A 57,671-nucleotide genomic window follows, 5' to 3' on the forward strand; every position below is an offset into this window, starting at 1 on the left:
AAGAGCGCGTCGGGCCCGCACTCTACGACACCGGACTCGACGCCGGCGAGGGCCTCTGGCTCAGAACCGGGTGGGCAGGACGATCATGACACGCCCGACCCGTCCACACTTTCTTGCCGATAACCCTAACCCCGGGGTGCGCGATCGCCTCCCAAGACAGAACCCCCGCGATCCCAGTGTTTCCAGGGGATCGCGGGGGTTTCACTCTGGCGGTGACGGTGGGATTTGAACCCACGGTAGGGGGTTACCCTACACAACTTTTCGAGAGTTGCACCTTCGGCCGCTCGGACACGTCACCGCGGACAAGTTTACGGCACGCGGCCCGTGGGCGCGAATCGGCGCCGATCGGCCGATTCGCCGCGCGCCGCACGCGCGCACCGGCGAGGCCTCACCAGGCGCGAGCGACCTCCGCGTGCGTCCGCAGGATGCCCTCGGTCGTCCCCGCAGGCGCCCGACCGATGCCGCACTCCGTCGCCACCCCGAACTCGTCCACAACCCGGGATGCCGCGGCGATCCGCCGCTCCGCGCCCTCCGGCCCGTCCTCGCGATGCACCAGCCCCAGGTACAGCTCGCGCACCGGGGTCAGGTCGGCCAGCGGCGCGAAGTACGCCTGGTCGTCGCGGTCGATCGGCACCGGCAGGTGCAACCAGCTCAGCTCGCGCTCCGCCGCCGCGATCACCGCATTCGCGTAGCGCACCAGGTTTCCGGCATCCGCGGGTTCGGCGAAGTGCCGCTCCCCCGCATCGCCGTAGCAGAGGTGCACACCCACCTCGACGTCGGCCGGCACGGCATCCACCAGCTCGGCGAGGCGCGCGACGAGACCGTCGAAGGGGTCGCCGGGCCACCACGCGTCCATCACCCGTCCGTATCCGCTGGCGCGCTCGATGATGCCCATCTCGCTGGCGACGTCCCACTGCACGGCCAGATCGTGGTGCGGGATGCCGGTCAGGATCTCTTCCAACTCGCGCCGCATCGCCGCCGCGTACACCGGCTCGATCGCGGCGCGGTCGTCGCCGCTGAAGAACGACGAGACCACGGCGACGGGCGTCGGCAGCGACACCTGGAACCGCACGCCCTCACCGATCACGCCCTCGTCGCGGAGGCGACGGAAGATCGCGTACGACTCGAGCGCCGCGGCGGCGTAGCCCAGCGGCGGGAGCTGGATGCCGGCGGCATCCGTCCCCTCGGCGATGCGCAGCGGCCGCGCGTCCAGCCCGGCGCCGAACGGGATCGGTTGGTCGCCGACGCGCTCCAAGCCCTCGGCCTCGCCGAGCACGTCGGGCTGGAACATGATCCAATGGAACCGCGTGCCCACCTCGCCGTCGGGGATGCGCCGCAGCAACCCGCCGAGCATCTCGGCGGCGACGCGCATCGTCTTCTCGACGTCGTCGTAGTTCACACTTCCCACCAGCAGGGCACCGCGCGGTTCACTCACCCGATAAGCCTAGCCGCGGCGCCGGCTGGCTGCCGGCCCGTAGGATCGCTGGAGAAACGGATGCCGGAACGGAGACCGCGATGGGCTTCCTCACCTGTGCCGCCCTGGCCGAGACGGGCTACGTCGTGCTCGACCGCCACGATCAGCAGGCCGACCCGGTCGAGTGGACCGACCTGGAGTACGTCGGCTGGCGCTCCTCCGGCATCACGCGCTTCGCACCGCTGGCGAGCTACGCCGGCGAGATCGAGTGCAACGGGTTCTGGAACCACACTCCCCCGCGCGCCGACCGCGACGGCGTGTGGATCCCGTCCCAGGTCGAGAAGGCCCCGACCCTGGTGCGGCGGGCCCTCGAACCGGGTGCGAACGTGGGCCGCTGCCGCGTGATCGAGCTTCAGCCGAACACCTACGCCGACGCGATCTACAACCTGCATCAGGACGACAACAACCGGCTCAACGAAGACGGCTCCGGATGGGTGGTGCGCGCCTGGTTCAACCTCACCGACGACCCCGACTCGCTTCTCCTGCTGCGCTCCGACCGGTTCGATCCGGCCACCGAGGTGCGGCTGCCGCTGCACGCGGGTTCGCGGATCATCGTCGACACCCAGCGCTTCTGGCATGCCGTCTGGCATCAGGGCCCCGCGCCGCGCTACTCGCTCATCACCTCGTGGACATCCGGCCCTGAGCTCGACGCGTACATCGCGGTGAACCACGGCGACCCGCATCCGGCATCCGTGTCGCTGCCCGCCGCGCTGGTCGAGCAGGCGCAGGCCGAGATGCACCGCCGGATCGAGGAGCGCCGCCGGCTGTTCGAGGCGCAGGGCATCGTGATGGAGCCCCCGGCGCCGTTGAGCTGAGCCCTCGCGGCGGCACACTCCGTCGGAGATGTGGCGCGTATGGTCGCGCGGCGCAATGGATGTGGCGCGAATGGTCGCGTCCGGCTCGGCGAGGCGGCAATGTGCGCCACATCGACCGGCGCGCGTCAGGTCGCACGCCCTCCGGCGAGGTGCACGACCCGGTCGACCGTGCCCTCCGGCGGCTCGACGTGCGAGATGAGCAGCACCGCCTGATCGCCGACGGCTCCGAGCAGGTCCCGCAGCAGCGCGTCCGACGCCTCGGGGTCGACCCCCGCGGTCGGCTCGTCGAGCACCAGCACCGGGAAGCCGCGCAGCAGCGCCCGCGCGAGCGCGAGCCGCTGCGCCTGCCCGCCCGACACCAGCGCGCCGCGGTCGCCGACTCTGGCACCCAGCCCGCCGCGCTCGCGCACCCAGCCGCCCAGCCCGACCCGGTCGAGCACCGCGAGCAGTTCGTCGTCGCTCGCGGTGTCCTTCGCGAACAGCAGATTCTGCCGGATGTCCTCGTCGAACAGCTGCGGATGCTGCTCGCACAGCCCCACGGTGCGCCGCAGCGCGGGGCCGGACAGCGCAACGGCATCCGTCCCGCCGATCTCGTACGAACCGTCGACGCGGAGGAAGCCGACCAGCGCCGCCGCGAGCGAGCTCTTCCCCGCGCCGCTCGAGCCGGTCACGAGCACCCGCTCGCCAGGATGCAGATCGAGATCGACGCCGCGCAGTGCCGGCGCTCCCCCCGGCCACGACGCCCGTACGTCGCGCAGACGGAGGGGGCCGGATGCCGGGGCGTCGGCGCCTGCGTCGGAGCGCAGCTCGTCCGGCATCCGGGCGGGGAGGACGTCGACGATCCGCTGCGCGCTCGCCCGCACGCTCCGCCAGGACGCCGCGGCGAGCGGCAGCGCGCCGAACACCTCGAACACGGCCATCGGCAGCAGCACGGCGACGACCAGCCAGGGCGCGTCAATCCCGCCCGTTGCGAGATCTGCGGATGCCGCCACGAGCGCCCAGACCGACGCCAGGCCCGCCATCGCCGAGACGACGCCGGCCGCCGCGGCCTGCGCGAGGGACGCCCTGGTGAGAGTGCGGCGCAGAGCGGCGTCAGCCTGAGTCACCCGTTCACGTGCGGCGGGTTCGGCGCCGTAGGCGAGAAGCACCTCGAGGCCGCCCAGCCAGTCGACCAGCGACGCGGCCAGTTCGCCGCGATGAGCGGTGATCGCGCGCTCGGCGCGGGCGCCGAGGATCCAGCCGAGGCCGATGGCCGCCGCGGCCGCGAGGAGGAGGCAGGTCCCGACGGCGAGCGCGGCGGGCGGGGTGAAGGTCGCCAGGAAGGCGACGGCGCCGACCGCGACGAGAGCCGACACCGCGAGCGGCTGTACCACCCGCAGCGGAAGGTTCTGCAGGTTCTCCACGTCGTCGACGAGGATGGCGAGCACCTTGCCGCGATCCGTGCCGCCGAGTCCGGCCGGCGAGAGCGGGATCAGGCGGCGCACCAGGTCGGCCCGCAGCGGCGCGAGGCGCCCGAGCGCGGCGTCGTGCCCGGTCAAGCGCTCCAGATAGCGGGTGACCGCGCGCGACACGGCGAAGAAGCGCACCCCGACGACGGCGACCGACAGCGGCACGAGCGAGTCCACGATCGAGGCCTTCACGATCAGCCAGCCGCTCACGGCGAGGAGGGCGACCGCGGATGCCGCCGACAGCGCTCCCCACACGAGGCCGGGCACGAACCGGCGCACGGGTGGGTGCGCGAGACGCAGGAGCGAGCGGACGGATGCCGGGGACGAGGCGACGGCCTGGGTCGCTGAGCCCGTCGAAGCGACATGCCTGGACCCTTCGACAAGCTCAGGGACCCAGCCAAGAACACTCCCATCCTGGGCCGCTGAACCTGTCGAAGCGACATGCCTGGACCCTTCGACAAGCTCAGGGACCCGGCTGTCAACAGCCGATGCAGGCCCGGCACCGACGGTGACGACATGGTCGGCGATCCGCCGGGCGGAGCGGCGGTGCGACACGAGGAGGATCGTCGCTCCGGCATCCGCTCGCGCGCGCAGCGCATCCCACAGCCGCGCCTCGGTTTCGGCATCGAGCGCGCTGGACGGCTCGTCCAGCATCAGCACCCGACGCGGGTCCGCCGCGTGCCGGTACAGCGCACGCGCGACGGCGACGCGCTGCGCCTGTCCGCCCGACAGCCCGCTGCCCTGTACGCCGAGCCGTTGTGCGGGGTCCAGGTCGCTGGCGCACGCGGCATGCAGCGCGTCCCGCACCGCGTCCGGGTCCGGCGAGGGATCTCCGAGGGCGACGTTCTCGGCGATGGTGCCGCGCATCAGTCCGGGCTGCTGTCCGGCCCAGGCGCCCCAGTCTGCCGGGTCGAGGCCGCGCACGTCGACGCCGTCGACGCGCGCCTCCCCGTCGAACGGCGCCGCTCCGCGCAGCGCCGCCAGCAGACTGGACTTCCCGGCCCCGCTCGGGCCCTCGATCAGCGTGATCGTGCCGGCATCGGCCCGGAACGAGACCGGCCGCAGCGCTCGCACGCGCAGGTCCTGCACCACCACCCGGCCGCCGACCGTTCGTAACTCAGGAACACCGGGCGCCTCAGCCCCGGAAACCCCGCTTCCCGCCGCCAGCAAGCCGGTTCTTCCTGAATTGCGAACAGCCCGGGCCCGGTCCAACACCGGGAGCACGCGCGCGGTCACCGTTCGTAATTCAGGAACACCGGGCGCCTCAGCCCCGGGAACCCCGCTTCCCGCCTCCGAAGCCTCAGTTCTTCCTGAGTTGTGAACGCCGCGCGCCTCGTCCAAGACGGCGAACACGTCCTCCGTAGCTGCGACACCCTCCGCGGCGGCGTGGAACTGCACGCCCACCTGCCGGATCGGCAGGAACGCCTCTGGTGCCAGCAGCAGCACGAACAGCCCGACCTCCAGGCTGAGTTCGCCCGACAGCAGCCGGAACCCGACGGCCACGGCGATCAGCGCGACCGCCAGCGACGACAGCAGCTCCATCGCGAACCCGGACAGGAACGAGAACCGCAGCACCGTCATGGTCTCGCGGCGGTACTCCTCCGCGGTCTGCTCGATCCGCTCGGCGGCGCGCTGCTCACGGCCGAACAGTCGCAGCGTCGACAGTCCCTGCACGGTGTCGACGAACCGTGCGGCCAGCCGCTGCAACGTGCGCCACTGCCGGCGCTGCACGGTGCGGGTGGCCATCCCGATGAGCGCCAGGAACAGCGGGATCAGCGGCAGCGTCACCGCTGCGGTCAGGCCGCTCGGCCAGTCCTGCCACCACATCACGGCGATCAGCACCGGTGTCGCGATCACGGTCAGCACCAGCTGCGGGACATACCGGGCGAAGTAGGCGTCGAGCGCGTCGAGTCCGTGGCCGGCTGTCACCGCCAGCTCAGCACGGTTGCGCCGTGCCAGCCAGTCCGGGCCGAGACGGGTTATCGCCGTGATCAGCGCCGTCCGCAGTTGCGAGCCCGTCGTCGCCGCGGCGCGCGCACCCGCGGCATCCGACAGCGCGATCAGCGCACCCCGCAGCAGCGCCAGCCCGACCAGCGCGAGCAGCGCACCGGACACGTCCCGTCGTGCGATGACGCCGGTGATGGCATCCGTCAGCAACCACGCGAACCCGATCGTCACCGCCGTCTGCACCAGCCCGATCAGAGCGGATGCCGCGAGGAACCCGCGCGCTGCGCGCGCGTACCGCAGCAGACGGGGGTCGACGGGTTTCATGGCTGTCCTTGCGACGGCGCTAGTGCACCGGCGCGGCCTCGATCGAGGCGCGCGTGACGCGTTTGCGGAAGACCCAGTACGTCCACGCCTGGTAGGCGAGGATCAGGGGCATGGCGATCACGGCGGTCCAGGTCATGATCTGGAGTGTGTACGGCGTGCTGGAGGCGTTGGCGATCGTGAGGCTGTTCGCATCGGCGAGCGTGGACGGCAGGACGTAGGGGAACAGCGCCGCGAACAGCATCACCACGACCGACAGCACCGACGCGGCTCCGGCGGCGAAGGCCCAGCCGTCCCGTGACCGCGCCGAGAGCATGACGGCCGCCAGGAGCAGCAGCGCGGCAAGAGCACCGGTGCCCACCACACCGGCGAACAGCGGCGCGCTGCGCCCCGCGGCGATCCCCACCGTCCAGGCCACAGACACCCCGGCAACCAGGATCGTGGGCACGGCGGCGACGCGCACCAGCATCCTGGCATCCTGCCGCACGCGGCCGTCGGCCTTCAGCGCGACGAAGCAGGCGCCGTGCAGGAAGAACAGCAGCAGCGTCGCCACCCCGACCAGCAGCGCGTACGGGTTGAGCAGCGAGAGCAGACCGCCGACGAAGACGTGCGAGGCGTCCAGCGCGACGCCCTGCACGATGTTGCCGAACGCGACGCCCCACAGCAGTGCGGGCACGGCGGATCCGATGACGATCATCCGGTCGAAGCGGCGCCGCCACGCGGCATCCTCGCGCTGGTGCCGGTACTCGAACGACACCCCGCGCAGGATCAGCGCGAGCAGGATCACCAGCAGCGGCAGGTAGAAGCCGCTGAACAGCGAGGCGTACCACTCCGGGAACGACGCGAACAGCACCGCGCCCGCGACGATCACCCACGTCTCGTTGAGGTCCCACACCGGGCCGATGGTGTTGATCACCTGGCGGCGCGAGACGTCGTCACGGCCGAGGAACGGCAGGGTCATGCCGACGCCGAAGTCGAACCCGTCGAGCACGAAGTAGCCGACGAAGAAGAACGCGACGATCCAGAACCAGAGGGTGGCGAGGTCCATTTTCGATTCCCTTCTCAGCCGCTCAATACACCACTGACGGCACCTGGGAGGTGCTGTGATCGGGGTGCTCCGCGGTGTCGGGGCCCTTCTGGGCGGCCCGGACGATGAGGCGCACCTCGACCACGGCGAGCGCGGCATAGATGGCGGTGAAGGCGATCAGCGAGATCAGCACCTCGAGGCCGGAGACTCCGGGGGAGACGCCGTCCTGGGTGGTCATGAGGCTGAACACGATCCAGGGCTGGCGTCCCATCTCGGTGAACACCCACCCGACGATGTTCGCGCCGAGGGCGAGCGGGAACGACCAGATCGCGGCCTTCCACATCCACGGCGCCGGCTGCTTCTTCGCGCCGCGGCGGGTGACCCACAGTCCGGCCAGCGCGATGAACGCGTGCAGCATGCCGAGGCCGATCATCCACCGGAACGCCCAGTAGGTGACCCACAGCACCGGGGTGAACTCGGTGAGGCCGGTCGCCTCGCCGTACCGCTCCGCGTACTCGGCGTTCAGGTCGTTGATGCCGTGCACGCAGCCGTCCAGGCTGTGGTTCGACAGCACCGACAGCAGGTACGGCACGCGGATGCTGAACAGCTCGGTCTTCCCGTCGGGCGTGCCGAGCGTGAAGAGGCTGAAGGCGGCGTCCTTTCCGCAGACGGTGTTGAACGTCGCCTCCGCCGCCGCCATCTTCATCGGCTGTGTGGCGTACATCGCGAGGCCCAGCTGATCGCCGGTCAATGCGACACCGGCCGCGCAGACGAGCATCGCCCACAGGCCGAACTTCAGAGCCGGGCGCAGGGTGTCGATGTGCTGCCCGCGCGACAGGTGCCAGGCCGAGACCGAGATGATGACACCTGCCGCGAACATGAACGCCCCGAAGATCGTGTGCGGGAACGCGGCGAGCGCGACCGGGTTGGTGAGCAGCGCGCCGATGTCGACGAGCTCGGCGCGTTCGGTGACCGGGTTGTACTCGTAGCCGACCGGGTTCTGCATGAAAGAGTTGGCGGCGATGATGAAGTACGCCGACAGGATGCTGCCCAGCGAGACGCACCAGATGGTGGCGAGGTGCAGCTTCTGCGGCAGCTTGTCCCAGCCGAAGATCCACAGCCCGATGAAGGTCGCCTCGAAGAAGAACGCCAGCAGGCCCTCGAACGCGAGCGGCGCGCCGAACACGTCGCCGACGAAGCGCGAGTAGTCCGACCAGTTCATGCCGAACTGGAACTCCTGGACGATGCCGGTGACCACGCCCATGGCGAAGTTGATCAGGAAGATCTTCCCGAAGAACCGGGTGAGATGCAGGTACTGCACCTTCCCGGTGCGCACCCACGCGGTCTGGAACAGAGCGGATGCCGTCGCCATGCCGATCGTCAGCGGCACGAACAGGTAGTGGTAGACGGTCGTCAGACCGAACTGCCACCGGGACAGCACCAGGGGGTCAAGCCATTCCATGCGCGACTCCTCGCTCTCGATCGGGGGAGTGCGACGCTGCAGTCCGTCGGCCTTGCTTCCATCATCCCAGCGGCCGGATGCCGGAAACCCCCGGTGGCGATAGGAATCCCGGATGCCGTCGATAGCGGCGGCGCATGGACGGCGCGGCGGCGGTGTCGGACGGCGCGGGTACCCTGAGGGCATGGCCACCCGTCGACCCGCTCCGCCCGCTTTCGTCTGCACGGAGTGCGGCTGGACAACGGCCAAGTGGGTGGGTCGCTGCGGCGAGTGCCAGCAGTGGGGCACGGTGCAGGAACAGGCCGCAAAGACCGGGCTGGTGCGGCAGACGGATGCCGTCGCGCCGGCCGCCGGCCGCACCGCGCGGCCCATCACGCAGATCACCACCGCCGACGCGCCGCGGCGCACGAGCGGGGTCGGTGAGTTCGATCGGGTGCTGGGCGGCGGGATCGTCCCCGGCGCAGCGATCCTGCTCAGCGGCGAACCGGGGGTCGGCAAGTCGACGCTGTTGCTGGAGGTGGCCGCGGCCACCGCCCGATCCGGACGACGCGTGCTGTACGCCAGTGCCGAGGAGTCGCCTGCGCAGGTGCGCCTGCGCGCCGAGCGTACCGGCGCGCTGCACGACGAGCTGTATCTGGCGAGCGAGACCGACCTCGCCACGATCCTGGGCCACATCGACGAGGTGCGTCCCGACCTGGTGATCGTCGACTCCGTGCAGACGGTGGCGTCCGGACTGGTCGAGGGTGCCGCCGGGCAGCCCAGTCAGGTGCGCGAGGTGGCGGCGACTCTCATCCGGATCGCCAAGGAGCGCGACCTGCCGATCGTGATCGTCGGGCACGTCACGAAAGACGGCCAGGTGGCTGGGCCGCGAGTGCTGGAGCATCTCGTCGACGTGGTGTGCCACTTCGAGGGCGACCGGCAGACCGCGCTGCGGTTCATCCGCGCGCTGAAGAACCGGTTCGGTCCGACCGACGAGGTGGGCTGCTTCGAGATGACCGGCGCCGGCATCGCCGAGGTGCCCGACCCGAGCGGGCTGTTCCTCTCGCAGGGCGCCGCCGAGCCGGGCACGTGCGTGGCTATCGCGCTCGAGGGCCGTCGTGCGATGCCGGTCGAGGTGCAGGCCCTGGCGATCGAGGCGCACGCGCCGAACCCGCGGCGCGTGGTGCACGGACTGGACTCATCACGGGTGGCGATGGTGCTGGCGATCCTCGAGCGCCGCGCCGGCATCGCGACCTCCAAGCTCGACGTGTACGTGTCCACGGTCGGCGGGGTGCGGTTCACCGAGCCGGCCGCCGACCTCGCCATCGCGATCGCCGTCGCCGGTGCGGTGCGGCAGGTGTCGGTGCCGCGTACGGTCGCCGCCGTCGGCGAGCTGTCACTGGCCGGAGAGATCCGTCCAGTGACACAGGCCGCGCAACGGCGTCAGGAGGCGGCGCGCCTCGGCTATCAGCAGGTGGTCGACGATCGCTCCAGGACGCTGCGCGCGGCCCTGACGGATGTGCGTTCGCGCGCGACCGCCCGCCGCCGCGAGGACGAGATCCCCGCCTTCTGATCCCGTGGGGTCGGCGGCTGGGTCCCTGAGCTCGTCGAAGGGCCCCAGCCTGAACCGAACGCCCCCATGCCTGGGTGCTTCGACAGGCTCAGCAACCCAGGCACTGGCGCCCCAGCCCGTCGCTTCGACAGGTTCAGCGACCCAGGAACGAAGCGCCCCGGCACGCCGTGGCTTCGCCGGACTCAAGGCCCGAGGAAACGGACCGCCGACTGTCAGGCGTCGAGCGCCTTCAGCAACTCGTCGGGCGCCGCCTGCATGGGGTGCGGTCCGGCGATGTCCAGGAAAACGGTCGTGATCGTGTCGCGGTGCGTGGTGAGGAACGCCCGCAGCCAGGCGGGCGAGTAGATGCCGACGCCCGGTGGCAGATTCGCGGGCTTGTGCTTGGCGTCGCTGAACAGCAGCAGAGCGACGTCCCCGGTCTTCGGGTCGCGGTACGTCCACACCTCACCGCCGTCGAGGGGGTTGTCGCGCGAGCCGGGCTTGATCAGCGGCACGACGGTGTTGCCATGGCGCAGCGCCAGCGCGACGGCCGCGACGTCCTGCTTCGCGAGTGCCTGTGCCAGGGCTTCGGACCGAAAGTCCTCAGGTGCCGGCCGCTTCGCTCCGGCCTTCTTCTTCGCCATGGCTCCAGCTTATGATGGGGCCCTCTCGAGTCCTCCATTGGGGACTGGGGTACTCGAGAGGGCCCTCCAGTTCTCGGAGCGGCGAATGTCGAAGCGCTGGGGACGCTGGATCGACACCACTGGGGATGGCTGCGCCGCGTATTCGGAGAACCGACTTCTATGGTATCCCAAACCCGGACCGATGTCTGCACCCCCTTGACAACGAGCGAACTCTCTCATCGCAGGATGAACTGCTTCGACTCCGCACTCTTGAAACCGCCGATCTCGACGGCGACGTGATACGAGGCGCCGCCACCGGGTGCCCGCGGGCGGTCCTTCTGCTGGCAGGTGTCGACGGATGAGCGGGTGCGGTCCCACACGACGGGGGTGACGCTCTTCACCGACGTCCCGGCCTTGAGCGTGACGATCAGGTCGCTCGGGTCCTCCTGGCAGTCGGTCGAACGCCACCACACGTCCGACCCGCTCGATACAGCGAACTTCTGCGTGCTGGAACCGACGTTGATGGTGCAGTCCCGGCCGCCCTTGTTCACCAGCTCGATCGACAGCTTCGGCAGCGCGTCGGGGGCATACGCATCGGCGTCTGTCAGAGCGCGCACTTCGACATCCGTCGCCTCGCACGCCACGATGCGCGGGGTCGCGGATGCCGTGGGGCTCGGCGACCCGGCATCCGTCTTCTCCGGCGTCGACGACGTCGGCGCCGCACCCGCCCCCGCGGACGGCCGCGGCGTCGAATCGGATGCCGCCCACGGCTGCGCCACCGCCAGCCAGATCCCGCCGGCCAGCATGGCGATCACGACGAGCAGTCCGGTGAAGACGACCAGCCTGCGGCGACGGTAGACGGCTGCGGACTGACGGGGCATGCTTCCAGGTTAGAGGTGCTTGAGCATGCGGGTGTTTCCGAGGGTGTTCGGCTTGACGTGCGCGAGGTCGAGGAACTCCTCCACGCCCGCGTCGCCGCTGCGCAGCAGCTGCGAGTACACATCGGCGTCGACGATCTGCTCGCCGATCGGCTCGAATCCGCGTCGCGCGAAGAACTCCGTCTCGAAGGTGAGGCAGAACAGCCGCGACAGACCGAGACGCCGGGCCTTCTCCTCGAGCTCTTCGACGATGGCGCGCCCGATGCCGTGGTGCAGCCAGTCCTCCCGCACGAGCAGGGTGCGGATCTCGCCGAGGTCCTCCCACATCACGTGCAGGGCGCCGCACCCGATCAGCTCTCCGGAGGCTTCGGCGACGACGAACTCCTGTACCGCTCCGTAGAGCACGGCGAGATCCTTGCCGAGCAGGATGCGCCGGTCGACGAGCGGTTCCAGGAGGCGGTGGATGCCGGGGATGTCGGCGCTGCGCGCCGGCCGCACGTTGAACTCGCTCACCCCACCAGCGTATGCGGCGATGCCCCACCGGCTGGAAACCCGGACCATCGTGCGCGCCGCCGGCGTGTCGGCGCCCGGCACGCCGGCGTGCGGCGCACCCATCCGGGTTTTCGCACCGCGCACCCCCGGGCACGGCATCCCGCGCCCGGCATACGCAGAGAGCGGATGCCGTGGCATCCGCTCTCTGTGAGGCGTGCTCAGCCGGCCGCGAGGTCCGGCGTGCCGGGGATCCCGCCGCCACCGGTGTTCACGCCGACCGCGACCCGCTCGCCGCGGGGCGCGTGCTCGAACACGAACTTGCCGTCGACGGCATCCACGCGCACGTGGTCACCGGTGTTCAGGCTGCCGTGCAGGATGCGCTCGGAGAGCTGGTCCTCGATCTCGCGCTGCATCGCGCGGCGCAGCGGCCGGGCGCCGAGCGCCGGGTCGAAGCCGATCTCGATGAGCTTGTCCTTGGCGGCATCCGTCAGCTCCACCGTCATGTCGCGGTCCAGCAGACGCTCGCCGAGCTGCTTGGTGAACAGGCCGACGATCTGACGCAGCTCGTCCTTGTTCAGCTGCGGGAAGACGATGATGTCGTCCACGCGGTTGAGGAACTCGGGCTTGAAGTGCCGCTTGAGCTCTTCGTCGACCTTGCCCTTCATCCGCTCGTAGGTCGTCTGCGAGTTGCCCTCGATCTGGAAGCCGACCGGGCCACCGGCGATCGCCGACGAGCCGAGGTTCGTCGTCATGATGATCACGGTGTTCTTGAAGTCGACCACGCGGCCCTGACCGTCGGTGAGGCGCCCCTCCTCGAGGATCTGCAGCAGCGAGTTGAAGATGTCCGGGTGTGCCTTCTCGATCTCGTCGAACAGCACGACCGAGAACGGCTTGCGGCGCACCTTCTCTGTGAGCTGGCCGCCCTCCTCGAAGCCGACGAACCCGGGAGGGGCACCGAACAGCCGCGAGACGGTGTGCTTCTCGCCGAACTCGCTCATGTCGAGCGAGATGAGCGCGCCCTCGTCGTCGAAAAGGAACTCGGCGAGCGCCTTGGCGAGCTCGGTCTTACCGACGCCCGTGGGGCCGGCGAAGATGAACGAGCCGGACGGCCGCTTCGGGTCCTTGAGGCCGGCGCGCTGGCGGCGGATGGTGCGGGAGAGCGCCGCGATGGCCTCCTCCTGCCCGATGACCCGCTGGTGCAGCGCCTTCTCCATGAAGACGAGGCGGCTGGACTCCTCCTCGGTGAGCTTGAACACCGGGATGCCGGTGGCCTGGGCGAGCACCTCGGCGATCAGGCCCTCGTCGACGACCGCGGAGGTCGCGACGTCACCCGAGCGCCACTGCTTCTCCAGGCGCAGCCGCTCGCCGAGCAGCTCCTTCTCCTGGTCGCGCAGCGCGGCGGCCTTCTCGAAGTCCTGCTCCTCGCTGGCCGCCTCCTTCTCCTCGCGGACCTTGGCGATCTTCTCGTCGAACTCGCGCAGCGCGGGCGGGGAGGACAGGATGCTGAGCCGCAGGCGCGCGCCCGCCTCGTCGATCAGGTCGATCGCCTTGTCGGGCAGGAAGCGGTCGCTGACGTACCGGTCGGACAGGTTCGCGGCGGCGACGATGGCACCGTCGGTGATCTGCACCTTGTGGTGCGCCTCGTAGCGGTCGCGCAGCCCCTTCAGGATGTTGATGGCGTGCGGCAGCGTGGGCTCGTTGACCTGCACCGGCTGGAAGCGGCGCTCCAGCGCGGCATCCTTCTCGAAGTACTTGCGGTACTCGTCGAGGGTGGTGGCGCCGATCGTCTGCAGTTCGCCGCGGGCGAGCAGCGGCTTGAGGATGCTGGCCGCGTCGATCGCGCCCTCGGCGGCGCCCGCACCCACCAGGGTGTGGATCTCGTCGATGAAGACGATGATGTCGCCGCGGGTGCGGATCTCCTTGGTGACCTTCTTCAGGCGCTCCTCGAAGTCGCCGCGGTAGCGGGAGCCGGCGATCAGCGAGCCGAGGTCGAGCGAGTACAGCTGCTTGTCCTTCAGCGTCTCGGGCACGTCGCCCTTGACGATCGCCTGGGCGAGGCCCTCGACGACGGCGGTCTTGCCGACGCCGGGCTCTCCGATCAGAACCGGGTTGTTCTTGGAGCGGCGCGAGAGGATCTGCATGACCCGCTCGGCCTCCTTCTCGCGGCCGATCACCGGGTCGAGCTTGTTCTCGCGCGCAGCCTGGGTGAGGTTGCGACCGAACTGGTCGAGCACCTGCGAGCCGCCCTGGGCGGACTGCTGGTTCTCGTTCGTGGTCGCACCGACGGCGGCCGGCTCGCGGCCGGGGGCGCCGGACAGCAGCTGGATGACCTGCTGACGCACCTTGTTGAGGTCGGCGCCCAGCTTGACGAGCACCTGGGCGGCGACGCCCTCGCCCTCGCGGATCAGGCCGAGCAGGATGTGCTCGGTGCCGATGTAGTTGTGACCGAGCTGCAGCGCCTCGCGCAGGCTCAACTCCAGCACCTTCTTGGCACGCGGGGTGAACGGGATGTGGCCGGTCGGCTGCTGCTGACCCTGGCCGATGATGTCCTGCACCTGCTCGCGCACGGCGTCGAGAGAGATGCCGAGGCTCTCGAGGGCCTTGGCCGCGACGCCCTCACCCTCGTGGATGAGGCCGAGCAGGATGTGCTCCGTGCCGATGTAGTTGTGGTTGAGCATCTTCGCCTCTTCCTGGGCGAGGACGACCACTCGACGGGCTCGGTCCGTGAATCTCTCGAACATGCTGTGACTCCTTTTCGCACGGGGCGAAGCGGCTGTTGCGCCTTGTAGATCGAGAGTAACGAGCGAGCGGATGCCGGAAGGCCGTGTTCGCCGTCGGCATAGCGGGGTTGCTTTTCGTGTCAAGTGCGAGGCGGGCTGTCGCCCCGGTCACCCCCGGTCGTCGAGCGAGGAGCGCCGCGCGGTTCTCGCCCGGTCGTTGAGCGAGGGAGCGCAGCGACCGAGACGAAACGCCCCGCCCCCGGTCGTTGAGCGAGGGAGCGCAGCGACCGAGACGAAACGCGGCTCGGCTCAGCGCACGACTTGCAGTGTGTCGATCGCCGGGTCGGCGGCGCCGCGCACGTACCCGCCGGGGGTGGCAGCGACCCGGCGCAGGAAGCGCACCGCGTCCTCGGTGATCACCTCGCCGGGGAGCACGTTCGGGATGCCGGGCGGGTAGGCCGCGAGCGCGGCCGCCGAGACCCGTCCCACGGCCTGCGCGAACGGCACGGCCTCGGCGCTGCGCAGGAACGCGTCCCGCGGCAGCATGGCGAGGGCGCCGGGCTCGGGGATCGCGGTCACCGCGTCCAGGGCGTCGACGTCGGCGGCGGCATCCGGATCCACCGGCAGGGCGTGCAGGGCGTCGACGACGCGGGCCACATCGGGCACCACCCCGGGGGCGACGACCGCGACCACGCAGGTCTCGGTGGCGATCTCGAGGTACACGCCGTCGCGCTCCATCAGCAGTTCACGGGCGGTCGGCCCGTGCACGCCGCCACTGGCCACGTCGATCGACACCCGCAGCGGGTCGACCGCCACGATGTCGTCGAACCGGTCGAACGTGTCGCTGACGATGCGGAAGCGCCCGCCGCGGCGGATGCGGTCGCGCAGTTCGTCGGCGGCGGCGATGGCGGCGCCGATGCGGTCGCGCCCGGTCTGCAGGGCGTCGCGGGCAAGGTCCAGGGATGCCAGCAGCAGCGAGCTCTCGCTGGTGGACTGCGTCAATCGGAACGCGCGCTCGACGAGCGGCTCGAGCTCCTCCGCGAACCGACCGTCGCCGAGGTGCAGCATCGCCGACTGCGTCAAGCTGCCGCCCAGCTTGTGCGTGCTGGAGACGACCAGATCGGCGCCGAGTCGCAGCGGGTTCTCGGGGACGTCCTCGTGGAAGCCGAAGTGCGCGCCCCACGCGGCGTCGACGATCAGCGGCGCACCCGCCTCGTGCGCGACCTCTGCGAGGCCTGCGACGTCGGCCACGGCACCGAAGTAGCTGGGCGAGATGACGTAGACACCCTTCGGACGCTCGTGCTCGTCCAGCCGGGCCAGCGCCTCGCGCAGCGCGGCCGGCGAGACGCCGTGGTTGATGCCGAACCAGCCGTCGACGGAGGGCTGCACGAACCGCGGCGACAGCCCGCCGAGGATGATGCCGTCGGAGAACGAGGAGTGTGCGCTGCGCTGCGCGATCACCGGCGCGTCCTGCGCGCGGAAGCCGGCGAGCGCGAGAGCCGCGATGCGGTTCGCCTGGGACGCCCCGTTGGTCAGGAACCAGGTGCGGCGCGCGCCGAACGCCTCGGCCGCCATCCGCTGCGACACGGCGAGCGGGTTGTCCTCGCCCTTGTCGAGACCGGCGAGCAGCGGCGGCACGTCCTTCAGCAGCACGTCGTGACCGAAGTATTCGGCGACCTGCGGCACGGCCTCCGGGTCGGCGGCGTGGCCGGGCACATTGAGCCGGACGGTGTCGCGCGCCGCGTAGCGGGCGAGTGCATCGGCATACGGCGTGGAGGAGGTCTGCTGCGCCGGCTGGGCGTGCGGGGAGTCGAGGAGCGCTGCGGAGGTCATGTATCGATGCTCGCCGAGACCCGGTGCATACGGAATAGCGATTATTCTGTATTTATCCATACCCACTCTTGAACGGATGCCGCATGCTCGACCTCCGCCAGCTGACCGCCCTCCGCGCCATCGCCGAACACGGCTCGGTGCTCGCGGCCGCTGAAGCGCTCGGCTGGAGCCAGCCCACCGTCGCACACCATCTGCGCGGGCTCGAGCGGGTCACCGGGGCCCCCGTGGTGGCGAGCTCTCGCGCCGGCACCCGACTCACGCCCGCGGGCCGACTGTGGTTGCCGCACGCGGAGGCGATCCTCGACCGCGCCGAGCGCGCGCGGGCCGACGTCCGGGCCGCTCTCGAGGACGGGCGACGCCGGGTCCGCTTCGGCATCTTCCCGACCGCGGCGGCGCGCCTGCTCCCCGGCCTGGTCAGCGCGCTGACGGATGCCGGGCACGATCCGCGCATCTTCGAGGGCGAGCTGCACGAGCTCACCGACCTGCTCGATCGCCTGGCGCTCGACGCCGCGATCGTGTTCGAGCTCCCCGCCGAGCCGGCGCACGGCGCCGACGGACTGCGCCGCACTCCCCTGTTCACCGAGCGCTTCTCCCTCATCGTGCCCGAGGGGCATCCGCAGGCGGGCGCCGGCCCGCGCCGGCTGCGCGACTTCCGCGACGATCGGTGGATCCTGGGGATCAGCGACACCGACCCGGGTGACGCCGCGTTGCGCGCGGCCGCCCGAGCCGACGGGTTCGAACCGCTCGAGGGCCCGCGCAGCGATGACTACCGCGTCGTGGCCGCCTTCGTCGCGGCGGGTCTCGGGATCGCCCTCGTTCCGGAGCTGGCACTGCCCGGGGGAACGCTGCAGCGCGCCGGACTCGCGGTGGTCGAGTTGCGCGGTGTGGACCTGTCGCGGCAGATCACCCTCGTCACGTCCCCGACGCTGGACGAGTCGCTCGTCGCACTGATGTCACGGTCGGCGACCACGTCCCGCACGGGCGAGCAGGCCGGACTGTAACGTATGTTTCACCAGCTGAGGGGAAGACCGTGACCAACGACATCGAGACCGCGGACGCTCGACCGATCAGCGAACTCGTCCGCGAGTCCCTCGACGCGCTCAGCTCCGGCGAGCGCAAGGTCGGCCGCGCGATCCTCGCCAACTACCCGATCGCCGGCCTGGGCACGGTGGCGGAGCTCGCCGAGCGCGCCAGCGTGAGCCCGCCGACCGTCGTGCGGTTCGTCAGCCGGCTCGGCTTCACCGGGTACCCCGCTTTCCAGAAGCGCCTGGTGCGCGAAGTGCACGAACGGCTCGGCTCGCCGCTCGAACAGTACGGACGCGACGACCTGCTCTCCAGCGACGGCGACCTGCCCCGCGCCGCGCGCATCTTCTCGGCGAGCATCGCGGCGACGATCGGCGAGCTGCCGCAGAGCGAGTTCGAGCGCACCGTCGCCCTGCTCGCCGACGGCCGGCATCGCGTCCGGCTGATCGGCGGGCGGTTCAGTCACCTGCTCGCCGAGTACCTGGGGGCGCACCTCATGCTGCTGCGTCCCGACGTCCAGGTCGTCGACCCCGACGAGTTCGACCGGCTCACCGCCGTGGCCGACACCCGCAAGGGCGACGTGCTGGTGGTCTTCGACTACCGCCGCTACGACCCCGAGGTGGTGCTTTTCGCCCGCCGGGTGGCTCAGGCCGGCGCGGAGATCGTCCTGTTCACCGACCGCTGGCTGTCCCCCGCCGCCGATCTGGCGGCGACGGTGCTCCCCGCCAATGTCGAGGCGCCGTCGCCGTTCGACTCACTGGTCCCGGCGATGGCGGTCGTGGAGACGGTGGTCGCCGGCGTGACCGACCGACTGGGCGAGACCGGCAGGCAGCGCGTCGAGGCGATGGAGGCCCTCCGTGCCCGGCACCCGGCGGACGGCACGGCCTGAGCCCGGCTCGCCCGGATCGCGCGGATGCCGGACGGCTCACCAACCGTGGAACGGCGCGATCCGCTCGTCGGTGACGACACCGGTAGCCGCGTCGTCGATCGCGCGCGCCAGGATCTCCGCGGCGGCGTCCACCGCGTCGGCGGTGATCGTGAGCGGCGGCGTCAGCTCGATCACGTTGCCGCGCACCGGGTACGCCACCACTCCCAGCTCCCAGGCGCGATACACCGCCTTGGCGGTGAGGTCGGATGCCGGATGCCGGGACTCGCGGTCGCCCACCAACTCGACGCCGAGCGACAGTCCCCGGCCTCGGACGTCGCCGACATGGCGGGCGCCCGGCCGTTCGGTGACGGCGTACCGCTCCAGCAGCGCGCGCAGCTGCGCGCCGCGATCGGACACGTTGGCGACGGCATCCCCCGTCCGGACGATCTCCAGCACCGCGCGCCCGGCGGCGCACGAGGCGGGGTTGCCGGTGGTGGTCATGAGCGCGGAGGCGATGGGGGCGTCCAGCACGTCGGCGGGGCCGACAGCGGCGGAGAGCGGCAGCCCGCCGCCCAGCGCCTTGCCGAGGGTGACGACGTCCGGGACGATCCCGTCATACGAGAAGGCGTGCGTGCGCCCGGTGCGGCCGAGTCCGACCTTCACCTCGTCGACGATCAGCCGCGCGTCGTGCGCGTCGCACAGCCGCCGGAGCCCGGCGAGAAAGCCGTCCGGCGGGACGATCACCCCGCCGTCGGACTGCACGGGCTCCACGATGATCGCGGCGGTCGTGCCGCGCACCAGCTCGGCCTCCACGCGCGCCAGCACGTCGTCGACGACCGTCGCGGCGTCGCCGGTGTGCGGCCGGTAGACGTCGGGATAGGGCAGCAGCACGACATCAGGGTCGGCCGGCACACCGCACGCCACGTGCACGCCCGAGACCCGCTGCGCCGTCCCGATCCCGCCGTGATACCCGTTCTCGAAGGCGATGATGCCCGGGCGTCCGGTGGCGTGCCGGCAGCCGCGGATCGCCACGTCGTTGGCATCCGTCCCGGCGTGCCCGAGGTAGACCCGACGCTCATCGTCGGGCACCCTCCCCGGCACCAGCGCGAGGAGCTCCTCGGCGAGCGCGACCGCCTCGGGGTGGGTGGCCGACAGGATCGAGGCGCCGGGCGCGTCGACCATGGCGCACGCGACGGCCGCGGCGATGGTCGGCTCGCCGTGCCCGAAGCCGGATGCCGTCCAGCTGGCGCTCAGATCGATCAGTTCGCGACCGTCCTCCTCGACGAGGGTGTGGCCGCTGCCCGACACGACGGCCAGCGGGAAGAACCGCAGCTTCTCGACGCCTGCGATGACCCGCGCGTCGCGGGCGAGCAGCCCGGCATCCGCAGTGCCGGTCGTCATGCGTCGGCTCCCACCGGGCCGGCGAGGTCGTTGCGGTGGTGCTCGATGCCGAGCACCCGTTCGGCGGCGGCGAGGTAGCCGGCCATCAACGCCCGCGCGACCGTGCCGACGGCGGCGTCATCCGGCAGGAACCGGGGGTGGTGCAGCGCGGGCTGCGGGTCCTCACCCGGTGTCCGCACCCCGACGAAGAGCATGAGCGAGGGCACCGCGTCGCAGTAGTAGGAGAAGTCGTCGGCTCCGAGCGAGCGCATCGGCTGGGCGCCGTCTACGCCCAGCCGGGTGAGCCAGTCGTCGGCACCGGCGGCGAGCGCGACGTCGTTGATCAGGGCGGGCTCCCCCTCGATGCGACGCACGGTCGCCACGGCGCCGTACGCCTCGGCCGTCCGGCCCGCCATGTCCTGCACAGCCGCGAACAGGGTGGCGCGGTCGGCGGGGTCGGTGGTGCGCATGGTGGCGAAGATCCGCGCCTCGGCGGGCAGCACGTTCGCGGCGCCCTCCCCCGCGGTCAGCGTGCCGATGCTGATGATCGCCGGGCGGAGCGGGCTCACCGAGCGGCGGACGACCTCGGGGATGCCGAGCGCGATCTGCGCGATGGCCGCGACGGTGTCGTTGGCCTCGTGCGGGTACGCGGCGTGTCCGCCGCGTCCGCGCACGCGGATCTCGATCTCGTCGGCGGCGGCGTTGATGAACCCGCCGCCGGACGCCACCGCACCGTCGGGGACGCCCGGGTGGACGTGCGCGCCGATGACGTGCGCGATCGCGAAGCGGTCGAGCACCCCGGCGTCGACGATGTCGAGCGCTCCCGAGGGGTAGCTCTCCTCGCGGGGCTGCAGCAGCGGGACGAGGCCGACCGGCAGCTCGAGGCCGCGCGCGGCGCGCAGCAGCGCCACCAGCGCGGCCTGATGCACGTCGTGCCCGCACGCGTGCATCGCGCCGTTGTCGGCGGCGAACGCCGCTCCGGTGAGCTCGGTGACCGGAAGGGCGTCGAGCTCGGCGCGCACCGCGATGGCGGCGCCGACGGCGGGACCGATGCGGCCGACGGCCCCGGCATCCGCCACCGGCTCGAAGGCGACGACGTCGCCCAGTTCGGCGATCAGCCGATCCGTGGCGGGCCGCTCGTGCCCCGACACGCAAGGGGCCGCGTGCAGCTCCTCGCGCAGGCGCGCGGCGGCGGGGAGCTCGTGTTCCAGCGCCGCATCCCAGGCCGTGGCGAGTCTGGTGAGGCGGGTGATGGTGGGGCTCACGCGCTCTCCTCGTCGAGCCGGTAGGCGCGGCGCGCGTTGCGCCAGGCGATGAGCTCGGTGACGCGGGACCGCTCCGAGGCCGGCCAGCCGTCGCGCTCGGCGAACACGTCGAGCGCCCGCTGCAATCCACGGCGGAACAGCAGGGCTCCGAGGTGGTACAGCTCGGCGGCGCCGAACGCGTCGGAGGAGAACAGGATCTTGTGGAACGGCGCGAGCTCCAGCGTCTCGGCGATGATCTCGTCGGAGCGCGAACCGGTGTAGTTGATCGCGAGCCCGACGTCGAAGTACACGTGCGGGAACACCTGTGCCAGGTAGCCGGCTTCACGGTGGAACGGGTAGCAGTGCAGCAGCATCACCCGGGCGCCGGACTCCCGCGTGAGCCGCAGGAACTCGGTCAGCAGCAGCGGGCTGCAGCGGTGCAGATCGACGTCGGCGTCGCCGTAGCCGATGTGGAACTGGATGGCGCAGGCGCGGTCGACGGCAGCCCAGAGCAGGTGGCGGATGATCACCGGGGCGTCCAGGCGCACCGGGTCGCCCTGGGCGATCCGGTCGAGCCAGTTCGCGACGGCGTCGTCGACCTCACGAGCGGAGGGGCGTTCCGCGGCGAAGTCGAGTCCGATCCGGTAGGCGGCGATCGACTTCACACCGACCGCGCCACGCAGGCGCTCTTCGAGGAGGCCGTCGTACGCCGCGCGGAAGCCGGCCGCGTCGCATCCGCCGATCACGAGCTCCTCGGCCAGCCGCTCGAGGCGCACCACTTCGAAGGCGCGCGCGTCTGCGGCATCCGCCATCTCGTCGGGATCGAGGATCTCGTCGCCGCGGTACCCTGTTTCGATGAAGTAGTCGCTGATGCCGGTGGCGCGCAGCAGCCGCCGGCTCGCCTCGGCCCCGCCGAGCTCGCTGCGGCGGCGCAGGTACTCCTCCGGCGTGGCGAACGGCTCCAGCCCGAGCACCGGGGCGCAGTGGCGCCGGATCGCGAAACCGACCTGGGAGTCGAAGTGCGTGGTGCCGTCCGGCGCGTCCCAGTCCGACTCCGTGATGAGCGATTCGAAGGCGGCGCGATCGAGATCCGCCGTCGTCACGCCGTGGCAGTGGTGGTCGAGCAGCGGCACGTCGGATGCCGTCATGAACGACTCAGTAGACACGGGCGTACACCTCGCACTGCTCGGCGAGCGAGCGGGCCTGCACCGAGGCGAACTCGTCGCGCTTGATGGCCTCGTACGTGGCGAGGAACGCGGGCGAGAACCAGCCGGACACGACCTCGTCGCTCTTGAGGACACTGAGCGCCTCCTCGAGGTTGCGCGGCAGTTTCGGCAGGTGGGCGTGGCGGTCCTCGAGGTCGAGCTCTCCCTCGACGATCTCGGGGGTCTCGAGCCCTTCGCGCAGTCCCTGCATTCCGGCGCGGAGGATGAGGCCGAGCAGGATCCACGGGTTGGCGCCGATGTCGCCGCCGCGGAACTCGAAGTGCAGCTGGCGGCTGGGGTCGCGCCCGTCGATCTCGTTGGTCGGGCAGATGCGCAGCAAGGCCTCGCGATTCTGCAGGCCGAGGAAGGCGCGCGCGGTCGACCAGTTGTGCGGGGCGAGGCGCAGGTAGCTCGTCGCGAGCGGAGCGAACAGGGCCGCCATCGCCGGGCCGTGCCTGATGATGCCGGCGGCGAAGCTGCCGGCGAGCTCGGACAGGCGGCCGGGACGCGACGGGTCGAACACGAGGGTGTTGCCGTCGGCGTCGTCCAGGCCGAAGTGCACGTGCACGCCGTTGCCGGTCTCGCCGGGGGCGACCACCGGGGCGAAGGTGGCCTCTCGGCCGTGCGCGTCGAAGATGTCGTAGACGATGTCGCGCACCATGACCGCGCGGTCGGCGGCCGTCACCGGGTCGGAGGGCGCCACGGTGATCTCGTACTGGTGGCGGCCGTACTCGGGCAGCCAGGTCTCGGGCTCGAGCCCAGCCCGGTTCAGCACCGTCATCAGGCGCGAGCCGATGGGCTCGGCGCGGCGGAACGCCTGCAGCGAGAACGGGTGGTGGTCGCCGGTGGCGGCGCGGTCCACGAACTCGTGCTCGAAGGAGCAGCGGGTGGTGAGGCCGAACTCGGTGCGCAGCTGCTCGACGGCATCCCGCAGGAAGGTGCGCGGGCAGCTTTCCCACGGCGAGCCGTCGGTGTTGACGAGGTCGGCGAACACGATGTTCAGCGGCGGGCGGCCGGGGATGCCGTCGATGCGGGCGAGGGAGGAGAGGTCGGGCTTCAGCCGCAGGTCGCCGGTGGAGCCGTACGGGATGTCGTCGACGATGTGCCCGAGCGAGCCGATGCCGAGGTTGGCGGGCACCCAGCCGAGCGAGGTGCGCTCGTCGAAGTCGGCGAGGCGCATCGAGCGCCCCTTGGTGCGGGCGGCGATGTCGGTGGTGGCGACGAAGATCAGCTCGTCCACGTCGTTCGCGGGCTGTTGCGGGTTCGGCATGTCTTCCGTTCCGGTGCTGGTGTGGGCGAGGAGTTGGGTTGCCTGTTCGATGATGCTCATGTCAGTCCAGGTCCTCCGTGCTGAGGCGGGATCCGATGCGCTCGGCGAGGGCCGGCTTGACGAGCACGATCACCAGGCCGATGAGGCACCAGGCGCCGGCGATCCACGGGAAGTAGGTGTACGGCGGCTGCTGCCCGGCGATCTGGATGAAGTACACGTAGCCGAGGAAGGCCAGCCCGAGGACCGGGATGATGGCCTCCCACTTCGGGATGGTGGAGCCGCGCTTGAAGGTGTGCCGGATGACGCCGACCGAGGTCATGCCGTACGCGACGACCATGCACAGCGTGGCGATGGTGGCGAACCAGTAGTACACGTCAACCGAGGTGGCGCCGAACAGGCCGAACGCGACGGCGAGGACCACCGTGAAGATCACGACGAACACGGTGCTGTGCACCGGGACGCCCGTCTTCGGGCTGGTGGCGGCGAAGGTCTTCGGGCCGAAACCGTCGCGCGCGAGCGCGAACAGCAGCCGGGACGAGGCCGCGGTGGAGCTCAGCAGCGACGCGAACGCGACGAGGAAGGCGAAGACCGCGATGAGCACGGCGAACCACTGGCCGATGTAGGTGGACGCGAGCGTGGTGAGCGTGGACGATGCGCCGGCGAAGGCGGCGATGCCGGCCTCGTCGGTGCCGAAGCCGATCGTCTGCGCGAACATCACGAGCACGTAGATGAGGCCGGCGAGGATCACTGCCAGCAGCAGGGCGATCGGGACGACCCGCTTGGGGTTGCGGGTCTCCTCGCCGAGCGACGTGCCGGACTCGAATCCCGCCCAGGACAGGAAGCCGAAGACGGCTGCGGTCATGACCGCGCTGATCGGCGCGTCGCCGGGGAGCAGCACCGACAGGTCGACGCCGGTGGAGACCGGTGCGTCGCCGGTCGCGACCCGGACGATGATGACGACGGCGAGCACCACCATGGCAGCGATGCCGAGGAAGCCGATCCCGAGCAGGGTGCGAGCCGTGACGGTCGACTCGCGCACGTTGAGCAGGAGTGTGAAGACGGCGACGACGACAGGCACGACGACCCAGCTCCAGGCGGGGAGCGTGACGCCGAGCTCGGCCATCATCGCCTCGAAGAACACCGCGCAGGCGCCCGCGATGCACACGGCGAAGAACAGGTAGGTGCCGAGGAGCGCGAAACCACCGCAGAACCCGGCGCGCGGGCCGAGGGTGGAGCCGGCGAGCGCGTACACCGACCCCGCGTGGGTGATGTAGCGGGTGAGGCGGATGAAGGCGTAGGCGACGAGCATCGTCCCGATGAAGGAGACGATGAACGTGAACGGGACCGAGGAGCCGACCAGGCCCGCCACGCCGATGCCGTTGAGGGACATCGCCATGACCGGACCCATGAAGCCGACGGAGATCGCGACTACCTCCCAGAGCCGGAGGGTCTTGCGCGGTGCGGCGTCGGCACCGCGCGCGAGATCGTGCGGGGGGTGGGTCGTTGACGTCATCGTCGGGGAAACCTTTCGTGTCGCGTCCGCTTCGACGCGTGGGGATCAGTGAACCAAACCGTTTGCGGGTAGATGGTTTTGGCTTGGCTGAAACAGATATTACACATGCGGGTTGCGGATGCCAAGGGGCGTGTGGGCTGGGTTGGTGCTCGGCGCTCGGGGTTGCGACTCGGCACGGCGGTCACGGGGATCGTCGGGCAGTGCCGCCAGCGTCGGTCGCGTCCTGACTGCGCACAGCTGCCCCCTCAGGCCGGGGTCGCCCTCGACCGGTCTCGTGTCGCGCGTCACCCCGGATAGCTGCGTTCGTCGCTCCGGGGTCTGGCCGAAAAAGCGCTCAGGCGACCATCGGATGGAATCGTTGCGGTGGTGGGTGGATTCCCGCCCACGCGTACCCGAGCACGGCGCGCCGTCGCAGGACGTAGTGTTCGCCGCTGGGATGGTGCAGGACGAAGTCGTCTTTGCCGTCGCGGGTGATGCGCCACCCGTTGTGATGCAGGCTCATGTGGTGGAATCGGCAGAGCAGGATCCCGCGATCGATGTCGGTGCGGCCGCCGTCGGCGCTCCACTCGTCGATATGGTGCGCTTCGCAGTACGAGGCGGGGCGATCGCAGCCGCGCCACATGCATCCGCCGTCTCGCAGTGCGAGCGCGATGCGCTGTTTGGGTGTGAACAGGCGATGCTCCCGCCCCACGTCCAGCGGATTCCCGAACGAGTCGACGGTGACCGACACGGCACCGGTTTCGCACATGCGTTGCGCGACGAAACCGGCCGGAACCGCGACGAGGCCGTCCTCGGTGTGGGCGACCGGCGCCGGGGTGCCGTCGGCGCCGACCACCTGCACCAGGCGCACCCCCGCCTGCCGTGTGCCGAACACGCTCTCCGCGTCGGCCAGCACGCCCGCGCGGAGGATGTCGAGGAACAGGTCGTAGGCGAGCTGGTCGTTCGTGCGCGGGTCGTCGATCAGCGCGTCCGCGCGCGCCTTCTCCTCCGAGTCGACGAACCGGGGACCGCCCCGCCGCGGTCGCAGCGCCGCATCGAACACCGCCGCGAAGAACGCGTCGCCCTCGTCGTCGAACACGATCTTCGCGTGACGCGCACCGTCGGCGTCCCGCCAGGTGCGGAACATCCGCTTCTCGAGCCGCGCCAGGAACCGCTCCTGCGCCCCCTCCGGGTCGAGCAGGTCGCGGATCGTTCGCGCCGCCGACGCGAGCTCCTCGACCGTGCGCTCCGCCGCCTCGGCAATCAGCTGCACAGCCGCCTGCGACCACGCCTCACGCCTCGCCCGATCGATCGCGGCACGCTCCTCGAGACAGATGTCATCGGGCAGGCCGCGCGCAGCGGGCGGTCACCGAGCCCGCGACGGATCGCGTCGTACTGCGCCGTCGTCAACGTCCCCGCCGCGAGCGCGGCATTCAACGGCGCATGCCAGACCACCGGCACCTCCGGCCGACCATTCGCGCCTGCTCCAGCATCCGCCCCTGCCCCGGCATCCGCCCCGCCTTCGGCTCCCGCCCCGGCATCCGCACCCGACCCAGCATCCGACCCAGCGCCCGCGTCGCCCGCATCGCGCTGGCCGTCCAGCAGCGCCTGACCGACCCGCACATCGCGCGACGCCTCGCCCTTGGTCGATCCGGTCACCTCCTGCACGAAACTCGCCGGCGAACGGTGCCCCTGCGACTGCGCGAGCCCGGAATGCCCCGTCTGCCGGGTCGAGCGATCGGCGACGACACCCGCCGCCACCACCCGGATCTGGTCCGCGAGACGCGACACCTCGGACGCCTGACGCAGCACCGCGACGACATCCGCATCCGACATCCCCACCATCACAGCCGTCGCTTCCACCAGCGACGCGCCCTCGCCGAGCCGCTCCCCCAGCGTGGGAATCAGCGACGCGACGTCGGTGAAAACTGCCATAGTTCATGATCGCGCTGGCCACCGACATTGGCAGGCCTGTTCGCCCCTTCTGAGAGCGCCGTAGGTAACAGATGAGTAACGGTTCCCCCGCTCGCCATCGCCGACCAGAATGGAGCCATCATGCGTAGCGCATTCACGGGCCTCAGCGCCTTTCCTCTTACTCCGCTGCACGACGACCGCGTCGACGAAGCGGCGTTCATCGGTCTCGTCGAGCGCCTGGCGGCCGCCGGAGTGGACTCGATCACGGCGCTCGGCTCGACGGGCTCGTACGCCTACCTCACCCGCGAGGAGCGCCGCCGCGTCGCGCAGCTTGCCGTCGAGCACGCCGACAACACCCCCGTGTTCGTCGGTGTGGGCGCCCTGCGGACCTCGGCGGTGCTGTCGCACGTCGATGACGCGGAGGAGGCCGGAGCTGCCGGCATCCTGCTCGCACCGATGACGTACCAGCCGCTCACGCACGACGACGTATTCGAGCTGTATCGCACCGTTTCGGAGCACACCCGGCTGCCGATCATCGTCTACGACAATCCCGGCACGACGCACTTCTCGTTCAGCGTCGACCTCTACGCGCGGATCGCCGAACTGCCCGGGATCGCGTCGATCAAGATCCCCGGCGTGCCCACCGATCCCGACGAGGCGCGCCGGCACGTGGATGGCATCCGCGCGGCGCTTCCGGACGGGGTCACCATCGGCGTGTCCGGGGACGCGTTCGCCGCGGCGGGATTGAACGCCGGGTGCGACGCCTGGTACTCCGTGATCGGCGGGACGCTGCCCTCCCCCGCCTTGACGATCACGCGCGCGGCTCAGCAGGGTCGCAGCGAGGATGCCATCGCGGAGTCGCAACGTCTCGAGCCGCTGTGGGGCCTGTTCGCGGAGTTCGGCGGCAGCCTGCGGGTGACGGCGGCGATCGCCGAGCGGCTCGGCCTCGTGCCCGATCGGTGCCTGCCATTGCCGATCCAGGGGCTCACCGAGGCGCAGCGGGCGCGGGTCGCGGATGTGGTGGAAGAGCTCGCGCTTGCGTGACGGCGGCGGTCGGGCGGCCGCGCGCGGATCGACTGGCGCGGACGCGCGGGCACCGGGGTGGGCGCTCGCGCGGTACGTGTTCGCGGCGACGCTGGTGCGCTCGGCCGACGGCGGCGCAGTGGTCGCGATCGTGCTGCTGGCGCACGCGTCCGGCCTTCCGGGGTGGGTGTCGGGGTTGCTCGGCGCGTCGATCACCGCCCCGCACGTGCTCGGCCCGTTCATCGCACGACGACTCGACACCGCGCAGGACGGTCGAAAGGTCATCGCCGTGTCGGCCGTCGCCCACGGCATCCTTCTCGGCATGGCCGGGATGCTGCTGCCGGCGACCCACGCGGTGATTCCGGCGCTGCTGCTTATCGTGTCGGGACTTTTCGGCCCGATGCTCACTGGTGGGGTGAGCAGCCGCCTGCCGTCGATCGCCGGGCCGTCCGTGAAGAGCCAGCGGCGCGCCCAGAGCTGGGACGTGGCCAGTTACGGGATCAGCGGCACGCTCGGCCCGGCGGCGGTGGCGTGGATCTCGGCGACGATCGGGCCGCTGGAGGCGACGCTTGCCCTCGCGGCCGCCGCCGTGCTCGGCGCCGGTGCCGTGCTCGCGCTGCCGCATCAGGGTCCGCCACCCGACCCGAAGGCGGTGCCGTCACCTGCACGCACCCTCATGACCATCTGGCGGTCGGGGCCGCTGCGCCGCACCCTCGGTCTCACCGTGGTGGTCGCCTTCTCTGTGGCCGCTCTCCCGATCTACGCCGTGGCGATCGCGCCGGGTCTCGGCAGCGCCGCACTCGCCGGGACGCTGGTCGCCGGCTACGGCGTCGGGAACCTGATCGGATCGGCCGCGCTCATGGTGCGCCCGCTGCACGGTGAAGCCGACCGCCTCACCACCGTCCTGGCGGCGGTGGTCGCCGCTGCCCTCGTCCTGGTCGTGCTGGTGCCGGGTGTGGCCCCGGCCCTCGCCGCATTCACAGTCGCCGGCGTCGCGAACGCCCTGTTCTTCGCCGCAACCCTCGCCGCCCGAAGCGAGTACGCACCCGTAGAGGCCCGCGGGCAGGTGTTCATCTGGGTGGGTGCGCTGAAGATCGCCGCCGGTTCGGCCGGAACTGCGGTGGCCGGGATGCTGATCGGCGGCGTTCCATGGATCGCGATCGTCGGGGTCGCCGCTCTGACCGCCGCCGCCGCACTCGTGTGCGCGGTCGAGCGGGGGCGGCGGGCGGGTTGAGGTCGGCGGTCACTCCCCTTCGGTCTGCTCCGGAACGTCTTGTTCGGCGGGCACGTCGGCCTCTCGCTTCCTCCTGCTCGAGAACAGCGATGCCGCCTTCTCCCTCGCGCCGTCGGCGAGGCCCGCGATCGCACCCCCGGCGTTCTTGACTGCGGTCACCGCTCGCGCCTCATCCGGGATGCCGTCGCCGTCGAGGTCGACCGAGCGGAAGGCGTCCGCAGTCTTGCCCGCTGTGTCTGCCACCGCGCTCCCCGCACGTTTCGCGGCGGTGAGCGCCCGCGCCTCATCCGGGATGCCGTCACCGTCGAGGTCGATGGGGCGGAAGACGTCCGCGATGTCGCTGACCTTACCCCAGACGTTCTCGCCGAAATCCTTGACGTTGCTCGCTGCAGCCTCCAGCGCCGCTGCCGCCCGGGACGGCTCGACGTCCCCACGCGGCGCCTTCTCGTAATCGAGGAGCCATTCCGGGAAGCTGGTCGGCGTCTCGGGGAAGGCCAGTCTGGCCGCTTTGACGACGTCCCGCCCGAACGTGAAGCTGCCGATCCCGCCGATCACGGCGCCGACGCCGAACGGGATGGCCTTGCCCATGGTTCCCGCGCCGAGCTTTCCGCCGACCTTGATCGATTCGCGGCCGATCGCGATCGTCAGCGGCGCAAGCGCGGACTCGGGCAGCTGTTCAGTGAGGATCTCTCCCCACCCCTTCGGCAGCGCCTTGCCGACGGCACCAGACGCTGCGCCCTTGACCTGGGTCACGGCTCCGACCCCCGTAGCGGACATAACCCACTTGGCGATCTCGCTCTGGGATTTCTGACCCAGCAGCATCCCGAGTACCAGCGGTCGCGCGCGCTCGGGGTCGTCGACCGGCACGCCGTGGAGCTCGGCGACGGCGAGCACGTAGAGCGCGCTGGTCTCGTAGAAGAACAGCAGATCTGCCACGCCGAGCCCGAGCGCGATCGGGATGCCGACGCCCGGGATGGCGGCGGATGCGCCCACTCCGCTGCTGGTGATCGTCACCGTCGCCACGTAGCGGCTGTCCAGTTCCCTGAGGAGGTCGGACGGGGTCGCGTTGGGCTTGTCGCGCCGCACGGCGCGCAGATACTCCTGGACTACCGGCCGCTGCACCGCGATGGCCTTGTAGATCTGGACCCGGAAGCCCTCGCCTTGGACGGCTTCCTTCGCCTTGTCCGCGACGAACTCCGGGATCCCCAACGTCGTCTGTTGTTCCTTCTCAGAATTGCTCGTCTCATCCCTCATTCCCTCCCCCTGCGCAGATCCGGATCCAACTCAGAACCATTTCTTCAGCAGCGTCGCGACGACGCGACGCATCCGCCTTCCGCTCTTCGCGTACGCGGTCTCCAGATCGACCACCGCGCCCTGTCGCGGGTAGAGACGCCCTTCCATCGAGACGATGGCAATAGGCTCTTCGCCTCGCATCAGCGCCCAGAAATGGCTGTGCGGTTCTCCGTAGATGCCGAGCCGGGGAGTGGTCGTCAGATCGGCGACGGCCGAAGGGAACCTCATGATCCGTTCGGCACGGAAGGGCTCCTCGCCGGAGGTGTCGACGAACTCGCTCCTGACGTCCCAGCCTCGGCGGTCGTGCGCGAACAGCGTCGTCGCCGTGGCGAGCAACCTGTAGGAAAGGCTTCGCGAGGTGGCTTTCGGTGTCCGGGCCGGAGGCACCAGACCTGCCATGCTCTCGAGTTGGAGCACCCGATGGAAGGGGTCGGCGTCCAGGAGCACATGCTCCCAGCCGGCGGCGAATCCCGGGACACCCTCGACCTGAATACTTCCGGCGCGGTTGAGGAGGATCCGCCCGGCGGAACTCGTCGCAGCGGGACTCAGTTGGGCCGGGGCGGCGACACAGAGGATGTCGTACTGCCCCCCGCCGGGGTGCATCTCGTAGATGATGAGCTCCGGATGCCGCCTCACCACCTCCGCGGCCAGCCACCATGAGCGGGCGAGCACAGCGGGAGGAACATCCCACCCCGATACGCCGTTCTCGCCGGACGCGCCACGCAGGCCCCCCTGCTGCGCAGCCGGCGTTCCGATCGTCACTTCGTGCTGCGCTCGCACCTGAGCATGAATCTCGACGAGGTCCGGTGGCCCGAAGCCCAGCCGATCATCGTGGAGCACCAGCCAGTTCGGCGAGGTGGACGCCTTGTACTCGGCCCACGTCCGCAACGGCATCGGAGGCCGGTCGTACATGGCCTTCATACCGCGTTGCTCGAAGGCTTGGCTCTCCGGCGGATAGTAGTGTGCTTCGTCGTCGCCGTCCCCGATGGCCCAGACACCGACCGGCTCGAGCCTACCCTTCACAGTCGACCGGACCCGATGAACGAGGATCAGCACCGCGCCGCTCATGCGCGGTACCGGATGCTCACGGGGTACCCGTCTCGTCGATGACCTCGAACGCGGGAAGCTCCGCGATGAGACGCTGGGTCTCGAGGCTGACCGTGACGAGCGAGCGGATGAGATCGACGACGTAGCGTGGGTTGTCCTGCTCGTGCAGCCATGCGTTCGGATCGTTGACGATGCCGGATACCTTGTCGACGGTGATCTTGTAGCGGTCGATCACCCATTCCAGTGGGCTACGTCCCCCGACCTTGTACTCACTCTCCGCCTCGGGGATGCCGGTGATCGTGAGGTGGGAGTTGTAACGGATCGCGGTGTGGTCCTTGCGTGAGACCCAGGACAGCTTTTCGATCCGGTAGCGCTCGAACGGGTCCTCGGGCGCGGCCAGCGTTAGCTCCTCGCCCAGCGGGTACTGCGCGGCCGACTCGTAGTCGACATGCAGATCGGCGAGGGCACGGCCGATGCGCGCGTACTCGGGGAAACCCTTCACCTGCGGGATACGTGGGAGCATCTTCTGCAGGTCGGCAGCGTAGGTCTCCCGGTACGTCGGATGGTGCAGGAGAGCGTAGATGCCGTAGAAGATGTCATCCTTCGTAATGCCGTCGCCGTGGATCTTGCGGTATGCATCGAGGGTCGCATCGGTGATGTTGTCTACGCGGCGGAAACCGTCGACGACGACGTCGCTGTCGGATGCCACGAGCGCGTCGAGGTTGAGCGCGCCGTCAGGAGCGGACAACGGTTCCCAGGTGAAACGAGGGAATACCTGGGAATCACCATTGACATGGAGGTCCGGAAGCTGGTTAACCGCCAGCGGGCACCCCCCTCCCTTGGCGCTTACAGTGATCGCGATGTTGCTGTGCGCTGCACTGGGCGACATCTTGGGAGCAATGCCCCGTGCATCAATCAGTGCGGGATCGAACCAGATCGTCTGCGACACAAATGGACGATAGGCAACCGATCGCGAGGCTCCCGCGGATCGGTCGATCTGCAAGCCTCGGCGCCGACGGGCATCGAACGTTCGCGACCAGCTAATCCGGCGAGGGTCGGGCACTGCATCGGGGTTCGCAATGAGTGCATGCATTGCGTCCGCCATGATTTCAACATTGCGAGCGACCGATCGGCTGTCAAAACCGTAGAGCCACGCGTCGCGGGCGGTGTTGACTCCCATAGCAAAGCTACGAAAAATCGCGCTCGTATCCGCCCTGCCTTTCGACTTCTTATCGCCGATTGCACGCCAAGACCCGAAGCGCTCGTCGCGCTGATTGATCCAGTCGCCGGCATCATTCGGAGCGAGGATTTTGAAGCGCGTTCCTGTGATCGATCCTTCAGCGGCAAGCCGATCAATCTTCTCTTCACGGCTGAGATAGTCGCCGATATCGTGGTAATAAACGCGGGCGCGGCTCACATGAACCGCCCGTTTCACCAGGATGGTAATGGCGACCCCAGTTTGAGATCCTTCGCCGAAGATCTTGCCTCCCTCGGCCCGCCAGTTCTTCAGCCGCTGGTTGCCGCGCAAGTTGTACACGATGATATCGGAGAACTCGTGATCCCACGATTTGCGAACGCCGTCGGCAGTGCCCCCATCAATGAACCCACTGTTGGATACGAATGCGATCACGCCCCCTTCCGGGCGCAACCTGTCACTCGCCCAACGGATGGCGCGGTAATAAGAGTCGTACATATCGGCTTTGCGCGTTGCCGTGGATCGCTTCGCATAGGTCTCAGCGATCCGCGCATCCGTCAATGCATACTTTGCGTTCTGAGCTCCATCGTTCGCGCTTGACTGTCCTGCCCGGTATGGCGGGTTCATCACGATCACGTCGATGAGTGCGTTGCGCTGCTTCGCAAGTCGCGCAGTGTTCTCCGGAAACACTCCTCCAGCCAACTGACCGTCACGTTCATCCATGGCGAAGGTGTCAGTCAAGCTAATCCCTGCGAACCCGCCCCCCGTAGGTTCAATACCATTCTCTGTACAGAGCTCGCGATACACGCTCTCGATGTTCACGGCGGCGATGTAATAGCTCAGTAGCACGATCTCGTTCGCGAACAGCTCCTGCGTGTACTTCCTCGTGAGATCTTCGGGCTTGACCAGCCCGGTCTGCATCAGGCGGGTCAGAAAAGTTCCGGTGCCGACGAACGGCTCAAGGATGTTCACCCCCTCGTCGCTCAAGCGCTTACCGAAGTGCTGGTGAAGAGCGACATCCGCCGAGCGCAAGATGTAGTCGACGACCTCGACGGGCGTGAAGACGATGCCCATGCGATCCGCGAGCAACGGGAACGCCTTCGTGAAGAACTTGTCGTAGAGCGTGACGAGCATCTGCTGCTTCGCCCGTACGGAATCGAGGCCGCGGATCCGGTCCGTGACACGCCCGTAGAACGCGTCGAGCGGCTCGCGCTCCCGCGCGAAGGCCGCGTTCTCGTGGAAGGTCCCGAGTACCTGCTCCATGGCGAGCGACACGGGGTTGTCCTGCGTGAACGACCCCTCCGGGAACATCGCCTCGAATACCGGCTTGGTGATGAGGTGCTGCGCGAGCAACTCGATCGCCTCGGCCTCCGAGACATCTGGGTTCACGGTTGCGCGCAACGCCTTGACGAACTCATCGAACGGCGCGCGGTCGGCACCGTCGGCATTGACGTGTGCCGTGATCAGCGCGATGAATCGCTGGGCGATCAGGGCGATGTCGCCGGCCCAGTCGTCCCAGTACATGCGGTCGCCGACCTTGGCGACGAGCTTCGCGTAGACCGAGTCCTTCCAGACCTCGGCGCTCGATGTCAGCCCGGGGAGGGTCGGCGCGAGGTGAGACGGCCCGGCACCCCTTCCGCGGTCCGGCTGCTCCGCGGGCTCGCTCGGCGCGTCGAACGGGGAGCCCTGGCGCGGCTTCGACGACGTGAGATTGAGGCGCTCGATGAGTACCTGCTCCGGCAGCTTCCCGGTGTAGGCGGCCTGGTTGATCGCGGTGTCGAGCCGCTCGTCGTGCGCGCGCAGCGCCTGAAGCACCTGCCAGACGACCTTGTAGCGCTCGTTGTCGTTCAGCGCCTCTTCCGGCGGCACTCCGGCCGGAATCGCGATCGGCAGCACGATGTAGCCGAGCATCTTCTCCGGCGCGCGCCGCATCACGCGACCAACCGCCTGCACGACGTCCACCTGGCTCTTGCGCGGGCTGAGGAACAGGACCGCGTCGAGGCTCGGCACGTCGACGCCCTCGCTCAGGCAGCGCGCATTGGTGAGCACCCGGGCGACAGGACGCCCGTATTGGTCCTGCTCGGGGGCGGCCTTGAGCCAATCCAGCAGCTCACTGCGCTGGGTAGCGTTCATGGTGCCGTCGACGTGCTTGGCCTGAACAGTCAGATCATCCGTCGAGTCGTCGTTCTCGATGTTCGACAGGTGTCCTTCGACGAGCGCTTGGAAGTCGCTGGCCACGCCGATGGACGTCTTGATGTCCTTCGCGAATGCGACGGCCCGCCGCATCGGCGCAGTATCCGCACCGAAGCCCTCGGCGATCGCACCGGCGTTTCTCTTGGCCAGCGCGTTCCAGCATCCGATGAGCTTCGCCACGTCGGTCACCGCGAGCTCACGGCCCTCGTGCGCCAACTCCTGCTGCAGAGTCTCGACGATCTCGTCTTCACTGATTCCGAGTACGACGACCTTGTAATCGGTGAGCAGACCCTTCCGCACGGCCTCGTCGAAGCCGATGCGGTACAGCACCGGCCCGAACACTTCCTCGTCATCCATCGAGACGAGTTCGGCCGACTTTTGGGAGGCCGCGTTCTTCACTTCCGGTGCGAAGATGCGCGGGGTGGCGGTCATGTACACACGCGCGGACGCAGGGATGATCGCGTTGTCGTGCACCTTGACGAAGTGCGATTCGTCCTCATTGACGAGCGTCACCCCGGTCGTGCGGTGGGCCTCGTCACAGATGACGAGGTCGAAGGTGTCCCTGCGCAGACGTTGCGCCTCCGCGACGGCTTCTATCGACTGGTAGGTCGAGAAGACGACGGTGAGCCCCTCGTGCTCCTCTTCGACATCGCCAAGGAGGTTGGCTAGGGTTCGGCCGTCAGTAGTTGCGGGCGCTCCGAGGTCCTCCATCCGGACGCTGGTGAGGTCGTCGTTCTTGCGACGGCCGATGTTCGAGTCGGACCCTACGGCGAACGCTCGGAAACCCATTTCGGGATCGCGCTCCCGCGACCACTCGTCGAGCGACTGCTGCAGCAGTGCCAGCGAGGGCACCATGAAGAGGACCGTGGCGGCACCACCGGCGACCTCGTTGGTCCATCGCTCTGCGAGCTTGAGCGCGGTGAAGGTCTTGCCGGTGCCGCAGGCCATGATGAGCTTGCCTCGGTCCTGACCGCGGCCGGGTCTGAGTCCGTCCAGCACCGCTTGCACAGCTTCGTGCTGGTGGGCCCGCAGCGTCTTGACTGGGTGTACTTCGGGGGCGACCTCGGGCTTTAGTAGTTCGTACGTCGACCAATCGACGGAACTGTGACGAAGCTCGGCGAGCGACACTCTTTGCACTGGCTTCGTGCGGTTCTTCAGCGCCTCCTCGGCGTTGGCTGACCACGGCGCACTCGTGGTGTCGATGACAAGACCCTCGGTGAACGGGTCCTTGCCCATTGCTTCGAAGAACGAGTCAAGATCGCCCTTCTGCATGCGGTGGTTCTCGGCGAAGAACTTGACCTGCACGGCGAGCAATCCGCCACCTTGGATCTCCGCCACGAGGTCGATACCGGTGTCGGGGCGGCCGTTGCGCCCCGGCCAGTCCTTCCACAGCCACACCTCACCCAGGCGCTGTGATCGCAACGAGTCGAGTTTTAGGTAGTGACGTGCGAGCTGCTCGAGGTAGTTGCCGGCCATTCGCTTGCTGTCGGCGAGGTCGCGGAACTCCGCAAGCAATCCATCGAGCGTGGTCTCGTATAGGCGCTCGTCAGCCATCGACGTCCTCCCCCGCGGCGTGCCTTCCCCGGGATTGGTACTAGTACCCGGGTTTGTTAACCCTGGCACAAGTTACGGACATTGCAGACGCTTGACGGGTGCCACGCGTCCCCTCCCCAGCCGCCGCTCATATCGGCGCGCGAATTCGCTGGGCGCGGGAGTCGGCGACCATGACTCAAGACGAGCTCGCAGTGGCCGCGGGCATCGATTCCTCGAACGTCCGCGCTTACGAATCAGGCCGAGCGATGCCCAGCATCCACACCCTGCTGCGCATCGCCCAGGCGCTTCGGACGCCCGTGTCGCAGTTCCTCGACGAGCTCGCACTCGACATGTTCCCGACGAACCAGGCTGACGCACGGCGTCGGGCCGGCTGATCGCTCATGTCGGCCCTTCGACAGGCTCAGGGACCCAGCCACGACCCCGCCCCGTCACGATTCGTCATCTCCGGGGCGGGAATTCGCGGCCACTCCTAACGTTGACTCCCATGGCGTGCACCGTGCGCGCGAACGACTTGGAGTACACGTGAGCAGCAACACTCGCGCCCAGAAGGCGCCCGACACCCGAGGACCGGTCCGCAAGCTGGTGACCTCCTTCGGGTTCCAGATCATCGCAGCCCTCGTCCTCGGCATCGCCGCGGGCCTCGTCGCCCGCAACCTCGGAGCGACCGCCGAGAACCCGACCGGCCTGTCCGCCACCCTCGACACGATCGGCAGCTCGTACGTCACGTTGCTGCGCGCGGCGGTCGTCCCGCTGATCTTCACCGCCATCGTGGCGAGCATCTCCAACCTGCGCCGCGTGCAGAACGCCGCACGCCTCGCCGGACAGACGCTCGTCTGGTTCGCCATCACCGCGTTCATCGCCGTGACCATCGGCATCGTGCTCGGCCTCGTCATCCGGCCCGGCGCCCGCGCCGGCGACGGCTTGGAGCCCGGCGACCCCTACACGGTCGGCACCTGGTGGAACTTCCTGCTCGGCCTCATCCCGCAGAACTTCCTCGGCCTCACGGTGAACACCTCGTTCGACCCCGAGGCGCAGGCCGCCACCTCGAGCGTCGGATTCAACATCCTGCAGGTCATCGTCGTCGCGACCGTCATCGGCATCGCTGCGCTGAAGGCCGGCAAGAAGGCCGAGCCCTTCCTCGTCTTCACCGAGTCGCTGCTGAAGGTCATCCAGCGCGTGCTGTGGTGGATCATCCGCATCGCCCCGATCGGCACGTTCGGCCTGATCGGCGCCGCCGTCGTCGAGTACGGCTGGGACAAGCTCACCTCGCTCGCCTGGTTCGCGGGCGCCATCTACATCGGCCTCGCCCTGGTGATCTTCGTGGTCTACCCGATCCTGGTGAAGACCCACGGCCTGTCGATCCGGCAGTACTTCTCCGGCGTCTGGCCGGCCGTGCAGCTGGCCTTCGTCAGCCGCTCCTCGATCGGCACCCTGCCCCTGACCGAGCGCGTCACCGAGCGCAACCTCGGTGTGCCCCGCGCCTACGCCTCGTTCGCCGTGCCGTTCGGCGCGACCACCAAGATGGACGGCTGCGCCGCCATCTACCCGGCGATCGCCGCGATCTTCGTCGCGCAGTTCTTCGGCATCGAGCTGAACATCGTCCAGTACCTGCTGATCGTGATCGTCTCGGTGGTGGGCTCGGCCGCCACCGCGGGCACCACCGGCGCGACCGTGATGCTCACGCTCACGCTGTCGACGCTCGGCCTGCCGCTCGAGGGCGTCGGCCTGCTCCTCGCCATCGACCCGATCCTCGACATGGGCCGCACCGCGGTCAACGTCGCGGGCCAGGCCCTGGTGCCGACCATCGTCGCCAAGCGCGAGGGCATCCTCGACGAGGACCTCTACAACGCACCGCGCAACGGCCTGCCGTTCGCCGACGACGCCGACGAGACGGTCACCGACTCGAACGCCGACGAGACGGATGCCGTCGCACCGGCATCCGAGTCGGAGCCCGCAGCAACCCGCTGACGCCGACTCCTCCCGCCGAGAAACCACTTCCCGCTGTCCGCGGGGAGTGGTTTCTCGCATTCACGGCCCCCCTCGCACCACGTCCGCTGCAGGATCCGGCATCCGCGGCATCGATCGATGGCGCGGATGCCGCAAACTGGCGCGCACACGGTACGAAACACGCCGGCTCACCGCTCGGCGCGCAGCGCGCCCCTCGTGTCGAGCACCAGCTCCTCGGCATCCATCGCGGTGATGAGCTCGTGCATGACCTCTTCGCTGAGGTTTCCGGCATCCCGCTCGTGCAGCAGCACCTGCCGCCGCACTGCCAGCCACCCCTTCGACAGCGCCACGAACTCCTCATACGTCGGCCGCCCGTCCGACTCGCGCGCGCCGCGCTCGGCGTTCGACTCGATCTTCACCAGCCGTTCGGCGAACGCGTCGAACGCCGCCAGCCGCTCCTCGCCGTGCCGCTGCACCCATTCCCTGCGCATGTCGCGCAGATACGCCTTGCCGACCTCCCGACTGCGCGCCCGCATCGCCTCGATCTGACGCGCGTCCTCGATCGCCTCCGCGTCGTCGACCACCCCGAGCACGCGGATCAGCCACGGCAGCGTGAGCCCCTGCAGCAGCAGCGTCCCGACGGTCACCACGAACGCGGTCACGACGATGGCGTGCCGCGCGCGCTCGTCGAGTCCCGCCAGATCGGATGCCGCCAGCGCCGTGGCCAGCGTGACCACGCCCCGCATGCCGGCCCACGAGATGACCGCGTTGTCGCGCCACGACAGCGGCGGCTCGACCAGCCTGCTGCGCAGCTGCTCCTCGGTCAGCGGGTGCGTGCCGAACCTCGCCCGCGGATGCCGGGCCGCCTGCTCCCGCCAGACATCGACCTTCCCGCTCGCCACCGCGCGCTCCCAGCGGTGCAGCCGGATGCGCTGCCACGCCTGGCCCCACGCGTTGGCCGGGTACACGAACAGCGGACGCACCAGCAGCGTGACCAGCAGCACCACGAACGCGAGCCCGATCAGCCCGCCGGCCTCGCCGGCCCCGAGGTCGGCGAGCACCCGCGGCAGCTGCAGCCCGATGTACGCGAACACGAACGCCTCGAGCAGGAAGTCCGCCGACAGCCACAGCGGCTTCTCCTGCTGGCGGGTGGTGTAGCTGGTGCGAGGTGCGTTGAACCCGACGAACAGTCCCATGGCGACCACGGCGAGCACCCCCGACCCGAGCAGGTGCTCGGCGATCGCGTACGCGCCGAACGGCGCGAGCAGCCCCACCGTGCCGTTCACCACCGGATCGTCGATGCGCATGCGCAGCCGGTGCAGTCCGACGCCGAACACCAGCCCGACGGCCGTACCGATCACCACGGCAAGCACGAACTGCCACAGTCCGTCGCCGACGCTCAGTGTCGCGCCGGCGACGATCGCCGCGAACACCCGGTACAGCGTCAGCGACGTGGCGTCGTTGATCAGGCTCTCCCCCGAAAGCACCGTCATCACCCGTCGCGGCAACCCGAGCTTGCGCCCGATGGCCGCTGCGGACACGGCATCCGGCGGGGCGACGATGGCACCCAGCAGCAGCGCCCCGGGCAGGGTGAGCGACGGCATCACCATCCAGGCGACCAGCCCGACCACCGCGGTCGTGACCACGACGAGCCCGACTCCGAGCCGGCGGATCTGCGGCATGCTGCGCTTGAAGCTCACGAACGACACGTCCAGCGCCGCCGAGTACAGCAACGGCGGCAGCACGATGTTCAGCAGCACGTGGCCGTCGATCTCGAGGTTCGGCACGAACGGCAGGAAGGATGCCGCCAGCGCGGCGACCGTGACCAGCAGTGGCGCCGGCCACCCCTTGCTGCGTGCGATCGCGGCGACCGCGACCGCTCCGACGAGGATGAAGAAGATGCCTGCGTCCATGGCTGCGAGCGTATCGGCCGCCGGTGACGCGGCCTCCTCCGCACGCGGGATGCGGCCGAGTCAGGCCCCCACCGAGCGCTGCCCGCCGACGAACGTGGCGACGACCGGGTTGACCGCCTGTTCCTGCGGCGACAGCGCGAGCGGGTCGCGCGCGAAGACGGTGAGGTCGGCGACGAACCCGACGCCGATCCTGCCGGTGTCGGATGCCGTACCCGCGGCGACCGCCGGCGCCAGGGTCATCGCGCGGTACGCCTCGGCCGCCCCGATGGCCTGATCGGGCTGCGTCGGCGCCCGCCCGTCCAGCTCCACCGGGCGGCGCAGCTGCGCGTCGGCGAGCGACACCCGCGGGTCGCCGACGCCGATCGGCCAGTCCGAGCTCAGCGCGACCTGCGCCCCGTGGTCGAGCAGGTCGCGAATGCGCCAGCCGTGCGCTACGCGCTCGGGTCCGATCCGCCGGGACCACTTGTCGCTCTGATCGGGACTGGTCAGGCGGGTGGCGTGCGTGGGCTGCAGGCCCGGCACGACCCCCAGCTCGGCGAACCGCGGCAGCAGGTCGTCGGGAATGGACTCGATGTGCTCGATGCGATGCGGCCCGGCCGCGGCGTGCCCCACCTCGGCGACCACGTCGAGCACGAACCGTACGGCGGCGTCGCCGATCGCGTGCGTCGTGGTCGGGATGCCCCGTTCGGTGAAGAACCGCACCGCCGCGCGGTACGCGCCGGTGTCGCGCCACAGTGCCGCCGCGTTCTCCCCCTGACAGTCGGGGCGCTCGAACCAGGCCGTGCCGTTGTCGGCGGTGCCGTCGAGCATGAACTTCACGCCGGCGACCTGCCAGCGCCGCCCTCCCCTGCCCTGCAGCGCGACGGCCCGCTCCCACTCCTCAGGCCCCGAATCGGCGGGCACCAGCGGTGACGCGCGCACGCGCAACGGCAGTTCGCCGTCCACCTCCAGCATGGTCAGCAGCGCCTCCGACGGTTCGTGGAAGTCGAGCGCGTGCAGTCCGGTCAGGCCGCCGGATGCCAGCAGCTCGAGTCCCTGCCGCAGATGCTGCGCCTGCGTCTCGAGCGGCGCCTGAGGCAGTCGCTCGAGCACGAGATCCATCGCCTGGAGTTCGACGACCCATCCGGTCGGGCCGTGCTCGTCGGCTATGACCGCGGAGGCGTCCGGGAACGTCTCCCGCCCGGTGAGACCCAGGTCCGCCACGGCGGCGGGACTCACGATCAGCGCGTGGGCGTCGCGTGTCATCAGCGAGATGCGCGCCCCCGGGAACCACGTGTCCAGGATCCGTCCCTCGGGTTCGCCGGGATACAGGTTCAGGTCGAAGTCGAATCCGGTGACCCAGCCGCCCGGCCCAGGACTGGCGACCGCCGGCGCGAGCAGCGCGCGCACCTCGTCGAGGCTGCGCGCCGGACCGAGGGCCACGCTGCCGCCGCGGCTCAGCGACCCCCACACCGGGTGCGCGTGCGAGTCGACCAGCCCGGGGTAGACGACCGCGTCGCCGAGATCGACCTCGAGGGCGCCCTCGGCCGTCGCCCGGACGTCTTCGGGTCTGCCGATCGCGGCGATCCGCCCCGCGGAGACGCCGAGCGCGACCGGCGAGGGGAAGGCGTCCGGCTCGCCGGGGTTGCGGGCGTTCCCGGCCAGGATGACGAGGTCGACGTTCACGTGTGATCCCTTCGCGTGCGCGGCGAACGCCTCACGGAAGGTGCGTCGTCGCAGGTCGATCATGACATATTGTCCAATCGGACAACAACTATTGGCCTGGTGGCCAAATTGCGCTACGCTCGCCGACGTGAGCACAGAGAAGAGCCCGCGTCGCAAGCGCCTCACCGCCGAGGAACGCCGATCCGAGATCGTCGCCGCCGCCGCGCGCATCGGCACCGACGAGGGCCTGGAGCGGATCACGCTGCGCCGCGTGGCCCAGGAGGTCGACGTGCGCTCCGGCCTCATCAACCACTACTTCCCCGAGGTCGAGGCGCTGGTCGCCACGGCCTTCGCGCACGCCGTCTCCGCCGAGACGCCGAGGCTGTTCTCCGACGACGTCGACGACCCGGCCGAGCGGATGGTCGCCTTCCTCGACCACACGCTGGCGCCGGAGAGCCGCGAGATCGGCCGGCTGTGGCTGAACGCGAGGAACGTCAGCCGCTACAACGCCAGCCTCCGGCACGCCGTGACCGAGCAGGAGCAGGCGAACAACGCCCGCCTGGTCCGCCTCATCGAGGACGGCGTCGCGGCCGGCGCGTTCACCTGCGACCAGCCGACCAGGACCGCGCTGCTGCTGCTCGTCCTGGTCGACGCCCTCACCGGCTACTCCAACGAGGAGACGACCGCGACGACCCCGCTCGTCGCCGAGCTCGTCTTCGCGACCGCAGAGAAGGAGCTCGGCCTCGCACCGGATTCCCTCGCCTCCCGCTCCACCCAGCTGCCGGCGGTCATGGCCGCCGCACCCGCCTGACCCCACCCGCTCCGACCGACCCACCCCGCGGCACCGCAGCCGCTCTCGGAACGTACTCGACGGAGAGACATGACCGACACCTCGACGACCCGCACCCTGGCGATCCGCCGCGCCGGGCCCGGCCGCGCCTGGGCGTCCGGAGCGCTGTTCGCCGCCCGCCGTCTGCTGGGCCTCGCCGGCACGATGCTGCTCGCCAGCTTCGTCGTGTTCGGTGCCCTGTACATCGCTCCCGGCTCGCCGATCTCGTTCCTCACCCAGGGGCGCTCCGTCACCCCCGAGGCGATCGCGCAACTCGAACGGCAGTACCACCTCGACGAGCCGTTCCTGGTGCAGTACGCCCGCTGGCTGGGCGGCGTGCTCACCGGCGACTTCGGCCGCTCCATCATCTTCAACGACCCGGTGTCCAACCTCATCGGCCAGCGCACCAGCAGCACCGTCCTGCTCCTGATCGTCGCGACGGTGTTCGTCCTGCTGATCGGGCTCACCGTCGGCCTGTTCGCCGGCCTCAAGCCCGGGTTCCTCTCCGAGTCCGTGCTCACCGTGGCGACCGCCGTGATGGCCGTGCCCGGGTTCGTCGCCGCCGTGGTGCTCATGCTCGTCTTCTCCGTGCAGCTGGGCTGGTTCCCGACCTTCGGCGCCGGCGATCCCGGGCTGGATGCGCTGTACCACACGCTGCTGCCGGCCGCGGCGCTGTCGCTCGCCTCCATCGCGTTCGTCGCCCGCCTCACCCAGAGCGCCATCCGCGCCGAGCTCCGCGCCGACCACGTGCAGACCGCCCTGTCGCGTGGTCTCGCCTATCGATTCGTGGTGCGCCGGCACGTGGTCCGCAACGCCGCCATGCCCGTGCTGACCGTCGCCGGTCTCACCGTGGCGGGCCTCATCGCCGGCAGCGTGGTGATCGAGCAGATCTTCCAGCTCGGCGGCGTCGGTCAGCTGCTGGTGTCGTCGGTGCAGAAGAAGGACTTCCCCGTCGTGCAGGCGATCTGTCTGCTGTACGTCGCGGCGTTCATCGTGCTCAACACCCTCATCGACCTCGCGTACTCGCTGCTCGACCCGCGGGTCACCCTCGGAAAGAAGGCCTCGTGATGACCGCCCCGGCCCTCCCCGTCATCGCCGCGGTGGCGCCCCGCCGCCGCCGGACCGCCCGCCTCGCCGGCCTCGGCGTCTCCGGTGCCGTCGCCCTGTGGACGCTCGTGCTGATCGGTCTGGTCGCCGTCATCGGGCCGCTGGTGGTACAGCGCGATCCGAACGCCGTCGACCTCGGCTACGCCTACTCGCCGCCCAGCGGATGGTTCCCCCTCGGAGCGGATGCCTCGGGGCGCGACATCCTGACCCGCTTGGTGTTCGGGGCGCAGAGCGCGCTCGTAGGCCCCCTGTTCGTGGTCGCCATCGCCGCCGTGCTGGGGATCATCCTCGGACTGGTCGCCGTGTGGTTCGGCGGCTGGGTCGACGCGCTCGTCGTGCGGCTGATCGACGCGATCTTCGCGTTCCCCGGCATCCTGCTCGCCATCCTCGCCACCGCCCTGTTCGGCGCCGGCCTCACCGCCGCCGTGCTCGCGCTGTCCATCGCCTACCTCCCCTACATCGCCCGAGTGGTGCGCAGCGCCGCGCTCCGCGAGCGGAACCTGCCGTACATCGCGGCGCTGCGGGTGCAGGGGCTGACCGGATTCGTCATCAGCCTGCGCCACATCCTGCCCAACATCACCGGGCTCGTCGTCGCGAACGCCACCCTGTGCTTCGGGTGGGCGCTGATCGACCTCGCCGCGCTCTCCTTCATCGGCTTCGGCGCGCAGCCGCCCGCGGCGGACTGGGGCGCGATGGTCGGCGGCGGCATGGCCGGGGTGCTGCAGGGCGCGCCGAACGAGGCCCTCGCCGCGAGCGCGGTCATCGTCATCACCGTCGCCGCCGTGAACACGCTCGGCGACCGGCTCGTCACCCGATCGGAGAACAGGGCATGACCGCGCTGCTGGAGATCGACGACCTCACCGTCGCCCTGCCGGTCGGCGACGAGCGCCGCACGGTGCTGCGCAACGTGTCGCTGAGCGTCGACGAGGGGCGCACCGTCGGGCTCGTCGGCGAGTCCGGATCGGGCAAGTCCATGACCGTGCGGGCCATCTCGCGACTGCTGCCTCCTGGCGCGCAGACGACCGGCCGCATCCGCTTCGACGACCGCGAGGTGCTGGACCTGCGCGGCGAGGCACTGCGACGCTACCGGGCGTCCGACGTGGCGATGATCTTCCAGGACGCCAGGGCGCACACCAACCCGGTGCGCCGCATCGGCGACTTCCTCACCGAGTCGATGATCCTCAACGCGCGCACGTCGCGCCGCGACGCCACGCGCCGGGCGATCGAGCTGCTGGAGTCGGTCGGCATCACCGACCCGGAGCGACGGCTGCGTCAATACCCGCACGAGCTGTCCGGCGGGCTGCTGCAGCGGGTCATGATCGCCGCGGCCGTGGCCGTGCGCCCGCGCCTGATCCTGGCCGACGAGCCCACCACCGCGCTGGACGTCACCACCCAGGCCGAGGTGATGGCGATCCTGATGCGGATGCAGCGGGAGTACGGCATGGCCATGATGTTCATCACGCACGACCTCGAACTCGCCAGCGCGGTGTGCGACGAGACGGTGGTGCTGTACGCCGGAGAGGTCGTCGAGCAGCAGCGCTCCGCGCACCTGCACCGCGATCCGCTGCATCCGTACACCGCCGCGCTGGTGCAGGCGCGACCCGACATCGCGCACCGCGCGGAACGACTGCTGTCGGTGCCCGGTCATCCGACCACGGCGTACGAGGCGCCCGAGGGGTGCTCGTTCGCTCCGCGCTGCCGCTTCGTGACGGATGCCTGTCGTGCGACGCACCCGCCGCTGCTGCAGATCGGCGCGGCGGGGACCAGCCGGTGCATCCGCGCCGAGGAGCTGCGGGGGCGGCTGCTTGCGCCTCCGACCGAAACGGCCGCATCCTCGGCATCCGCCCCCGATCCCGCACCCGCGGTATCCGCCGAGGAGGTCACCCGATGAATGTCCCGCTGCTGAGCGTCGAAGGACTCACCAAGACCTTCGGGTCCGGGCGCAACGAGGCCACCGCCGTCGCCGGTGTCAGCTTCGAGCTGCCCGAGGGCGGCGCGCTGGGGATCGTCGGCGAATCCGGCTCGGGCAAGACCACCACGGCCAGGATGATCATCGGGCTGGAGCGTCCGACCGCGGGCACCATCCGGTTCCGCGGCGAGGACCGCACGAAGCCGGCACGACGCGCCAGCGAGCTGCGCCGCCGCGGTCGCCAGGTGCAGATCGTGTTCCAAGACCCCTACACGTCGCTGGACCGCCGTCAGCGCATCGGCGACTGCCTCGCGGAAGTGGTCGGCGTGCACTTCCGCCTGAGCCGAGGGCAGATCCGCGCCAGGGTCGCCGAGCTCGCGGACCTCGTGGGCCTCGACGATCGCCAGTTGCACGCCGTTCCGGGTGCGCTGTCGGGCGGGCAGAGGCAGCGCGTCGCCATCGCCCGCGCCCTCGCCGCCGAGCCCGAGGTGCTGATCCTCGACGAGGCGGTGTCGGCACTGGACGTGTCCATCCAGGCGCAGATCCTCAACCTTCTCGCCGACATCCGCAGCGCACGGGGCATCAGCTACCTCTTCATCAGCCACGACCTCGCCGTGATCCGGCAGGTCACCGACCACACGATCGTGATGCGTCACGGCCAGGTCGTCGAGCAGGGACCCACCGGCCAGGTGCTCGACACCCCCGCCCACCCGTACACCCGCCTGCTGCGCGACAGCGTCCCGCAGGACGGGTGGGACCCGCTCGCGCTCGACCTCGGCGCGGGCATCCGCTAGATCCCACCACCACCGCACTCACACAGGAGCCACCAATGTCACCCACCACCTCGCGCCGGCTCCTCGGCGCACTCGCGCTCGGCGTCGCCGGCGCGCTCTCCCTCGCAGCGTGCGCGGGCGGTCCGCCGCCGAAGCCGGCGACCACCGACGGAAACGGCTACGAGCTGACCACCTGGACGCCGAAGCCCACCGCCGAAGTCGACACGATCTCGTGGAATGTGTTCCAGGGCGAGCCGTGGACGCTGAACCCGTTCACCTCCGCCGACTACGCCCCGAACATGATCAACTCCAACATGTGCGAGACGCTGCTGCGTCAGACGCCGGAGTTCGAGATCGAGCCCAACCTCGCCGAATCGTTCGAGAACCCCGACCCGCTCACCTGGGTCTACACGCTGCGGGACGACGTCACGTTCTGGGACGGCTCGCCGATGACCGCCGAGGACGTCGCGGCGACCATGAACCACAGCCTGACCGACCCGACCTCGTTCCAGCACTACCTGTTCAGCACGGTGGAGTCGATCACCGTGACCGGGCCGCTCGAGGTCACCGTCAAGATGAAGACGCCGAACTACCTGTTCCACGACCAGCTGGCCAGCTACGCCGGCGTCGTCATGCAGAAGAAGTTCATCGAGGCGCACCCCGACGACATCGGCACCCCCACCGGCGGGCTGATGTGCACGGGTCCGTTCCAGTTCGAGGAGTGGAAGCAGGGTGACTCGATCACCCTGACCCGCTACGACGGCTACTGGAACAAGGAGCTGATGCCCAAGACCAAGCAGCTGAAGTTCACCTTCCTCACCGACAACACCGCGATCACCTCCGCGCTGCTCTCCGGTGAGATCGACGGCACGTACGCGCCGCCGGCGGCATCCATCGGCCAGCTGCGCAAGAGCGACGAGGGCACCCTCTCGTTCGGTCCCGCCCCGCTCGTGGTGTCGCTGTTCTACCCGAACCCGGAGGGCGCCATGAGCGACCCGGCCATCCGCAAGGCGCTGCAGGCCGCGATCGACTGGAAGGGCATCGCGGAACAGGCGTTCGGCGGCGTCGGCGGACCGGCCGCGCTGCAGACCGCGGACGCCTCGTTCGGTTTCGCGAAGGAAGAGCTCGACGCCCTCGCCGAGGAGTACGCCACCACCGGCGAGCCGGACATCGAGACGGCGAAGAAGGAGCTGGAGGCGGCAACCCCGGAGGCGCTCGCCAAGACGATCACGATGGTGGTCCCCGAGCAGGCCGAGACCCAGCAGCTCGGTGTGGCGGTGCAGGATGCCGCGGAGAAGCTCGGCCTCGACTTCGACCTGACCGTCGTGCCGGCCGCGACGTACACGAACTACCTGTACGACCCGGCCACCCGCGGGGCGACCGACATCCTGTACACCACGTTCTGGCCGAACATCCCCGACCCGCTGGACTGGATGATGATCACCGCGGTCACCGGCGGCTCCTTCAACCCGTACGGCTACTCCGGCATCGACGAGGGCTTCGCCAAGGCCATCGCCACCGAGGACGAGGACGAGCGGGCGAAGATCACCGCCGACCTCGAGCGGAAGCTGCGCGAGGACCTGCTGCCGATGACCCCGGGCATCCGCCAGGACAACACGGTGTGGCACAACGACCGCATCACCGGCGCCCCGGCGGCGTTCGACTACACGTTCTACCCGTGGGCGGCGCACCTCGGCGGAACCGGCGACTGAGCGCACACACTGGAAGGGAGGTCGCCCCGTGTGGGCGGCCTCCCTTTCTCTGTTCTCCCGCGGCATCGGCCGCGCCGGACGCCCTGGGGTCAGCGCCCGGCGCGGGAGTCGCCGAGCTCCTCGCGCAGCCCCGCGTTCTCGTCCTCGAGGTCGAGCACCCGGCGGATGCCGGCGATGTTGATGCCCTCGTCACGCAGGTCGGTCACCCGGCGCAGGCGGGCGATGTCGTCGTCGCTGTAGCGGCGCGTCCCGCCGTCGCTGCGCGACGGCGTCAGCAGTCCCTTGCTCTCGAACAGGCGCAGCGTGGCCTCGGGCACGCCGGTCAGCTGCGCCGCGACGGCGATCCCGTACACCGGGGTGCTCGACTCGCGTTCCACCATGCAGATTTCCTCGCTCAGATCTTGAAATTCATCTCGATTTGACCTATAACAAATCTACACCCTGGGATGCAGATATGGCATCTCCCCGACACCGCCCCCACCAGGGGCCCGCACGAAAGGAGAACACACATATGGCTATGACATTCGATCCGATCAGTCAGCTCGACCGTTTCGCGGCGAGCGTGCTGGACTCCGTTCGCGCACCGCGCGTCATGCCGGTGGACCTGTTCCGCGACGGCGACCGCTACGTCCTGACAGCCGACCTTCCCGGCATGGACCCGGGTTCGATCGACGTCGATGTCGACGGTTCGCTGCTGTCCATCCGCGCTCAGCGCACGGGCGACTCCCGCGAGGGGGTCCGCTGGCTCGCACGCGAGCGCAACGCCGGTACGTTCCTGCGCCAGTTCACGCTCGGTGACGGCCTGGACGTCGACGGCATCAGCGCCTCGTACGAGAACGGCGTGCTGTCCGTGGTGATTCCGGTGAGCGAGCGGGCGAAGCCGCGCAAGATCACCGTCGAGTCCTCCGGCAAGCGCGAGGCGATCACCGCCTGATCCGAAGGTCGCACCGACCGGGGTGGGACCGGGCGCCCCCGGCCCCACCCTCTCCCGCCCGCATCGCACTGGAAGGAGAACACGATGGCCCCGTCCCCCACCCTCGATCGCTTCCTCGCCGGTATGGAGTATCCCGCCACCCGCGACGACCTGCTCCGCGAGGCGGCGCGCGACGGACTCCCCTCGAGCGATGTGCACGCCCTCGCGGCTCTCGCCGACCAGAGCTACGGCGCGCGCTGGATGGTCCGCCGCGCCCTGGCATCCGCCGACCGTGTCCGCGAGACGGACCCGACGCCGGCCCCGGCAGCGGCATTGGCCGCCGCGTAGCGGACACACGAACGTGCGCCCCCGCGGGCTCGTCCCGCCCGCGGGGGCGCCAGGGCGTCCGCGCGGGAATGCCGGCGTCGCCGACGCGGTTGCATTCCGCGATGAGCATCCCCGCGCTTTCCGTCCTCGACCTCGTCCCGGTCCGCACCGGCCAGACCAGCGCTCAGGCGGTGACCGCCTCCCTCGCTCTCGCGCAGCGCGCCGACGAGCTGGGCCTGCGCCGCTATTGGTTCGCCGAGCACCACAACATGCCCTCGGTGGCATCCACCGCACCGCCGGTGCTGATCGCGGCCGCGGCCTCACGCACCCGCCGGATCCGCGTCGGATCCGGCGGCGTCATGCTGCCCAACCACGCCCCGCTCATCGTCGCCGAGCAGTTCGCCGCGCTCGACGCCATCGCCCCCGGTCGCATCGACCTCGGCATCGGCCGCGCACCCGGCAGCGATCCCGTCATCACGCAGCTGCTGCGCGCCTCCGGCGCCGCCGGCGATGTCGAGCGGTTCCCCACGCACGTGCAGGACATCGCCCTGATGCTCCGGCCGGAGGGCGCGACCGTGCAGTTCACCTCGGGCGGCGAGTATCAGGTGAGGGCCACGCCGTCGGCATCCGGCGCTCCCGAGATCTGGCTGCTCGGGTCGAGCGACTACTCCGCGCAGCTCGCCGCCTCGCTCGGGCTGCCGTACGTGTTCGCCAACCACTTCTCCGGGCACGGTCTCGAGCGTGCCCTGCAGCTGTACCGCCAGGAGTTCCGCCCCAGCGAGACGCTGTCCGAGCCGCGCACCTTCCTCACCGCGAACGTCGTCGCGGCCGGCACCGCCGAGGAGGCGCACGAACGCGCTCTGCCGCAGCTGCGCATGATGGCTCGGCTGCGCACCGGCCGTCCGCTCACCGCCCTGGAGACGGTCGAGCAGGCCCGTGACGGGCTGGCCGCGGCGGCGGATGCCGATGAGCAGCGCCTCATCGACGGCATCCGCAGCACCTGGTTCATCGGCGAGACCGCCGCCGTCGCCGCCGATCTGGCGGCGTTCGCCGACCGCCACGGCGTGGACGAGGTGATGATCTCGCCGGTGGCCGGCGCGTACGCCGACGAGCCGCTGGATGCCGCACCGGGCCGCGTGCAGACGCTGGAGCAACTCGCCTCCTGAGCGCAGAACCGGTGTGGGACACTCATCCCATACCGGCGCCGCGCCGCCCGTCGTGACGGCGACGCGGCGACGGCACCCGATCCCGGCTTCGAAGGAGAAGTCCATGAGCACACCCGATCCGGATGCCGTCGCCGCTGCGGCATCCGCCATCGTCGAGGCGTTCGCCGCCACCGACACCGACCGCTACTTCGCCGCCTTCGCCCCCGACGCGACGTTCGTGTTCCACACCGAACCGCACCGGCTCGACAGCAGAGCCGAATACGAGAAGCTCTGGGCCGGGTGGCTCGCCGACGGCTGGCGGGTGACGTCCTGCACCTCGCACGACCAGCATGTCCAGGTGTTCGACGGCGGCGCCGTGTTCAGCCACACCGTGCACACCTCGGTGCAGACGGCCGACGGCCCGGAGTCGTACCGCGAACGCGAGAGCATCGTGTTCACTGTGGGCGACGACGACGCTCTCGTCGCGGTGCACGAGCACCTGTCCCCCCTCGGCGGCTGACCCGAGCCCGCCCTCACCGAAGGAGCCACACCGACGTCGCTCTACTCCCGCCTCGAGCAGCGGCTCCAGGCGCAATCCGACGCCGCGGGGCCGGTCCGCGGCACCTACTCGACCGGTCGGCTGTTCATGATCTGGCTCGCCGCGAACCTCGTGGTCACGACCCTGCTGACCGGCACGCTGTTCATCCCCGACATCCCGTACGGGCTGGTGCTGCTGCTGATCGTGGCGGGCACCGTCGCCGGCGCCGCTGTGCTCGTCGCGGTGGGCACCATCGGGCGCCGCACCGGCCTGCCGACCATGGCGCTGACCCGCGGACCGTTCGGCACACGCGGCAGCCTGCTGCCGGTCACCGCCAACATCGTCATCCTGATGGGGTGGAGCTGGGTGCAGGCGATGCTGGCCGGCCTCGCGCTCGACCACATCGTGCAGACCTTCACCGGCTTCTCCAGCCCGGTGCTGTTCGCCGTGCTGTGCCAGACCGTCGTGGTGATCCTGGCGATCTTCGGGCACGCCGGAGTCGCACGCGTGGAGCCGTGGTTCGCCGTCGTGATCCTGGCGATCGCGGCGTACATCTTCATCGTCGCGTTCACCTCGTTCAGTCCGGCGGACTTCGCCGCGATCGAGCCGACTCCCGAACCGTTCTACTCGGCGGGGCTGGTGTTCGACGTGGTGCTCGCCACCGCGATCTCCTGGACGGTGCTCGCCGCCGACTTCAACCGGTTCGCCGGCAGCACGCGGGCAAGCATCGTCGGGTCGGGCGTGGGGTACACGCTGTCCACGGTGATCTCGATGTCGCTGGGCGCGACGGCGATGGCGTACGTGATCCTGCGCGGCGGGGAGGCGATCCCGTTCGATCCGGTGACGATCATCCAGCCGATCGGCTGGGTGTTCGGCGTCGCGATCTTCCTGTCGGTCATGGCGACCAACACAATGGTCGTCTACGGCATGGTGACCACGACGGTGAACGCACTTCCCGGCACGCACATCCGGTTCCTGCCCACCGCCCTCGTGCTCGGGGCCATTTCGATCGTCGGTGCGACGTTCTTCGGGCTGCTGAACCAGTTCACGACGTTCCTCGTGACGACCGGCGCGCTCTTCGCCCCGATCTTCGCGATCATGATCGTCGACTACTACGTGATCAAGCGGTCCGCGTACGACCACGACATCCTCCGCTCGAGAGGCGGGCGGTACTGGTACACGGGCGGGGTCAACTGGCTCGCCGTCGGCTCCTGGGTGATCGGCGCCGTGCTCGCGTACGTGTGGGCGTACGTCTGGCCGCTGCCGTTCGGGTCGACCGCTCCGGCGTTCATCGTCACCTTCCTGGTGTATCTGCTGGTGTCGTGGCCGGGCCGCCCGAAGGACGCGGTCGCCCCGATCGGGAACCTGGCCGAGTCGACCGCGCCGGGAGCCTGAGCCGGTGGCGCTGCGGGACCTGAGCCATCCGATCCGCGACGGCATGATGGTGTACCCGGGCGACCCCGCGGTGAGCGTCGGCCCGGCGCTGACGCTGGCCGCGGACGGCGTCGCCGTGGCGCGGATCGGGATGGGCTCGCACACCGGCACGCACGTCGACGCCCCGGCCCACACCGTGCCGGGCGGTCGCACCATGGCGGACGTCCACCTGGATGAGCTGGTGGGAGACGCCGTCGTGCTGCGCGTGCCGACGGCCGCGGAGGGTCGGCCGTACGGGTGGGACGAGCTCGTCTGCGAGGGCGGGGTGCCGCCCGAGCTGCCGCCGATCGTGATCATCGACACCGGGTGGGCGCGGTGGTTCGGCGGGGAGCGCGCCCTGCGGCATCCGTTCCTGCGCCCCGACGCCGTACGCGAGCTGATGCGGCGGGGGATGCGCGTGCTCGGCGTCGACACGCTGAGTCCGGACCCGACCGATGCGGCGAGCGTCGACTTCCCGGTGCACGAGGTCGTGCTCGGCGGCGACGGCCTGATCGTGGAGAACCTGCGCGGCCTGGAGGACCTGCCGCCGCGCGTGCGGGTGGGGTTCTTCCCGCTGCGGCTGGACGGCGACGGCGCGCCGGTGCGGGCGGTGGCGTTTCTGTAGCGTCGTTCGTCCTGCACCGCAGAGCGGGTGCGGCGAGTTCTCCCCAGACGCTGGGAACGAGCGGATGCCGGACAGCCGACCCCTTCATGATGGGTCGATGCGCCACCGCGTCCCGCTGCCCGAGCACCTCGGATCGTCGTTCGTGGTGGCCGACGCGCGGGCGGCCGGGGTGGGACGGTGGCGTAGCAGCACGCCGGATCTGCATCGTCCGTTCCGCGGGGTGCGTTCGGTGGCGGTGCCGGACACGTTCCTGTCGACGGTGCGCTGCTACCAGCCGCGGATGCTGCCCCACCACCGGTGCGTGGGCTGGACGGCGATGCGGCTGTGGGGTCTGCCGGGGTGCCGGCGGTGGACCAGCACCGAGCGCGTCGAGATCGCGGTGCCCCGTGATGCGGCGCCCCCGCGCGGACCGCGCGTGAAGGGCCGTCGCCTCGACGCGGGGCGCGCGCAGACCTGGAAGGTGCACGGCACGCCCACCGTCGACCCGATCGCCGCGCTGTTCACCGTCGCCCGTGAACTGACCGTCGACGAGGCGGTCGTCGTGATGGACGCCCTGTTGACCGCAGCGGACAACTACCCGGGGCTGCTTCCCGGGCGGCCTGCGTTCACGCGAGCACAGCTGGAGAAGCGGCTCGCGCAGTGGCAGAGGTTTCCCGGCTCGGCCACGATCCGCGACGCGTTGCCGCTCGCCCGGGAGAGGGTCGAATCGCCGAAGGAGACGGAGACCCGGCTGATGCTCGTCCGGGCCGGACTCCCGGAGCCGGTCGTGCAGCACGAGGTGTGGGATGGTGCCCGGCTGATCGCACGGCCGGACCTGTCGTATCCGGACCTGAAGATCGCCATCGAATACGAGGGGGACGGGCACCGCACCGATCCGGCGCAGTGGCGGCGCGACATCCAGCGTCAGCGCGACCTCGAGGACCGGGGCTGGATCGTCATCCGTCTGACACAGCGCGACCTCCGCGAGGGGCGGGATTCTCTGCTCGCTCGCGTCCGCGGGGCGATCGCTTCGCGCACCCGCTGAGCGCCGCCGCGCCCGGCATCCCGGCATCCAGGCATCCGCTCATGGGAGCCGAACGCAGGCGCGAGCGCCTCCCCACCAGCCTTACGCTCCCACGCTAAGCCCGCGTTCTACGCTTCCGGCTCGCCGGCGATCAGGCCGCGCAGCCAGTCGCGGGCCTCGACGAACACCTCGTCGGCGTAGCGTTCCGGGTACTGCACGATGCGGCGGTCGGCGCGCGGATACGACCCCAGGAACACCACGCTCGGGCTGAACCGGCGGATGCCGAGGACGGCATCCGCCATCCGCTCGTCGAGGATGTGCCCGTCGGCGTCCAGCACGAACCGGTATCGGCCGAGCTCGTCACCGATGGGGCGCGACTCGATGAGCGACAGGTTGATGCCGCGCGTCGAGAATTGCTCCAGCAGCTCCAGCAGGGCGCCGGGGTGATCCTCGGGCAGCTCGACGATCAGCGAGGTCTTGTCGGCGCCGGTCGGCTCCGGCGGCCGGGTGGTGCGCGTGACGAGCACGAAGCGGGTGACCGCGTTCTCGTTGTCGCCGATGTCCTCTGCCAGCACCGCGAACTCGTGGTGGCGGACGATGCCGGGGGCGGCGATCGCCGCCTGCGCGGGCAGGGTGCCGTCGAGGATGCCGAGAGCGGATGCCACATTGCTGGCCGCCGGGACGTGCGAGTGCCGGGGCAGGTGCCTGCCGAGCCAGCCGTGGCACTGCGCGTACGCGACCGGGTGCGCCGCGATCACGTCGACGTCGTCGAGCGCCGTACCAGGGGCGCCGAGAAGCACGAAGTTCACCCGGACCAGGTACTCGCCCACGATCCGCAGACCCGGCTTCGTGGCGAGTGCGTCGAGGGTGGTGGAGACCCCGCCCTCGACGGAGTTCTCGATCGCGATCATGGCCGCGTGGCTGCGTCCCTCGAGCACGTCGGCGAGCGCCTCGCCGACGTTGTGCACGGGCCGCCAGTCGTGTCCCCTGGCCTCTGGCACCTGGTCGAGCGCGGCTTCGGTGAACGTTCCGGCGGGGCCCAGGTAGCTGTAGGTGCGGCGTTCGGTCACGGCGCCAGCCTAGTCGGCCGCGCGGGCAGCTTCGTCCCGGCCGGATGCCGCACGACTGCGACGCGCGGCGAGGCCGAAACATCCATGCTCCGATGGTGCGCATTCGCCGCGCGCGGGGCAGACTATCCGCATGACGAGCCGTGCCGGCCTCCCCGCGGAGGAAAAAGACCTCATCGACGTCGACGAGCTGATCGCCGCCTACTACGACCGCCGCCCCGATCCGTCGGTCGCCGCGCAGCGCGTGGTGTTCGGCACCAGCGGTCACCGCGGCTCCGCGCTGTCGTCCAGCTTCAACGAGGACCACATCCTCGCCACCACACAGGCCATCGTCGACTACCGCCGCGAGCAAGGCATCACCGGTCCGCTGTTCCTGGGCCGTGACACGCACGCGCTGTCGCTGCCGGCCGAGCGCAGCGCGATCGAGGTGCTCATCGCGAACGGCGTGGACGTGCGCGTCGACTCGCGCGACTCGTGGGTGCCGACGCCCGCGCTCAGTCACGCCATCCTCGCGTACAACCGCGGCCGTACGACATCCGACTCCGACCGGGCCGACGGCATCGTCGTCACCCCCAGCCACAACCCGCCCCGAGATGGCGGATTCAAGTACAACCCGCCGCACGGCGGCCCGGCCGACACCGACGCCACCGGCTGGATCGCCGCCCGCGCCAACCAGTTGATCGAGGCGGGCCTGGAGGGCGTCAAGCGCACCCGCTACGCCGACCTCGATGCCGACGCGATCGGCGAGTACGATTTCCGCGACGCCTACGTGCGCGATCTGCCCTCGATCATCGACGTCGAGGCGATCAAGCGTGCCGGCGTCCGCATCGGGGCCGATCCGCTCGGCGGAGCCTCCGTCGAGTACTGGGCGCTGATCGCCGAGATGCACGGCCTCGACCTCACCGTGGTGAACCCCGAGGTCGACCCGACCTGGCGGTTCATGACGCTGGACTGGGACGAGAAGATCCGCATGGACCCGTCGTCGCCGAGCGCGATGGCGTCGCTGGTCGCGAAGAAGGCCGATTACGACGTGCTCACCGGCAACGACGCGGATGCCGACCGGCACGGCATCGTCACGCCGGATGCCGGGCTGATGAACCCCAACCACTACCTGGCGGTCGCGATCGACTACCTGTTCTCGCACCGCACCGACTGGCCGCGGGATGCCGCGATCGGTAAGACCCTGGTGTCATCGATGATCATCGACCGGGTCGCCGAGTCGCTCGGCCGCCGGCTGCTCGAGGTGCCGGTGGGGTTCAAGTGGTTCGTGCCCGGCCTGCTGGACGGGTCGGTGGCGTTCGGCGGCGAGGAGTCGGCCGGTGCGTCGTTCCTGCGCATGGACGGCTCGCCGTGGTCGACCGACAAGGACGGCATCCTGCTCTGCCTGCTCGCCGCGGAGATCCTCGCGGTGACCGGCAAGACCCCGTCGGAGCGCTACCGCGAGCTGGAGGAGGCGTTCGGGTCGTCCGCCTACCAGCGCGTGGACGCCGCGGCCAGCCCCGAGCAGAAGGCGGCGTTGTCGAAGCTGGCTCCGGATGCCGTCAGCGCGACCGAACTGGCCGGCGAGCCCATCACGGCGAAACTGTCGCACGCCCCCGGCAACGGGGCGGCCATCGGCGGCCTGAAGGTGCAGACCGAACACGCGTGGTTCGCAGCCCGCCCGTCCGGCACGGAGGACGTGTACAAGCTGTACGCAGAGAGCCTCCGCGGCCCCGAGCACCTCGCCCAGGTGCAGGAGGAGGCGCGGGCCGTCGTATCGGCGGCGCTGGGCGGCTGAGCCGCACGGCCCGACCCTTCACACTTCGGGGGTCGGATTCACAGCTGACGGACGATTCCGGTGAGAACGTCCGACAGGTGTCATCTCGACCCCCGAAGTGTCACGTACGACGCGGAACGCCGCGAGGCGCGAAGCAGTGCGCGGGGCGGCTGAGGCGCGCTGTCAGTCGCCGCCCGGCGACCCCAGCAGTTCACGCACGCGGCTGGAGATCCGGTGGAACTCCGGCGTCTCCAGCACCGCCGCGTAGTCGCGCTCGGCGGGCAGATCGACCCGGTGCTCCTCGAGGATGCGGCCGGGCCGTGGGCTCATCACGATGACGCGGCTGCCCAGGTACACGGCCTCGGCGACCGAGTGCGTGACCAGCAGCACCGTCGTGCCGGTGCGCGCCCAGATCCGGTTCAGCTCGACGTTCATCTTCTCGCGCGTGAGCGCGTCGAGGGCTCCGAACGGCTCGTCCATCAGCAGCACCCGCGGCTCGTGCAGCAGCGCGCGGCACAGTGACACGCGCTGCTGCATGCCGCCGGAC

The 57,671-nt window shown here is 70.2% G+C and carries 46 protein-coding genes and 1 tRNA gene (1 of these 47 running past the window's edge); 22 read left to right on the forward strand and 25 right to left on the reverse strand.

Annotated elements, in window-relative coordinates; genetic code table 11:
• Positions 1–207: 207 nt before the first annotated feature.
• Positions 208–298: transfer RNA gene (locus tag RIF65_RS10665), tRNA-Ser, on the reverse strand.
• 90 nt (positions 299–388) lie between these two features.
• Positions 389–1,435: a hypothetical protein gene (locus RIF65_RS10670; RefSeq protein ID WP_309065522.1), complete on the reverse strand. Its 1,047-nt coding sequence runs from the start codon at positions 1,433–1,435 to the stop codon at positions 389–391.
• An 80-nt stretch (positions 1,436–1,515) separates the two neighbouring features.
• Between RIF65_RS10670 and RIF65_RS10675 the strand changes: the two genes are divergently transcribed.
• Positions 1,516–2,289: a hypothetical protein gene (locus tag RIF65_RS10675; RefSeq protein WP_309065523.1), complete on the forward strand. Its 774-nt coding sequence runs from the start codon at positions 1,516–1,518 to the stop codon at positions 2,287–2,289.
• A 125-nt stretch (positions 2,290–2,414) separates the two neighbouring features.
• Here the strand turns inward: RIF65_RS10675 and cydD are convergent, their stop codons facing one another.
• The 3 genes from cydD to RIF65_RS10695 are packed head-to-tail and all read right to left on the reverse strand — an operon-like array spanning position 2,415 to position 8,494.
• A complete protein-coding gene (cydD, locus tag RIF65_RS15160; protein ID WP_441338853.1) occupies positions 2,415–6,008 on the reverse strand; it encodes a thiol reductant ABC exporter subunit CydD in 3,594 nt (1,197 codons plus the stop codon).
• 19 nt (positions 6,009–6,027) lie between these two features.
• Positions 6,028–7,053, reverse strand: coding sequence for a cytochrome d ubiquinol oxidase subunit II (cydB, locus tag RIF65_RS10690; RefSeq protein WP_309065524.1), 1,026 nt, complete (start codon positions 7,051–7,053; stop codon positions 6,028–6,030).
• A gap of 22 nt (positions 7,054–7,075) precedes the next feature.
• Complete coding sequence (locus RIF65_RS10695) at positions 7,076–8,494, reverse strand: cytochrome ubiquinol oxidase subunit I (protein ID WP_309065525.1); 1,419 nt, start codon at positions 8,492–8,494, stop codon at positions 7,076–7,078.
• 181 nt (positions 8,495–8,675) lie between these two features.
• Here RIF65_RS10695 and radA point away from each other — a divergent pair, with 181 nt between their 5' ends.
• Positions 8,676–10,043: a DNA repair protein RadA gene (gene radA, locus RIF65_RS10700; RefSeq protein WP_309065526.1), complete on the forward strand. Its 1,368-nt coding sequence runs from the start codon at positions 8,676–8,678 to the stop codon at positions 10,041–10,043.
• Between the two features lie 212 nt (positions 10,044–10,255).
• Here the strand turns inward: radA and RIF65_RS10705 are convergent, their stop codons facing one another.
• The 5 genes from RIF65_RS10705 to RIF65_RS10725 all read right to left on the reverse strand — a co-directional run bounded on the left by RIF65_RS10705 (position 10,256) and on the right by RIF65_RS10725 (position 16,568).
• A complete protein-coding gene (locus RIF65_RS10705) occupies positions 10,256–10,666 on the reverse strand; it encodes a dehydrogenase (protein WP_309065527.1) in 411 nt (136 codons plus the stop codon).
• Positions 10,667–10,881: 215 nt separating this feature from the next.
• Positions 10,882–11,526, reverse strand: coding sequence for a hypothetical protein (locus RIF65_RS10710; RefSeq protein WP_309065528.1), 645 nt, complete (start codon positions 11,524–11,526; stop codon positions 10,882–10,884).
• Between the two features lie 9 nt (positions 11,527–11,535).
• Positions 11,536–12,036: an amino-acid N-acetyltransferase gene (locus tag RIF65_RS10715; RefSeq protein ID WP_309065529.1), complete on the reverse strand. Its 501-nt coding sequence runs from the start codon at positions 12,034–12,036 to the stop codon at positions 11,536–11,538.
• A 197-nt stretch (positions 12,037–12,233) separates the two neighbouring features.
• Positions 12,234–14,756: an ATP-dependent Clp protease ATP-binding subunit gene (locus RIF65_RS10720; RefSeq protein WP_309065530.1), complete on the reverse strand. Its 2,523-nt coding sequence runs from the start codon at positions 14,754–14,756 to the stop codon at positions 12,234–12,236.
• A gap of 288 nt (positions 14,757–15,044) precedes the next feature.
• Complete coding sequence (locus RIF65_RS10725; protein WP_309065531.1) at positions 15,045–16,568, reverse strand: aminotransferase class I/II-fold pyridoxal phosphate-dependent enzyme; 1,524 nt, start codon at positions 16,566–16,568, stop codon at positions 15,045–15,047.
• Between the two features lie 83 nt (positions 16,569–16,651).
• On the opposite strand from RIF65_RS10725, the gene RIF65_RS10730 reads away from it, so the two are divergent.
• Positions 16,652–17,569 (forward strand): LysR family transcriptional regulator, encoded by a 918-nt coding sequence (locus RIF65_RS10730; protein WP_309065532.1) that lies wholly within the window; start codon positions 16,652–16,654, stop codon positions 17,567–17,569.
• 29 nt (positions 17,570–17,598) lie between these two features.
• Positions 17,599–18,480 carry a MurR/RpiR family transcriptional regulator gene (locus RIF65_RS10735; protein ID WP_309065533.1) on the forward strand — a complete coding sequence of 294 codons (882 nt, stop codon included), beginning with the start codon at positions 17,599–17,601 and terminating at the stop codon, positions 18,478–18,480.
• A gap of 36 nt (positions 18,481–18,516) precedes the next feature.
• Here the strand turns inward: RIF65_RS10735 and RIF65_RS10740 are convergent, their stop codons facing one another.
• From RIF65_RS10740 to RIF65_RS10770, 7 genes are all read right to left on the reverse strand, one after another.
• The gene (locus RIF65_RS10740; RefSeq protein WP_309065534.1) at positions 18,517–19,860 is read right to left on the reverse strand and encodes an aspartate aminotransferase family protein; all 1,344 of its coding nucleotides are present in this window, start codon (positions 19,858–19,860) and stop codon (positions 18,517–18,519) included.
• On the reverse strand, positions 19,857–21,104 hold the full coding sequence (locus tag RIF65_RS10745; protein WP_309065535.1) for a M20 metallopeptidase family protein: 1,248 nt from the start codon (positions 21,102–21,104) through the stop codon (positions 19,857–19,859). The genes RIF65_RS10740 and RIF65_RS10745 overlap by 4 nt, the downstream gene beginning before the upstream one ends.
• Positions 21,101–22,249 carry an amidohydrolase family protein gene (locus RIF65_RS10750; RefSeq protein ID WP_309065536.1) on the reverse strand — a complete coding sequence of 383 codons (1,149 nt, stop codon included), beginning with the start codon at positions 22,247–22,249 and terminating at the stop codon, positions 21,101–21,103. The genes RIF65_RS10745 and RIF65_RS10750 overlap by 4 nt, the downstream gene beginning before the upstream one ends.
• Positions 22,239–23,618 carry a glutamine synthetase family protein gene (locus RIF65_RS10755; protein ID WP_309065537.1) on the reverse strand — a complete coding sequence of 460 codons (1,380 nt, stop codon included), beginning with the start codon at positions 23,616–23,618 and terminating at the stop codon, positions 22,239–22,241. Before RIF65_RS10755 ends, RIF65_RS10750 begins: the two co-directional genes overlap by 11 nt.
• 1 nt (position 23,619) lies before the next feature.
• Entirely contained in the window at positions 23,620–25,071 is a 1,452-nt protein-coding gene (locus RIF65_RS10760; protein ID WP_309065538.1) for an APC family permease, read from the reverse strand.
• A gap of 334 nt (positions 25,072–25,405) precedes the next feature.
• Positions 25,406–26,323 (reverse strand): HNH endonuclease signature motif containing protein, encoded by a 918-nt coding sequence (locus RIF65_RS10765; protein WP_309065539.1) that lies wholly within the window; start codon positions 26,321–26,323, stop codon positions 25,406–25,408.
• Positions 26,314–26,985: a hypothetical protein gene (locus RIF65_RS10770; RefSeq protein WP_309065540.1), complete on the reverse strand. Its 672-nt coding sequence runs from the start codon at positions 26,983–26,985 to the stop codon at positions 26,314–26,316. Before RIF65_RS10770 ends, RIF65_RS10765 begins: the two co-directional genes overlap by 10 nt.
• A 120-nt stretch (positions 26,986–27,105) precedes the next feature.
• On the opposite strand from RIF65_RS10770, the gene RIF65_RS10775 reads away from it, so the two are divergent.
• Positions 27,106–28,008, forward strand: coding sequence for a dihydrodipicolinate synthase family protein (locus tag RIF65_RS10775; RefSeq protein ID WP_309065541.1), 903 nt, complete (start codon positions 27,106–27,108; stop codon positions 28,006–28,008).
• The gene (locus RIF65_RS10780) at positions 28,001–29,221 is read left to right on the forward strand and encodes an MFS transporter (RefSeq protein ID WP_309082646.1); all 1,221 of its coding nucleotides are present in this window, start codon (positions 28,001–28,003) and stop codon (positions 29,219–29,221) included. The genes RIF65_RS10775 and RIF65_RS10780 overlap by 8 nt, the downstream gene beginning before the upstream one ends.
• 9 nt (positions 29,222–29,230) lie before the next feature.
• Here the strand turns inward: RIF65_RS10780 and RIF65_RS10785 are convergent, their stop codons facing one another.
• The 3 genes from RIF65_RS10785 to RIF65_RS10795 are packed head-to-tail and all read right to left on the reverse strand — an operon-like array spanning position 29,231 to position 36,503.
• The gene (locus RIF65_RS10785) at positions 29,231–30,475 is read right to left on the reverse strand and encodes a hypothetical protein (protein ID WP_309065543.1); all 1,245 of its coding nucleotides are present in this window, start codon (positions 30,473–30,475) and stop codon (positions 29,231–29,233) included.
• A 30-nt stretch (positions 30,476–30,505) separates the two neighbouring features.
• Complete coding sequence (locus tag RIF65_RS10790) at positions 30,506–31,582, reverse strand: TY-Chap2 family putative peptide chaperone (protein ID WP_309065544.1); 1,077 nt, start codon at positions 31,580–31,582, stop codon at positions 30,506–30,508.
• Between the two features lie 16 nt (positions 31,583–31,598).
• Positions 31,599–36,503 carry a type ISP restriction/modification enzyme gene (locus tag RIF65_RS10795; RefSeq protein ID WP_309065545.1) on the reverse strand — a complete coding sequence of 1,635 codons (4,905 nt, stop codon included), beginning with the start codon at positions 36,501–36,503 and terminating at the stop codon, positions 31,599–31,601.
• A gap of 98 nt (positions 36,504–36,601) precedes the next feature.
• Between RIF65_RS10795 and RIF65_RS10800 the strand changes: the two genes are divergently transcribed.
• Entirely contained in the window at positions 36,602–36,877 is a 276-nt protein-coding gene (locus tag RIF65_RS10800; protein WP_309065546.1) for a helix-turn-helix domain-containing protein, read from the forward strand.
• A gap of 148 nt (positions 36,878–37,025) precedes the next feature.
• Positions 37,026–38,471, forward strand: a complete 1,446-nt coding sequence (locus RIF65_RS10805) for a dicarboxylate/amino acid:cation symporter (protein ID WP_375142156.1) — start codon at positions 37,026–37,028, stop codon at positions 38,469–38,471.
• A gap of 167 nt (positions 38,472–38,638) precedes the next feature.
• On the opposite strand, the gene RIF65_RS10810 is transcribed toward RIF65_RS10805, so the two are convergent.
• Together RIF65_RS10810 and RIF65_RS10815 are read right to left on the reverse strand one after the other, a co-directional pair.
• Positions 38,639–40,363, reverse strand: a complete 1,725-nt coding sequence (locus RIF65_RS10810) for a cation:proton antiporter (protein WP_309065547.1) — start codon at positions 40,361–40,363, stop codon at positions 38,639–38,641.
• A gap of 60 nt (positions 40,364–40,423) precedes the next feature.
• Positions 40,424–42,091: an amidohydrolase gene (locus RIF65_RS10815; protein WP_309065548.1), complete on the reverse strand. Its 1,668-nt coding sequence runs from the start codon at positions 42,089–42,091 to the stop codon at positions 40,424–40,426.
• Between the two features lie 64 nt (positions 42,092–42,155).
• Between RIF65_RS10815 and RIF65_RS10820 the strand changes: the two genes are divergently transcribed.
• From RIF65_RS10820 to RIF65_RS10845, 6 genes are all read left to right on the forward strand, one after another.
• Positions 42,156–42,818, forward strand: a complete 663-nt coding sequence (locus RIF65_RS10820) for a TetR/AcrR family transcriptional regulator (protein ID WP_309065549.1) — start codon at positions 42,156–42,158, stop codon at positions 42,816–42,818.
• A gap of 69 nt (positions 42,819–42,887) precedes the next feature.
• Positions 42,888–43,904 (forward strand): ABC transporter permease, encoded by a 1,017-nt coding sequence (locus tag RIF65_RS10825; protein WP_309065550.1) that lies wholly within the window; start codon positions 42,888–42,890, stop codon positions 43,902–43,904.
• Entirely contained in the window at positions 43,904–44,776 is an 873-nt protein-coding gene (locus RIF65_RS10830; RefSeq protein WP_309065551.1) for an ABC transporter permease, read from the forward strand. The genes RIF65_RS10825 and RIF65_RS10830 overlap by 1 nt, the downstream gene beginning before the upstream one ends.
• Positions 44,773–45,834 carry an ABC transporter ATP-binding protein gene (locus RIF65_RS10835; protein WP_309065552.1) on the forward strand — a complete coding sequence of 354 codons (1,062 nt, stop codon included), beginning with the start codon at positions 44,773–44,775 and terminating at the stop codon, positions 45,832–45,834. The genes RIF65_RS10830 and RIF65_RS10835 overlap by 4 nt, the downstream gene beginning before the upstream one ends.
• The gene (locus tag RIF65_RS10840) at positions 45,831–46,646 is read left to right on the forward strand and encodes an ABC transporter ATP-binding protein (protein WP_309065553.1); all 816 of its coding nucleotides are present in this window, start codon (positions 45,831–45,833) and stop codon (positions 46,644–46,646) included. The genes RIF65_RS10835 and RIF65_RS10840 overlap by 4 nt, the downstream gene beginning before the upstream one ends.
• Before the next feature lie 35 nt (positions 46,647–46,681).
• Positions 46,682–48,337, forward strand: coding sequence for an ABC transporter substrate-binding protein (locus RIF65_RS10845; protein WP_309065554.1), 1,656 nt, complete (start codon positions 46,682–46,684; stop codon positions 48,335–48,337).
• A gap of 89 nt (positions 48,338–48,426) precedes the next feature.
• Here the strand turns inward: RIF65_RS10845 and RIF65_RS10850 are convergent, their stop codons facing one another.
• Complete coding sequence (locus RIF65_RS10850) at positions 48,427–48,717, reverse strand: MerR family transcriptional regulator (RefSeq protein ID WP_309065555.1); 291 nt, start codon at positions 48,715–48,717, stop codon at positions 48,427–48,429.
• A gap of 131 nt (positions 48,718–48,848) precedes the next feature.
• Between RIF65_RS10850 and RIF65_RS10855 the strand changes: the two genes are divergently transcribed.
• From RIF65_RS10855 to RIF65_RS10885, 7 genes are all read left to right on the forward strand, one after another.
• Positions 48,849–49,271, forward strand: a complete 423-nt coding sequence (locus RIF65_RS10855) for an Hsp20/alpha crystallin family protein (protein WP_309065556.1) — start codon at positions 48,849–48,851, stop codon at positions 49,269–49,271.
• A gap of 84 nt (positions 49,272–49,355) precedes the next feature.
• Positions 49,356–49,598: a DUF2795 domain-containing protein gene (locus RIF65_RS10860; RefSeq protein WP_309065557.1), complete on the forward strand. Its 243-nt coding sequence runs from the start codon at positions 49,356–49,358 to the stop codon at positions 49,596–49,598.
• 101 nt (positions 49,599–49,699) lie between these two features.
• The gene (locus tag RIF65_RS10865; RefSeq protein WP_309065558.1) at positions 49,700–50,743 is read left to right on the forward strand and encodes an LLM class flavin-dependent oxidoreductase; all 1,044 of its coding nucleotides are present in this window, start codon (positions 49,700–49,702) and stop codon (positions 50,741–50,743) included.
• Positions 50,744–50,846: 103 nt separating this feature from the next.
• The gene (locus RIF65_RS10870; RefSeq protein WP_309065559.1) at positions 50,847–51,242 is read left to right on the forward strand and encodes a YybH family protein; all 396 of its coding nucleotides are present in this window, start codon (positions 50,847–50,849) and stop codon (positions 51,240–51,242) included.
• Between the two features lie 120 nt (positions 51,243–51,362).
• Positions 51,363–52,655, forward strand: coding sequence for a purine-cytosine permease family protein (locus RIF65_RS10875; protein WP_309065661.1), 1,293 nt, complete (start codon positions 51,363–51,365; stop codon positions 52,653–52,655).
• A 4-nt stretch (positions 52,656–52,659) separates the two neighbouring features.
• Positions 52,660–53,298, forward strand: coding sequence for a cyclase family protein (locus RIF65_RS10880; RefSeq protein WP_309065560.1), 639 nt, complete (start codon positions 52,660–52,662; stop codon positions 53,296–53,298).
• A 97-nt stretch (positions 53,299–53,395) separates the two neighbouring features.
• Positions 53,396–54,322, forward strand: a complete 927-nt coding sequence (locus tag RIF65_RS10885; RefSeq protein WP_309065561.1) for an endonuclease domain-containing protein — start codon at positions 53,396–53,398, stop codon at positions 54,320–54,322.
• Between the two features lie 107 nt (positions 54,323–54,429).
• Here the strand turns inward: RIF65_RS10885 and pheA are convergent, their stop codons facing one another.
• Positions 54,430–55,371 (reverse strand): prephenate dehydratase, encoded by a 942-nt coding sequence (gene pheA / locus RIF65_RS10890; protein ID WP_309065562.1) that lies wholly within the window; start codon positions 55,369–55,371, stop codon positions 54,430–54,432.
• A 130-nt stretch (positions 55,372–55,501) separates the two neighbouring features.
• Between pheA and pgm the strand changes: the two genes are divergently transcribed.
• Positions 55,502–57,145 carry a phosphoglucomutase (alpha-D-glucose-1,6-bisphosphate-dependent) gene (gene pgm / locus RIF65_RS10895; protein ID WP_309065563.1) on the forward strand — a complete coding sequence of 548 codons (1,644 nt, stop codon included), beginning with the start codon at positions 55,502–55,504 and terminating at the stop codon, positions 57,143–57,145.
• A gap of 162 nt (positions 57,146–57,307) precedes the next feature.
• Here pgm and RIF65_RS10900 read toward each other — a convergent pair whose 3' ends face one another.
• Positions 57,308–57,671: the final stretch of an ABC transporter ATP-binding protein gene (locus tag RIF65_RS10900; RefSeq protein ID WP_309065564.1), read on the reverse strand. Its footprint extends 422 nt past the window's final position; 364 of the gene's 786 nt are visible here — the last part of the coding sequence; its start codon lies off the right edge, out of view; it ends in the stop codon at positions 57,308–57,310.

The organism is Microbacterium sp. (assembly GCF_031180975.1).
Lineage (GTDB): Bacteria > Actinomycetota > Actinomycetes > Actinomycetales > Microbacteriaceae > Microbacterium.

Bases quoted from the DNA above. Each gene is read 5' to 3' on its own strand.
- RIF65_RS10835 (WP_309065552.1), top strand. From the start codon at position 44,773: ATGACCGCGCTGCTGGAGATCGACGACCTCACCGTCGCCCTGCCGGTC.
- RIF65_RS10885 (WP_309065561.1), top strand. From the start codon at position 53,396: ATGCGCCACCGCGTCCCGCTGCCCGAGCACCTCGGATCGTCGTTCGTG.
- RIF65_RS10720 (WP_309065530.1), bottom strand. From the start codon at position 14,756: ATGTTCGAGAGATTCACGGACCGAGCCCGTCGAGTGGTCGTCCTCGCC.
- cydB (WP_309065524.1), bottom strand. From the start codon at position 7,053: ATGGACCTCGCCACCCTCTGGTTCTGGATCGTCGCGTTCTTCTTCGTC.
- RIF65_RS10730 (WP_309065532.1), top strand. From the start codon at position 16,652: ATGCTCGACCTCCGCCAGCTGACCGCCCTCCGCGCCATCGCCGAACAC.
- RIF65_RS10710 (WP_309065528.1), bottom strand. From the start codon at position 11,526: ATGCCCCGTCAGTCCGCAGCCGTCTACCGTCGCCGCAGGCTGGTCGTC.
- pgm (WP_309065563.1), top strand. From the start codon at position 55,502: ATGACGAGCCGTGCCGGCCTCCCCGCGGAGGAAAAAGACCTCATCGAC.
- RIF65_RS10815 (WP_309065548.1), bottom strand. From the start codon at position 42,091: ATGATCGACCTGCGACGACGCACCTTCCGTGAGGCGTTCGCCGCGCAC.
- RIF65_RS10860 (WP_309065557.1), top strand. From the start codon at position 49,356: ATGGCCCCGTCCCCCACCCTCGATCGCTTCCTCGCCGGTATGGAGTAT.
- RIF65_RS10825 (WP_309065550.1), top strand. From the start codon at position 42,888: ATGACCGACACCTCGACGACCCGCACCCTGGCGATCCGCCGCGCCGGG.
- RIF65_RS10740 (WP_309065534.1), bottom strand. From the start codon at position 19,860: ATGACGACCGGCACTGCGGATGCCGGGCTGCTCGCCCGCGACGCGCGG.
- RIF65_RS10760 (WP_309065538.1), bottom strand. From the start codon at position 25,071: ATGACGTCAACGACCCACCCCCCGCACGATCTCGCGCGCGGTGCCGAC.
- RIF65_RS10865 (WP_309065558.1), top strand. From the start codon at position 49,700: ATGAGCATCCCCGCGCTTTCCGTCCTCGACCTCGTCCCGGTCCGCACC.
- RIF65_RS10705 (WP_309065527.1), bottom strand. From the start codon at position 10,666: ATGGCGAAGAAGAAGGCCGGAGCGAAGCGGCCGGCACCTGAGGACTTT.
- RIF65_RS10770 (WP_309065540.1), bottom strand. From the start codon at position 26,985: ATGGCAGTTTTCACCGACGTCGCGTCGCTGATTCCCACGCTGGGGGAG.
- RIF65_RS10755 (WP_309065537.1), bottom strand. From the start codon at position 23,618: ATGAGCATCATCGAACAGGCAACCCAACTCCTCGCCCACACCAGCACC.
- RIF65_RS10775 (WP_309065541.1), top strand. From the start codon at position 27,106: ATGCGTAGCGCATTCACGGGCCTCAGCGCCTTTCCTCTTACTCCGCTG.
- RIF65_RS10675 (WP_309065523.1), top strand. From the start codon at position 1,516: ATGGGCTTCCTCACCTGTGCCGCCCTGGCCGAGACGGGCTACGTCGTG.
- RIF65_RS10870 (WP_309065559.1), top strand. From the start codon at position 50,847: ATGAGCACACCCGATCCGGATGCCGTCGCCGCTGCGGCATCCGCCATC.
- RIF65_RS10855 (WP_309065556.1), top strand. From the start codon at position 48,849: ATGGCTATGACATTCGATCCGATCAGTCAGCTCGACCGTTTCGCGGCG.
- RIF65_RS10790 (WP_309065544.1), bottom strand. From the start codon at position 31,582: ATGAGCGGCGCGGTGCTGATCCTCGTTCATCGGGTCCGGTCGACTGTG.
- RIF65_RS10850 (WP_309065555.1), bottom strand. From the start codon at position 48,717: ATGGTGGAACGCGAGTCGAGCACCCCGGTGTACGGGATCGCCGTCGCG.
- RIF65_RS10840 (WP_309065553.1), top strand. From the start codon at position 45,831: ATGAATGTCCCGCTGCTGAGCGTCGAAGGACTCACCAAGACCTTCGGG.
- RIF65_RS10725 (WP_309065531.1), bottom strand. From the start codon at position 16,568: ATGACCTCCGCAGCGCTCCTCGACTCCCCGCACGCCCAGCCGGCGCAG.
- RIF65_RS10810 (WP_309065547.1), bottom strand. From the start codon at position 40,363: ATGGACGCAGGCATCTTCTTCATCCTCGTCGGAGCGGTCGCGGTCGCC.
- RIF65_RS10695 (WP_309065525.1), bottom strand. From the start codon at position 8,494: ATGGAATGGCTTGACCCCCTGGTGCTGTCCCGGTGGCAGTTCGGTCTG.
- RIF65_RS10845 (WP_309065554.1), top strand. From the start codon at position 46,682: ATGTCACCCACCACCTCGCGCCGGCTCCTCGGCGCACTCGCGCTCGGC.
- RIF65_RS10785 (WP_309065543.1), bottom strand. From the start codon at position 30,475: ATGAGGGATGAGACGAGCAATTCTGAGAAGGAACAACAGACGACGTTG.
- radA (WP_309065526.1), top strand. From the start codon at position 8,676: ATGGCCACCCGTCGACCCGCTCCGCCCGCTTTCGTCTGCACGGAGTGC.
- cydD (WP_441338853.1), bottom strand. From the start codon at position 6,008: ATGAAACCCGTCGACCCCCGTCTGCTGCGGTACGCGCGCGCAGCGCGC.
- RIF65_RS10830 (WP_309065551.1), top strand. From the start codon at position 43,904: ATGACCGCCCCGGCCCTCCCCGTCATCGCCGCGGTGGCGCCCCGCCGC.
- RIF65_RS10795 (WP_309065545.1), bottom strand. From the start codon at position 36,503: ATGGCTGACGAGCGCCTATACGAGACCACGCTCGATGGATTGCTTGCG.